55 protein-coding genes and 1 tRNA gene (2 of these 56 running past the window's edge) are annotated in these 56966 nt (G+C 66.6%); 18 read left to right on the top strand and 38 right to left on the bottom strand.

The genetic code is table 11. The features are described 5' to 3' along the window. A protein-coding gene (locus HF886_RS17685) for a Crp/Fnr family transcriptional regulator (protein WP_111731607.1) crosses the window boundary here: on the top strand, positions 1-671 show its 3' portion. It extends 4 nt beyond the left edge of the window; the window shows 671 of its 675 coding nt (coding positions 5-675); its start codon lies beyond the left edge, outside the window; its stop codon occupies positions 669-671. Positions 672-755: 84 nt separating this feature from the next. On the opposite strand, the gene HF886_RS17680 is transcribed toward HF886_RS17685, so the two are convergent. The 3 genes from HF886_RS17680 to HF886_RS17670 form a co-directional block, all read right to left on the bottom strand. Continuing rightward, positions 756-1544 (bottom strand): MBL fold metallo-hydrolase, encoded by a 789-nt coding sequence (locus HF886_RS17680; RefSeq protein ID WP_169623056.1) that lies wholly within the window; start codon positions 1542-1544, stop codon positions 756-758. Positions 1545-1648: 104 nt separating this feature from the next. Further along, a complete protein-coding gene (locus HF886_RS17675) occupies positions 1649-2110 on the bottom strand; it encodes a RidA family protein (protein ID WP_169653029.1) in 462 nt (153 codons plus the stop codon). A gap of 4 nt (positions 2111-2114) precedes the next feature. Further along, positions 2115-2279, bottom strand: coding sequence for a hypothetical protein (locus HF886_RS17670; RefSeq protein WP_169623058.1), 165 nt, complete (start codon positions 2277-2279; stop codon positions 2115-2117). Positions 2280-2332: 53 nt separating this feature from the next. Here HF886_RS17670 and HF886_RS17665 point away from each other — a divergent pair, with 53 nt between their 5' ends. Next, complete coding sequence (locus HF886_RS17665) at positions 2333-3346, top strand: ArsA-related P-loop ATPase (protein ID WP_346765259.1); 1014 nt, start codon at positions 2333-2335, stop codon at positions 3344-3346. Further along, positions 3343-4479, top strand: coding sequence for an ArsA family ATPase (locus tag HF886_RS17660; RefSeq protein ID WP_169623060.1), 1137 nt, complete (start codon positions 3343-3345; stop codon positions 4477-4479). Before HF886_RS17665 ends, HF886_RS17660 begins: the two co-directional genes overlap by 4 nt. 20 nt (positions 4480-4499) lie before the next feature. Here the strand turns inward: HF886_RS17660 and HF886_RS17655 are convergent, their stop codons facing one another. Further along, entirely contained in the window at positions 4500-4823 is a 324-nt protein-coding gene (locus HF886_RS17655) for a WhiB family transcriptional regulator (protein ID WP_169653028.1), read from the bottom strand. A gap of 281 nt (positions 4824-5104) precedes the next feature. On the opposite strand from HF886_RS17655, the gene HF886_RS17650 reads away from it, so the two are divergent. Further along, entirely contained in the window at positions 5105-7531 is a 2427-nt protein-coding gene (locus tag HF886_RS17650; RefSeq protein ID WP_169622648.1) for a transglycosylase domain-containing protein, read from the top strand. A gap of 72 nt (positions 7532-7603) precedes the next feature. Here the strand turns inward: HF886_RS17650 and HF886_RS17645 are convergent, their stop codons facing one another. Next, a complete protein-coding gene (locus HF886_RS17645; RefSeq protein WP_169622629.1) occupies positions 7604-8080 on the bottom strand; it encodes a GatB/YqeY domain-containing protein in 477 nt (158 codons plus the stop codon). A 67-nt stretch (positions 8081-8147) separates the two neighbouring features. Between HF886_RS17645 and HF886_RS17640 the strand changes: the two genes are divergently transcribed. Together HF886_RS17640 and HF886_RS17635 are read left to right on the top strand one after the other, a co-directional pair. Then, entirely contained in the window at positions 8148-9101 is a 954-nt protein-coding gene (locus HF886_RS17640; protein ID WP_346765399.1) for a metallophosphoesterase, read from the top strand. 54 nt (positions 9102-9155) lie between these two features. Continuing rightward, a tRNA-Pro gene (locus tag HF886_RS17635) sits at positions 9156-9229 on the top strand. Positions 9230-9535: 306 nt separating this feature from the next. Here HF886_RS17635 and HF886_RS17625 read toward each other — a convergent pair. The 13 genes from HF886_RS17625 to HF886_RS17565 all read right to left on the bottom strand — a co-directional run bounded on the left by HF886_RS17625 (position 9536) and on the right by HF886_RS17565 (position 23823). Beyond that, positions 9536-11209, bottom strand: coding sequence for a cholesterol oxidase substrate-binding domain-containing protein (locus HF886_RS17625; protein WP_169653046.1), 1674 nt, complete (start codon positions 11207-11209; stop codon positions 9536-9538). Between the two features lie 224 nt (positions 11210-11433). Next, positions 11434-12243: a metal-dependent hydrolase gene (locus tag HF886_RS17620; protein WP_169653026.1), complete on the bottom strand. Its 810-nt coding sequence runs from the start codon at positions 12241-12243 to the stop codon at positions 11434-11436. Between the two features lie 142 nt (positions 12244-12385). Next, positions 12386-13843, bottom strand: coding sequence for a catalase (locus tag HF886_RS17615; RefSeq protein WP_169653025.1), 1458 nt, complete (start codon positions 13841-13843; stop codon positions 12386-12388). 116 nt (positions 13844-13959) lie between these two features. Continuing rightward, positions 13960-14379 carry a Fur family transcriptional regulator gene (locus tag HF886_RS17610; protein ID WP_206037334.1) on the bottom strand — a complete coding sequence of 140 codons (420 nt, stop codon included), beginning with the start codon at positions 14377-14379 and terminating at the stop codon, positions 13960-13962. Positions 14380-14441: 62 nt separating this feature from the next. Beyond that, entirely contained in the window at positions 14442-15059 is a 618-nt protein-coding gene (locus tag HF886_RS17605) for a hypothetical protein (RefSeq protein ID WP_169622645.1), read from the bottom strand. Then, positions 15052-16767, bottom strand: a complete 1716-nt coding sequence (locus tag HF886_RS17600; RefSeq protein WP_169653024.1) for a GMC family oxidoreductase — start codon at positions 16765-16767, stop codon at positions 15052-15054. Before HF886_RS17600 ends, HF886_RS17605 begins: the two co-directional genes overlap by 8 nt. After that, the gene (locus HF886_RS17595) at positions 16764-18269 is read right to left on the bottom strand and encodes an NAD(P)/FAD-dependent oxidoreductase (protein ID WP_169653023.1); all 1506 of its coding nucleotides are present in this window, start codon (positions 18267-18269) and stop codon (positions 16764-16766) included. The genes HF886_RS17600 and HF886_RS17595 overlap by 4 nt, the downstream gene beginning before the upstream one ends. Continuing rightward, positions 18266-18844, bottom strand: coding sequence for a TetR/AcrR family transcriptional regulator (locus HF886_RS17590; protein WP_169653022.1), 579 nt, complete (start codon positions 18842-18844; stop codon positions 18266-18268). The genes HF886_RS17595 and HF886_RS17590 overlap by 4 nt, the downstream gene beginning before the upstream one ends. 65 nt (positions 18845-18909) lie before the next feature. Continuing rightward, positions 18910-19347 (bottom strand): GNAT family N-acetyltransferase, encoded by a 438-nt coding sequence (locus tag HF886_RS17585; RefSeq protein ID WP_169653021.1) that lies wholly within the window; start codon positions 19345-19347, stop codon positions 18910-18912. Between the two features lie 105 nt (positions 19348-19452). Continuing rightward, positions 19453-20484, bottom strand: coding sequence for an aspartate-semialdehyde dehydrogenase (locus HF886_RS17580; RefSeq protein ID WP_169653020.1), 1032 nt, complete (start codon positions 20482-20484; stop codon positions 19453-19455). Positions 20485-20486: 2 nt separating this feature from the next. Next, positions 20487-21752 (bottom strand): aspartate kinase, encoded by a 1266-nt coding sequence (locus HF886_RS17575; protein ID WP_169622616.1) that lies wholly within the window; start codon positions 21750-21752, stop codon positions 20487-20489. A 121-nt stretch (positions 21753-21873) separates the two neighbouring features. Next, positions 21874-23106 carry a sigma-70 family RNA polymerase sigma factor gene (locus tag HF886_RS17570; protein ID WP_169653019.1) on the bottom strand — a complete coding sequence of 411 codons (1233 nt, stop codon included), beginning with the start codon at positions 23104-23106 and terminating at the stop codon, positions 21874-21876. 12 nt (positions 23107-23118) lie between these two features. Further along, positions 23119-23823, bottom strand: coding sequence for a YciI family protein (locus HF886_RS17565; protein ID WP_169653018.1), 705 nt, complete (start codon positions 23821-23823; stop codon positions 23119-23121). A 256-nt stretch (positions 23824-24079) separates the two neighbouring features. Between HF886_RS17565 and leuA the strand changes: the two genes are divergently transcribed. Further along, positions 24080-25888 (top strand): 2-isopropylmalate synthase, encoded by a 1809-nt coding sequence (leuA, locus tag HF886_RS17560; RefSeq protein WP_169653017.1) that lies wholly within the window; start codon positions 24080-24082, stop codon positions 25886-25888. Positions 25889-26022: 134 nt separating this feature from the next. After that, entirely contained in the window at positions 26023-26397 is a 375-nt protein-coding gene (locus HF886_RS17555) for an SHOCT domain-containing protein (protein ID WP_169653016.1), read from the top strand. Positions 26398-26425: 28 nt separating this feature from the next. Here the strand turns inward: HF886_RS17555 and HF886_RS17550 are convergent, their stop codons facing one another. Continuing rightward, the gene (locus HF886_RS17550) at positions 26426-27325 is read right to left on the bottom strand and encodes a LysR family transcriptional regulator (protein WP_169653015.1); all 900 of its coding nucleotides are present in this window, start codon (positions 27323-27325) and stop codon (positions 26426-26428) included. Positions 27326-27397: 72 nt separating this feature from the next. On the opposite strand from HF886_RS17550, the gene HF886_RS17545 reads away from it, so the two are divergent. From HF886_RS17545 to HF886_RS17535, 3 genes are read left to right on the top strand one after another with little or no spacing between them, the layout of a single operon-like run. Continuing rightward, a complete protein-coding gene (locus HF886_RS17545) occupies positions 27398-28411 on the top strand; it encodes an EamA family transporter (RefSeq protein ID WP_169622610.1) in 1014 nt (337 codons plus the stop codon). Further along, positions 28306-29559 carry a Mur ligase family protein gene (locus HF886_RS17540; RefSeq protein ID WP_169622609.1) on the top strand — a complete coding sequence of 418 codons (1254 nt, stop codon included), beginning with the start codon at positions 28306-28308 and terminating at the stop codon, positions 29557-29559. Before HF886_RS17545 ends, HF886_RS17540 begins: the two co-directional genes overlap by 106 nt. Beyond that, complete coding sequence (locus HF886_RS17535) at positions 29552-30262, top strand: glutamine amidotransferase (RefSeq protein ID WP_169622608.1); 711 nt, start codon at positions 29552-29554, stop codon at positions 30260-30262. Before HF886_RS17540 ends, HF886_RS17535 begins: the two co-directional genes overlap by 8 nt. Before the next feature lie 24 nt (positions 30263-30286). Here HF886_RS17535 and HF886_RS17530 read toward each other — a convergent pair whose 3' ends face one another. Together HF886_RS17530 and HF886_RS17525 are read right to left on the bottom strand one after the other, a co-directional pair. Continuing rightward, positions 30287-31132, bottom strand: coding sequence for an alpha/beta fold hydrolase (locus tag HF886_RS17530; protein ID WP_169653014.1), 846 nt, complete (start codon positions 31130-31132; stop codon positions 30287-30289). Between the two features lie 141 nt (positions 31133-31273). Next, a complete protein-coding gene (locus HF886_RS17525) occupies positions 31274-31906 on the bottom strand; it encodes a TetR/AcrR family transcriptional regulator (RefSeq protein ID WP_169653013.1) in 633 nt (210 codons plus the stop codon). Between the two features lie 228 nt (positions 31907-32134). Between HF886_RS17525 and HF886_RS17520 the strand changes: the two genes are divergently transcribed. Both HF886_RS17520 and HF886_RS17515 read left to right on the top strand, forming a co-directional pair. After that, positions 32135-33073, top strand: coding sequence for a metal-dependent hydrolase (locus HF886_RS17520; protein WP_169622605.1), 939 nt, complete (start codon positions 32135-32137; stop codon positions 33071-33073). Further along, positions 33073-34239: a hypothetical protein gene (locus HF886_RS17515; protein WP_169653012.1), complete on the top strand. Its 1167-nt coding sequence runs from the start codon at positions 33073-33075 to the stop codon at positions 34237-34239. The genes HF886_RS17520 and HF886_RS17515 overlap by 1 nt, the downstream gene beginning before the upstream one ends. Here the strand turns inward: HF886_RS17515 and HF886_RS17510 are convergent. The 14 genes from HF886_RS17510 to HF886_RS17445 all read right to left on the bottom strand — a co-directional run bounded on the left by HF886_RS17510 (position 34188) and on the right by HF886_RS17445 (position 48849). Beyond that, on the bottom strand, positions 34188-35087 hold the full coding sequence (locus tag HF886_RS17510; protein WP_169622603.1) for an SDR family NAD(P)-dependent oxidoreductase: 900 nt from the start codon (positions 35085-35087) through the stop codon (positions 34188-34190). The genes HF886_RS17515 and HF886_RS17510 overlap by 52 nt on opposite strands. A gap of 14 nt (positions 35088-35101) precedes the next feature. Then, a complete protein-coding gene (locus HF886_RS17505; protein WP_169622644.1) occupies positions 35102-36001 on the bottom strand; it encodes an LLM class F420-dependent oxidoreductase in 900 nt (299 codons plus the stop codon). Between the two features lie 150 nt (positions 36002-36151). Then, complete coding sequence (locus tag HF886_RS17500) at positions 36152-36727, bottom strand: hypothetical protein (protein WP_169653011.1); 576 nt, start codon at positions 36725-36727, stop codon at positions 36152-36154. A gap of 1 nt (position 36728) precedes the next feature. Then, entirely contained in the window at positions 36729-37940 is a 1212-nt protein-coding gene (locus HF886_RS17495; RefSeq protein ID WP_169653010.1) for an MlaD family protein, read from the bottom strand. Further along, the gene (locus HF886_RS17490; protein WP_169653009.1) at positions 37937-38992 is read right to left on the bottom strand and encodes an MCE family protein; all 1056 of its coding nucleotides are present in this window, start codon (positions 38990-38992) and stop codon (positions 37937-37939) included. The genes HF886_RS17495 and HF886_RS17490 overlap by 4 nt, the downstream gene beginning before the upstream one ends. Further along, a complete protein-coding gene (locus HF886_RS17485) occupies positions 38989-40059 on the bottom strand; it encodes an MCE family protein (protein ID WP_346765398.1) in 1071 nt (356 codons plus the stop codon). Before HF886_RS17485 ends, HF886_RS17490 begins: the two co-directional genes overlap by 4 nt. 41 nt (positions 40060-40100) lie before the next feature. After that, complete coding sequence (locus HF886_RS17480) at positions 40101-41138, bottom strand: MCE family protein (protein ID WP_169653007.1); 1038 nt, start codon at positions 41136-41138, stop codon at positions 40101-40103. After that, positions 41135-42157 (bottom strand): MCE family protein, encoded by a 1023-nt coding sequence (locus HF886_RS17475; protein ID WP_169653006.1) that lies wholly within the window; start codon positions 42155-42157, stop codon positions 41135-41137. The genes HF886_RS17480 and HF886_RS17475 overlap by 4 nt, the downstream gene beginning before the upstream one ends. Continuing rightward, entirely contained in the window at positions 42154-43374 is a 1221-nt protein-coding gene (locus tag HF886_RS17470; RefSeq protein WP_169653005.1) for an MCE family protein, read from the bottom strand. The genes HF886_RS17475 and HF886_RS17470 overlap by 4 nt, the downstream gene beginning before the upstream one ends. A gap of 62 nt (positions 43375-43436) precedes the next feature. Further along, complete coding sequence (locus HF886_RS17465; RefSeq protein ID WP_169622596.1) at positions 43437-44300, bottom strand: ABC transporter permease; 864 nt, start codon at positions 44298-44300, stop codon at positions 43437-43439. Then, entirely contained in the window at positions 44300-45109 is an 810-nt protein-coding gene (locus HF886_RS17460; RefSeq protein WP_169622595.1) for an ABC transporter permease, read from the bottom strand. Before HF886_RS17460 ends, HF886_RS17465 begins: the two co-directional genes overlap by 1 nt. 68 nt (positions 45110-45177) lie before the next feature. Continuing rightward, entirely contained in the window at positions 45178-46791 is a 1614-nt protein-coding gene (fadD5, locus tag HF886_RS17455) for a fatty-acid--CoA ligase FadD5 (RefSeq protein WP_169653004.1), read from the bottom strand. 289 nt (positions 46792-47080) lie between these two features. Further along, positions 47081-47863 (bottom strand): enoyl-CoA hydratase, encoded by a 783-nt coding sequence (locus HF886_RS17450; protein WP_169653003.1) that lies wholly within the window; start codon positions 47861-47863, stop codon positions 47081-47083. Beyond that, on the bottom strand, positions 47860-48849 hold the full coding sequence (locus HF886_RS17445) for a nitronate monooxygenase family protein (protein WP_296549607.1): 990 nt from the start codon (positions 48847-48849) through the stop codon (positions 47860-47862). The genes HF886_RS17450 and HF886_RS17445 overlap by 4 nt, the downstream gene beginning before the upstream one ends. A 254-nt stretch (positions 48850-49103) precedes the next feature. Here HF886_RS17445 and HF886_RS17440 point away from each other — a divergent pair, with 254 nt between their 5' ends. The 3 genes from HF886_RS17440 to HF886_RS17430 are packed head-to-tail and all read left to right on the top strand — an operon-like array spanning position 49104 to position 51962. After that, complete coding sequence (locus tag HF886_RS17440; protein ID WP_346765397.1) at positions 49104-50366, top strand: TetR/AcrR family transcriptional regulator; 1263 nt, start codon at positions 49104-49106, stop codon at positions 50364-50366. Next, entirely contained in the window at positions 50363-51475 is a 1113-nt protein-coding gene (locus HF886_RS17435; protein ID WP_169653001.1) for an NAD(P)-dependent alcohol dehydrogenase, read from the top strand. Before HF886_RS17440 ends, HF886_RS17435 begins: the two co-directional genes overlap by 4 nt. A 10-nt stretch (positions 51476-51485) precedes the next feature. Next, the gene (locus HF886_RS17430; protein ID WP_169622590.1) at positions 51486-51962 is read left to right on the top strand and encodes a DUF4334 domain-containing protein; all 477 of its coding nucleotides are present in this window, start codon (positions 51486-51488) and stop codon (positions 51960-51962) included. Between the two features lie 8 nt (positions 51963-51970). On the opposite strand, the gene HF886_RS17425 is transcribed toward HF886_RS17430, so the two are convergent. Together HF886_RS17425 and HF886_RS17420 are read right to left on the bottom strand one after the other, a co-directional pair. Beyond that, positions 51971-52813, bottom strand: coding sequence for an oxygenase MpaB family protein (locus tag HF886_RS17425; RefSeq protein WP_169653000.1), 843 nt, complete (start codon positions 52811-52813; stop codon positions 51971-51973). Between the two features lie 80 nt (positions 52814-52893). After that, positions 52894-53571 carry a GntR family transcriptional regulator gene (locus HF886_RS17420; RefSeq protein ID WP_169653044.1) on the bottom strand — a complete coding sequence of 226 codons (678 nt, stop codon included), beginning with the start codon at positions 53569-53571 and terminating at the stop codon, positions 52894-52896. Positions 53572-53772: 201 nt separating this feature from the next. Here HF886_RS17420 and HF886_RS17415 point away from each other — a divergent pair, with 201 nt between their 5' ends. Next, positions 53773-55311, top strand: coding sequence for an aldehyde dehydrogenase family protein (locus HF886_RS17415; RefSeq protein ID WP_169652999.1), 1539 nt, complete (start codon positions 53773-53775; stop codon positions 55309-55311). A 4-nt stretch (positions 55312-55315) separates the two neighbouring features. Continuing rightward, entirely contained in the window at positions 55316-56284 is a 969-nt protein-coding gene (locus HF886_RS17410; protein WP_169652998.1) for an oxygenase MpaB family protein, read from the top strand. Between the two features lie 48 nt (positions 56285-56332). Here the strand turns inward: HF886_RS17410 and HF886_RS17405 are convergent, their stop codons facing one another. Next, positions 56333-56966 carry the end of an MFS transporter gene (locus tag HF886_RS17405; protein WP_346765403.1) on the bottom strand. It continues 782 nt past the right edge of the window, so 634 of the gene's 1416 nt are visible here — the last part of the coding sequence; the start codon falls outside the window, past its right edge; the stop codon is at positions 56333-56335.

Below are 56966 nucleotides of genomic sequence, written 5' to 3'. Positions count from 1 at the left end.
ACGAGGTCCTGGCCAGAGCAGGCATCTTCCAAGGAGTCGAGCCCTCTGCGGTTGCGGCGCTGGTCAAAGAGCTTCAGCCGGTCGATTTTCCCCGTGGCCATGTCATCTTCAACGAAGGTGAGCCCGGCGACCGCCTGTACATCATCGTCTCCGGCAAGGTGAAGCTCGGTCGGCGTTCGCCCGACGGTCGCGAGAACCTGCTGACCATCATGGGCCCGTCCGACATGTTCGGCGAGTTGTCCATCTTCGACCCGGGCCCCCGTACGTCCACCGCGACGACCGTCACCGAGGTGCGTGCCGTGAGCATGGACCGCGAGGCACTCAAGGCGTGGATCGACCAGCGTCCCGAGATCGCCGAGCAGCTGCTCCGCGTGCTGGCCCGCCGGCTCCGCCGCACGAACAACAGCCTCGCCGACCTCATCTTCACCGATGTTCCCGGTCGCGTCGCCAAGGCTCTGCTGCAGCTCGCGCAGCGTTTCGGCACGCAGGAGGCGGGCGCTCTGCGCGTCACGCACGACCTGACGCAGGAAGAGATCGCCCAGCTCGTCGGTGCGTCGCGCGAGACCGTGAACAAGGCTCTCGCCGACTTCGCGCACCGCGGCTGGCTGCGCCTCGAAGGCAAGAGCGTCCTGATCTCCGACTCGGAGCGTCTGGCGCGTCGCGCCCGCTGACACGCGGCATCACGACACACGGGCGAGCCCGGGACGCGACACGCGTCCCGGGCTCGCTCGTTTACGGGTTATGAGGTATCGCCGTCAGGCGAAGCTCCTCAGGTATTCGAGTTGCACGTTCACCGACTTCTCCGCCGCGTCCCACAACGACCGGTCGACATCCGCATACACGTGCTCGACGACGAGGCGCGCTGTCGCGTCCTCACCGAGGGTGCGCACCGCGCCACGCACCTGTTCGAGGCGCTGCTCACGATGGGCGAGGTAGTCCCGCGCGATCGTCTCCAGGTCGTCCAGTTCGGGGCCGTGCCCGGGCAACACCGTGTAACCCGGCCCCAAGCCGATCAGTGCACGCAGCGAGCGGAGATAGTCGCCGAGATCGCCGTCGGTGTCGTCGAGCACCGTGGTGCCGCGTCCGAGGATGGTGTCCGCGGTCAGGACACTGTTGTCGTCCTCCACGACGAAGGACAGCGAATCCGCGGTATGGCCCGGTGTCGCGAGTACGCGAATGCGAAGCCCGGCGGCTTCGACGACGTCACCGTCGGAAAGTTCGTTCCCGCCGCCGTGCCGGTGATCGGCCGACGACGCATGCACGGGGCAGTTGGCGAGTTCGGCGAACCGGCCCGCACCTTCGGTGTGGTCGAAGTGCCGGTGACTGATGAGTGTCGCGGCGACAGGAACCTGCGCGACGCGCGCGAGATGCGCTTCGTCGAGCGGGCCCGGATCCACCACGACGCACTCGTCTGCCCCGGGCGCACGGAGGATCCACGTGTTGGTGCCCTCCAAGGACATGACCGAGGGGTTCTCTGCCAGAACCACGGCAGCGTTCTCCGTGATCTGCCGCAGCCGGCCGTACGCGGGGTGGACCAGCGCCATGTTCTTGCCTTTCCTGACAGGGACGTCGTGGTCGATCCCACTCTACGAGGGCCGCGGATCGATGTCCCGGGCCACGACCCCCGTAGATCGGGTCACCGCCGAGGTCAGCGCACCTCGACGATGAGTTCGACCTCGACGGGAGCCCCGAGCGGCAGTTCCGCGACGCCCACGGCGGAGCGGGCGTGCGCACCGACGGTGCCGAACACCTCACCGAGGAATTCCGACGCGCCGTTGATCACGCCGGGCTGGCCGGTGAAACCCTCGGCCGAGGCCACGAATCCCACCACCTTCACGATGCTGGCGATGTTGTCCAGGCCGACGAGTCCATCGATTGCCGCCAGCGCGTTGAGCGCGGCGGTACGTGCCGCCTGCTTCGCGTCCTCGGGCGAGACCTCGGCGCCGACCTTGCCGGTGTGGGTGAGGGTGCCGTCGACGAGCGGCAGCTGGCCCGAGGTGTAGACGATGTCACCGGAACGGACGGCGGGCACATACGCCGCCACCGGCTTGGCGATCGGCGGCAAGCTGAGCCCCAACTCGGCGAGGCGTGCGGACCACTGTTGTGCCACCGCGTCAGCCCTTCGGACGCTTGAGGTAGGCAACGTGCTGTTCGCCGGTGGGTCCCTGCAGGACGGTGACGAGTTCCCACCCGTCGGAACCCCAGGTATCGAGAATCTGCTTGGTCGCGTGTGTGAGCAGGGGCACGGTCGCGTACTCCCACGTAGTCGTTTCACTCATGTCATGACCCTATCCGCCGCCTTAACGAGCGCACGACTTATAGGCTCGTGGTCGTGGCAACACCGACATCTCATTCCGGCGAGTGGCCGGCCGGCGCCGCACAGGCGCGACTGCACTTCGTGTCCGGCAAGGGCGGTACCGGCAAATCGACGGTCGCGGGAGCGCTCGCGCTCGCGCTCGCCGCGGGCGGCCGCAAGGTCCTGCTCGTCGAGACGGAAGGCCGGCAGGGAATCGCGCAGTTGTTCGACGTTCCGCCGTTACCGCCGGTAGAGACGAAGATCGCCTCCGCCGAGGGCGGCGGAGTCGTCTCCGCGCTCGCCATCGACATCGAGGCGGCGTTCCTCGAATACCTCGACATGTTCTACAACCTGGGGTTCGCGGGCCGTGCGATGAGGCGGATCGGTGCCGTCGAGTTCGCGACCACCCTCGCACCGGGTCTGCGTGACGTGATTCTCACCGGCAAGATCAAGGAAACCGTGGTGCGCACCGACGCGTCGGGACGCCGCGTATACGACGCGGTGGTGGTCGACGCGCCGCCCACGGGACGAATCAGCAGTTTCCTGGACGTCACCAAGGCCATGGCGGACCTCGCGAAGTCCGGCCCGATCCGGTCGCAGAGCGAAGGCGTGGTGCGGTTGCTGCACTCCGACGAGACGGTCGTGCACCTTGTCACTCTGCTCGAAGCGCTACCCGTTCAGGAAACCGCGGACGCGGTCGAGGAATTGCAGGCAGCAGATCTGCGCCTGGGCACCGTGATCGTCAACCGCACCGCGCCCGAACATCTGCCCGAAAATCTCGTCGATGAATTTGCCGGCGGGCGGGTACCCGGAGAATCGATCCGCGCCGCGTTCGGCCGGGTCGGGGTGAAGCTCTCCGACGAAGATTTTGCCGGGCTGCTCACCGAAGCCATCGAGCACGCTGCAACCTTGCAGGCACAGCAGGTCAGCGCCGCTCAACTCGACGACGTGAAGGTGGCGCGCATGTCCTTGCCCTCCATGGCCGACGGCATCGACCTCGGCGGCTTGTACGAGCTTGCCCAGGCACTGACCGAGCAGGGCGTCCGATGACCGGGAAGGCGCGCGTCGCCACTCCGCTCGATGTCGGCGGAATCCTGGCCGATCCGTCGTCGCGGGTGATCGTGTGCTGCGGATCCGGAGGCGTGGGGAAAACCACCACTGCTGCCGCGCTGGCGTTGCGCGCTGCCGAGAAGGGGCGCAGCGTGGTGGTCCTGACGATCGACCCGGCGCGTCGGCTCGCGCAGGCCCTCGGGGTGCAGAGTCTCGACAATTCGCCGCAGAAGGTGGAACTCCCGGCCGGATCCACCGGCGAATTGCACGCGATGATGCTCAACATGCGTCGCACGTTCGACGACATGGTCCTCGAGCATTCGACGCCCGACAAAGCCCAGCAGATTCTGGACAATCCCTTCTATCAGACCGTCGCGTCGTCGTTCTCCGGTACGCAGGAGTACATGGCGATGGAGAAGCTCGGACAGCTCGCGCAGAGCGACGAGTGGGATCTGATCGTCGTCGACACACCGCCGTCCCGGAATGCGCTGGACTTCCTCGACGCTCCGCAACGGCTCGGCGCGTTCCTCGACGGCCGGATGATCCGGATCTTCACCGCTCCCGGCCGGGGCATCGGGCGTCTGGTCACCGGAGCGATGGGCATCGCTCTCAAGGCCGTGTCGACGATCGTGGGCAGCCAGATGCTGTCGGACGCGTCCGCGTTCGTGCAGTCGCTCGATTCCATGTTCGGAGGGTTCCGCGAGCGCGCCAACCGGACCTATCAGCTGCTCCAGCAGCCCGGCACCCACTTCATGGTGGTGGCGTCCGCCGAACCGGACGCGCTCCGGGAGGCCTCCTACTTCGTCGAGCGGCTCGGCGAGGACCGGATGCCGCTCGCGGGCCTGGTGCTCAACCGAACGCATCCGACCCTGTCGAAGATGCCCCCGGACCATGCGCTGACCGCGGCCGACGCACTTGCCGAGCAGGGCGGTGACGACGCGGAGGCTGCCGAAGCCGTCCTGCGTATCCACGCGCACCGCGCAGTCACAGCCAAGCGGGAACTACGTCTGCTGCGGAGTTTCACCGCCGCGAACCCGCGCGTGCCCGTGGTGGGCGTGCCCTCGTTGCCGTTCGAGGTGTCGGACCTCGAGGCGCTGAGGGCCGTGGCCGACCAGCTCACCCGTGAGGCCTGAACCTCTGCGGGTGGGCGGCGTCAGACCGCGTTCTGGTGGTGACGCTGCGCTGCGAAGAAGTCTGCCCAGGATTCGACCTCGGGGTGCTGCTTGAGAAGTGCTCGGCGCTGGCGCTCGGTCATGCCTCCCCAGACACCGAACTCCACTCGATTGTCGAGTGCGTCAGCACCGCACTGGAGCATCACAGGGCAATGTCGGCAGATGACCGCGGCTTTGCGCTGTGCAGCGCCTCGCACGAACAGTTCATCGGGATCGACTTCGCGGCACCGTGCCCGGGAAACCCAGGCAATGCGTGCTTCCGCTTGGTCGACGTCGAGCCGGGCCGTCGGGGTGGTCATGTGCATTCAGTTGCCCCTCTACTCTCCGAACACCGCTACGCGGTGTCCGATATTGCGTAGGAGTCGCGCCGTAGCGCTTCCTCTATAACGCAATCTCCCCTGTCAAGGTGTTACCTGCATCACACTGATGTCTCAATCTAGGTAACCTGATGCCCGGGCGCAAGGCGAGGAAAACCTTTTCTGGTACGTACGTGCATAGCTGCACGTCGCGCGGCATGCCGCCGCCCTCAATACGACCGCGGAGGACGGCTGCCCGTACTGTGTACTTCGTGTCGATCCGAAGCACGGTGGCGAAGCTTGTTGGTTGTACCGCCCTCGGCGGCGTTCTCGTGGCAGGGATGCTGTTCCCGGCCGCAGGGGGTTTCGGGTACGTCTCCAACCGCGCCGCCGACACCGTGGACAACAGTTCTGCCGAACTCGTGGAGGGTGTCGTCCCCGCGGTGACGACGATGGTGGACAACGCGGGCAACCCCATCGCCTGGCTGTACGAGCAGCGCAGGTTCGAGGTGCCCAGCGACCAGATCTCCAACGAGATGAAACTTGCGATCGTCTCGATCGAGGACAAGCGCTTCCCGGAACACCGGGGTGTCGACTGGCAGGGCACGATGCGCGCGTTCCTCACCAACACCACGAGCGGTCAGGTCGAGCAGGGTGCATCGACGATCGACCAGCAGTACGTGAAGAACTACATGCTGCACGTCGTCGCCAAGACCGACGCCGAGCGCCGTGCCGCCATCGAAACCACTCCGGCTCGTAAGATCCGTGAGATCCGGATGGCGCTCACACTCGACGAGAAGCTGACCAAGGACGAGATCCTCACCCGGTATCTCAACCTGGTGCCGTTCGGCAACGGTTCCTTCGGAATCCAGGACGCTGCGCAGACGTACTTCGGCATCGACGCCAAGGACCTGAACATCCCGCAGTCCGCGATGCTCGCCGGCATGGTGCAGTCCAGTTCCGCACTGAACCCCTACACCAACTCCGAGGGCGTCCTCGAGCGTCGCAACATCGTTCTCGACACCATGATCGAGAACATTCCCGAGCGTGCCGCGGAGATCCGCGAAGCCAAGCAACTCCCCCTCGGTGTCCTCCCCGAACCCAACACCCTGCCTCGCGGCTGCATCTCCGCAGGTGATCGTGGCTTCTTCTGTGAATACGCGCTGCAGTACCTCGAAAACGCCGGGATCTCGCGCGAGCAGATCGACAAGGGCGGATACGTCATCCGCACCACGCTCGACCCCGAGGTCCAGTCGTCGGTGAAATCGTCGCTCGACAAGTTCACCAGCCCCACCGTCGACGACGTCGCCTCCGTGATGAATGTGATCGAACCCGGCCAGGACACGCACAAGGTCCTCGCGATGGGTTCGAGCCGCACGTACGGCCTCAACGGCGACAACAAGGAAACCGTCCAGCCGCAGCCGTACTCGCTCACCGGTCACGGCGCCGGGTCGATTTTCAAGGTCTTCACCGTCGCCGCGGCGATGGAGCGGGGCCTCGGCACGTCGGCAGTACTCGACGTCCCCAACCGGTACAACGCTCGCGGACTCGGCGACGGTGGTGCCCGCGGTTGCCCGCCGAACTACTACTGCGTCGAGAACGCCGCCCCCTACCCGGCGAGCCTGTCGGTGAGCGATGCGCTCGCCCAGTCACCGAACACCGCGTTCGTGAAGCTGATCGAGGCCACCGGCGTCGAGTCCGTCGTCGACATCTCCGTGCGACTGGGCCTGCGCTCGTACCTGCAGCCCCGCACGTCCGGATTCGGCGACCAGTCGATGTCGGACATGCAGAAGGATCAGCACCTCGGGTCGTACACACTCGGGCCGACCTGGGTCAATCCACTCGAACTGTCGAATGTCGCGGCAACTCTCGCGTCGCACGGCAAGTGGTGCCCCCCGTCGCCTATCGAGGGCGTGTTCGACCGCGAGGGCAAGCCTGTTCCGATCACCCAGGAGGCCTGCGAGCAGGTCGTCGAGCCCGGCCTGGCGGATACCCTCGCCAACGCACTGAGCAAGGACACCTCGGGCGGTGGCACGGCAGCGGGTGCCGCCGGATCCGTGGGATGGAACCTGCCCGTCTCGGCCAAGACAGGTACCACCGAGTCCCACATGTCGTCCGCATTCCTCGGCTTCACCAACCGGTACGCGGGCGTCGTCTACACCTACGGTGACTCCCCCACGCCCGGCCAGATCTGCTCCGGTCCCGTCCGGCCCTGCTACGACGGCAACCTCTTCGGCGGCACCGAGCCGGCGCGAACCTGGTTCTCCGCGATGCTGCCGGTGGCGACACGATTCGGCTCGATCGAACTTCCGCCGGTAGACCCGCGTTACGTGCGCGGTGCCGGCAACGCCCAGGTGCCCGACGTGGCGGGGCTCCCTCGTGAGCGCGCCACGCAGCAGCTTCAGGACGCCGGATTCTCGGTGACGGAGGCGACGGTGAAAGCCGAGCAGCGCGCCGGCACCGTGACGAGCAGTTCCCCCTCGGGTTCGGCCGTCCCGGGCAGCACGGTGACGATCTTCGTCAGTGACGGCTCGGTGCGCGCCGTGCCGTCGGCCAGTGCCACCCCCGCCCGGCCCGACGGCCGGGAGGTGCCCGACACCACCAGCCGTTCCACTCCGGCGCCTATTCCGGGCCGGGAACCGGAGCAATCCGAATCGTCGCCGCCGCCGGACGAAGATTCGTCGGCGACCACCACTCCGAGCAGACCCGACAACTGACCGGTCCCGATAGATCAGGGCGCGACCTCCACGAGGTCGCGCCCTGATTCTCTTCGGTGGAGTGGGCGAAAACTACAGCCGCGAACGGACCGCCGCCGAGAGCCGTTTGCCGTCTGCCTTCCCCGCGGCGATCGCCGTCGCAGCCTTCATGACCTGCCCCATGTTCTTGGGCCCGGGACGCTCACCGATCTCCTCGGCGACCTGCCCGATCGCGGTGTCGACGACGTCGACGAGTTCCGCGTCGGTCAACGGCGTCGGGAGGTATTCGTCGATGATCCGGCCCTCGGCATGCTCTTTGGCGGCGAGTTCACCGCGGCCGTTCTCCGTGTACACCTCGGCTGCTTCGCCGCGCTTCTTGGATTCGCGCGCCAGAACTTTGAGGATGTCCTCGTCGGAGAGTTCGCGAGCTTCCTTACCCGCCACCTCTTCGGTCTGGATCGCGGACAGCATCATGCGGATCGTCGCCGTGCGCAGCTTGTCCTTGTCCTTCATTGCCGCGGTGAGGTCCGCGCGCAGTGTGGATTTGAGCGAGGGAGTGGTGTCGGTCATGGAGGAAACGCTACGCCCGAGACCACGAACACGGCGCGCGGACCGATCGCGGCGGTACCCTGGACGAGTGCCTGATGTTTCTGCTCTTCGCCGCGTCGCAGTCGGCGCCGCCGGAGCTTCTGCCCTCGGCCTCGGCTACGCGACTCTGATCGAACGCAACGCCTTCACTTTGCGAGAGGTGACGGTCCCGGTGCTTGCACCGGGCGCATCGACCCTCCGCGTTCTCCAGATCAGCGACCTGCACATGATGCCCAACCAGCGTCTCAAGCAGAACTGGTTGCGCGAACTCGACTTGCTCGAGCCCGACCTGGTGGTCGACACCGGGGACAACCTGTCCCACCCGCGGTCGGTGCCGGCCGTGGTTCAGGCGCTCGGTGGTCTGCTCGCACGTCCCGGTCTGTTCGTGTTCGGGAGCAACGACTACTTCGGGCCGGTCCCGAAGAACCCGTTCGCGTACTTCGACAAGAACCACGACCGCGTCTACGGCGCGCCGCTGCCGTGGGGCGATCTGCGGGCCGCGTTCACCGAACGCGGTTGGCACGACATGACGCATGTGCGTCGCGACATCGAGGTGGGCGGCGTCCGTATCGCCGTCGCCGGAGTCGACGACCCGCACCTCGAGCGCGACCGGTACGAGACGATCGCCGGCCCGGCAGACCCGTCCGCCGACCTTCGCCTCGGTTTGACGCATTCCCCCGAGCCGCGCGTGCTGGATCGCTTCGCGGCCGACAACTACGACCTGGTGCTCGCCGGTCACACCCACGGCGGTCAGCTGTGCCTCCCGTTCGTCGGCGCGTTGGTCACCAACTGCGGTATCGACCGGTCGCGGGTGAAGGGCCCGTCCCGGTGGGGCTCGCACATGCAGCTGCACGTGTCCGCCGGCCTCGGCACGTCGCCGTTCGTCCCCGCACGGTTCTTCTGCCGTCCGGAGGCCACGCTGCTGACGCTCGTCCCGGCTCCGCGCGAGACCCGGCACCGGGATCTCGACAGCGCGGCCGAAAGCGCACGATCTCACCGCTGACCAGCAGATTTAACCTTCGCCCGAGTCGTGATGTAAGCTAGCCGAGGTTCATCACGGGGTGTGGCGCAGCTTGGTAGCGCGCTTCGTTCGGGACGAAGAGGTCGTGGGTTCGAATCCCGCCACCCCGACTCGTAGAAGGACTCATCAGGGCATCTTCTCCTCACGGAGAAGGTGCCCTGAGTGCATTCCACCCCCTTCGTAGCCGCATACTCGCAGTTTGTTTTGGCGGGTTTTCAAAAACTACGGCTGGAAGCGGGTCATCGTGGTCACGTCCGTACCGCACATCTCGCGGGCGCGATTCATTCTCGACCGCTGCTTCGACGGCGAGCTCATCATGGCTTCCAGCCCCGAGGACATCCCTCTCGTACTGGGCATGGACGTACGCGACCAGACCGCCGGCTACGTGCGCGCCTCTCGCACACGGGGTGCTGAGGTCAGGGCAGCAGACGGTCGAGGAAGTCGTTGCTGAACACGCGATGGGGGTCGTGGCGATCGAACGCCGCCAGGGCGGCGTCCCAGCCCTCGTCGGACGACAAGCCCTCGCGATACATCGCGGGGATGGTGCCGCCGAGGAAACCGGCGTCGCGGTACCCGCCCTCGTTGTCGAAGGCCCACCCCTTCGACCATTCGGATCGGAAGGTCGCGTAGTCGCCCGAGTAGCGGTCGGCCATCCACTGTTCCATCTCGCGGAAGAAGGCGGACAGTCCCGCGGTGCCCGGAATCGACACGACGTTCATCCAGATCGCGGTGTCCCAGTCCGGACGGTCGGGCCGGGGACGCACCGGTGAAAGATTCGGAGCCCCTGCCGAATCGGTGAGGACCTCTGATTGGTCGTCGACACGGCACAACCGGACTTCGAACGGCATGTTGACCGGATACTGCCCGAGCGACGCGTAGTACGTCATCCGCTCGTGCAGCCACGTCGTGAATTCGTGGATGACCTGCGCGATGTTCTCGCGCCGGGTCACCACCACGCCTCCACCGGCGACGACCCGCAACGTGGTGGCACGAAGGTAGAACATCAGGTCTTTCGACCATCCCCACAGATCGCTGGTGTCGGTGGCTACGAGTCCGGCTGCGACGGCGCCGAACTGAGAGGCACCGAACGCGGGGGTGATGGCCTGGTTGCCGCTCGCCACCTGAGCGAGCGCATCGGTCACCGGTTCGGGGATGGAGTCGGAGAACACGTAGGGATAGGGACCGAAGACCTCACGCGACTCTGCCGGTTTCTCCGGACTGACCGACCAGGTCTTGAGCCACGGCGTCTCCGTGAACGGAAACCAGATCGCTTCGACGCGTCCGTGTTGTTCGACGTAGCTTTCGAACGTGCGGCCCGGCGCACCGGGCGGGGCGAAGAGTTCGCGCCACGGCACGTCGGTGGAACTCTGGCAGCGCACGCGGTAGTTCGCGCCGGCCTGCAACGTGACCGAGGTGACGAAGGTTCGTCCGAGGTGCGCGAGCAGGGGCGTGATTTCGGCGTCGGAGCGACGGAACTCGCGCAGTTCGTAAGACCCCGCGGCGTCGTTCCATACAACGGCGGTGAGGGCGAGCACGAGGTTCGACAGCGACCCGAACGACTGGCCGGGAACGACCGTCTCACCCGCGGCGGGGTACGTGGAGCCGTGTGCTCCGATCGACAGCGCACCGGCGATCGAGATATCCCCGATGGCCGGGGAATTCGCCCAGCCGAACCCCTCCTGCTGGAGGGCGCTCAGGATGGCTTCGATGCTCGCGCCGGCGTCGGCGGTGACCGTCGCCGGATCGCCGGTGGGATCGACCGATACAGAATTCAGTTGCGACATGGTGTCCACCAGGACGACCTTCTCGACGTTCTGCCCGGCTTCGAGGGTGAGGGGGCTCCAGCTGTGCATGGAGCCGCGCGGCCGAATCCGGAAGCCGTGGATCCGCGCCCAGTCGGCCAGCCGCACGATGTCCTGGGCGTCACGGGCAGTCGCGGTCCACACTGCGTCGAATTCGATCGTCTTCGCCCAGTTGACGAATCGCTGCTGCGCGAGCGGAATGTCCGCGGGGAAGTTCGGGGGCGCCGCGATGGTCGCGGCCGGATCGCCGAGCGGCACAGCACCCGCGCGGCTCCACCCTGTCCCCATCACGAGCGCGGCGCCGGCCGCGGCACCGAGAAGACCACGGCGACTGAGGATGGGGCCAGAGGCGCGAATGCTCACGGTGGCGAGCTCCGTTCTGTCGGGACGAGCCGGGCTATGGCCTAAAAATAGAACAAGTTCTCTTTTTAGGCCATAGCCCGGCAGCCCGACAGTTCCCCGAGTTCGGACCGCCCGGTTGTGAGGCGGCGCTACCTCGTCAGGACGCGAGGCTAGAACGCGAGACCGGAAGCCTCGAGGGTCTCCATGATGTACTCGGGAGCACCGTCGATGGACCACACGGCAAAAGCCACGGTCGCGAGGGTCAGTGCGGGACCGAGGATCCCCATTTCGAACGGCCCTCCGGCCCTGATCGCGATCATCTTCGGGAGTTTGATCTCCCACCATCGGGAACCTCTCCACGGGACGAACGGTGCAAGGAAGGGAATCCCCTCCTTCGTGATGGCGTCGCCGATACAGTGCGTCACGCATCCCAGCGCCACCGCGACACCGAGCCCGGTCGACCCCACCTCCCCCGGGAACCACCGCCACGTGAGGATCGACAGCACCGCCGCGACAGCCGTGACGGTGAACCACCCGTTCTTCTTCGCCCAGTTACCGAACAACCCCCGCAATGCCAGGCCCAGGGTCACAAAGAGGACCGCGATGACTGCTGCCCGGTCGAATCGCGCGACGAGCAGGGACACCCCCGTACCGAGCAGAGCAGCGAACAGCGCGGTGTGGGTCATCGTGCGGTGCCCCCCACGACGCTTTCCGTCGCGCCGGCCCTTGGTGATCGAGTAGTACCCCAGCGACACCTTGTCGATCCCTCGCGCCGCGACCTGACTGATCGGGCCGAACGAACGCGACACGGTCGATTGCGCCGTGTCGAGGTCGGGTAACAGTGCTGCGCCGGAACAGACGGCCGCGAACGCGAAGGCCTCGGCCGTCGAGGTCGGCCCGCCCCATTCGCGGGGAAGCACATCGGCGACGATGAGGCCGACGAGCGCCCCTGACACTGCATGGGTTGGGCCCATCACCATCTCGCACAACACCTTTCGACGCACGGAATCGAGTCCGGCCCCGGTGGACGAGCCACCGGGGCCGGACTATCAACCTAGCAATCACACCCGACCCACCCGTCACACGGATGTTCGAATGCGCCGAAAGGCAGACGAGGAGCGCTTACGCTCCCGCGCGCACGCCTTCCTCGACCTTCTTGCCGAGTTCCGCGTCGACGTTGCGCCAGTATTCGAAGATGCGCTCGTAGAGTGCCTCCGAGGTCCCGCCCAGCACGTGGCCGATGATGTTGTTCGCCAGCCGGTCGCGCGCCGCGTCGTCCAGAACCTCGCGGACGAGGATGCCGGCCTGAACGAAGTCACCGTCTTCCGGGTGTTCGATGTATCCGGCGCGCACCGCTTCGGTACCGAACGTCCACAGCCCGTCGTCGCCGGCACGCTCGGGATCGGCGTGCGGCCCACCGAAACTGTTCGGCGCGTACACCGGCGTGTCCGGGTCGTTGAACCGGTACGTCATGGTGCCGTCCTGCGAGTAGGAGTCGACGGTGTTCTTCGGTGCATTCACCGGAAGCTGGGCGTGGTTGGCGCCGATCCGGTAGCGATGCGCATCGGCATAGGAGAACACGCGGCCGAGCAGCATCTTGTCGGGCGACAACCCGATTCCGGGAACGACGTTCGAGGGCGCGAACGCCGCCTGCTCGATTTCGGCAAAGAAATTGCGCGGGTTGCGGTTCAAGGTCCAGGTGCCGACCTTGACGAGCGGGTAGTCCTTCTGCGACCAGACCTTGGTGACATCGAACGGGTTGAAACGGTAGGTCTCCGCCTCGGCGACCGGCATGATCTGCACGTGCAGCGTCCAGCTGGGGAAGTCGCCCCGCTCGATCGCGTTGTACAGGTCGGCCCGGTGGAAGTCCGGATCGGTGCCGGCAAGGGTGTCGGCTTCCGCCTGGGTCAGGAACTCGATGCCCTGATCGGTCTTGAAGTGGTACTTCACCCAGAACCGCTCACCGGCGGCGTTGATCCACTGGTACGTGTGCGAACCGAAACCGTCCATGTTCCGCCACGAGCGCGGGATGCCGCGGTCGCCCATGAGCCAGGTCACCTGATGTGCCGACTCCGGCCGCAGGGTCCAGAAGTCCCACTGCATCGTGTGGTCGCGAAGACCCGAGCCACGCAACCGCTTCTGGGAGTGGATGAAGTCCGGGAACTTGATCGGATCCTTGATGAAGAAGACCGGGGTGTTGTTACCGACGATGTCGTAGTTGCCGTCTTCGGTGTAGAACTTCACGGCGAAACCGCGGGGGTCACGCCAGGTGTCGGGACTGCCCTGCTCGCCCGCAACCGTGGAAAAGCGCACGAGCGACTCGGTTTTCGCACCCGGCTGGAAGAGTGCTGCCTTGGTGTACGCGGAAACGTCTTCCGTGACCACCAGTTCGCCGAATGCTCCGCCGCCCTTGGCGTGCACGACACGCTCCGGCACCCGCTCACGGTTGAAGTGTGCGAGCTTTTCGATCAGGTAGTGATCGTGCAGGAGAATCGGCCCTTGGGTTCCCGCGGTGAGCGATTCGTTGTCGCTGGCGACGGGAATACCGACGTCGTTGGTGGTGAACCGGGTGTTCGACATATCAGTGTCCTCCGAATTGCATGCCCGGATTTCGGGTGTGCGTGATCGGCACGGGCCGCGAGAAGCGAGTCCGTGCTGGTGAAGCGATGAAAGATGAGCGGGGGTGCAGGGAACGGCTAGCGGCAGTTCGCGCACAGGCCCCAGAAGGTGACTTCGGCTTCGTCGACGACGAAACCGTGGTCGTCGGATGGGGTCAGGCACGGCGCCGCGCCGACGACGCAGTCGATGTCGACCACCGAACCGCAGTTCCTGCAGACGAGGTGGTGGTGGTTGTCGCCGATGCGCGTCTCGTACCGGGCCGCCGATCCGGCAGGTTCGATTCGCCGGAGCAGTCCGGCACCCACACACGCCTTCAGAACGTCGTATACAGCCTGGGTGGACACGGATCCGAGAGTCTCCCGCACTCGGGCGGCGATGTGGTCGGCATCCGAATGAGGATGCTCGGCAACCGTTCCCAGCACGGCAACTCGCGGAGCCGTCACCCGCAGGCCCGCGGAACGCAGTTGTTCCGTGGGGTCGAAGTGGTGCCCGTCCATTCGTTGCATGGGACCCAGTATGCCCCTTTTCTGGAATTAGTCAAGAAAAGGGGCATACCGGTCTACTTCGCAGGTCCGGTGCTCATCTGTCCGGAGGTGATGACGATGCCGTGGTGGGTTCCCGGACGCAGCCAGCGGCTCAGCGTCGGCCCTTCCGCCTCCACCCCGACACGTGCGTACCGGAACTTGCCCCGCAGTCGTGCGGTCGCGCGAGAGATCGAACCGTCGTCACCGGGCTGTGCGAAGGTGAGGCCACCGATGATCGGCAGTTCCGGGCCGCGCGGGCGAGCCGAGGTCGCGACCTTCCATCCGCCCCCGGCTGCGGAGAAGTCGCCGAGCACATCGCCCGAGAACGTCGCCAGCACCTTCGGCAGTCGCCAGTGCGCCCGGCCGCCGTGCACCGACGGTTCGGAATCGACCGCGATGAACGGCACCGCCATCGCCGGGATCAGTCCCCGTCGTAACACCGGACTGGCCAGGATCTCGCGATAGGGCCCCACCGGGGAATCCAGGTAGTCGACCATCATCGCGAGAGTGATCGGGAGAGTCGGGCCCTCGGGCCCGTATTCCGCGGCGACAGGCGTACTGCGGTGCCACCACAACGTCGCCCGCACCGCTGCCGGCCACGGCGGGGGCGGCGACGTCGGCCATTCGGTGCGCTCGTCTGCGCTCTCAGGCACTTTCCACAGCACGGTCTGCGTCCTTTCGTCGAATCGGATAGATCGGGAGTCGGAGCGCAGCAGGAGCACCGGCAGGGACCGTGGGCTTCACGGGAGGAACCGCCGTCACCGGTTCGTAGGGTGCGCCGAGTGGAGGCCGGGTGTCGTTCGCGCCCTTGTTCGGCCACAACGCCATCGCCCGCTCGGCCTGCGCGGTGATCGTCAGCGACGGGTTGACCCCGAGGTTGGCACTGACGACAGACCCGTCGACGACGTGCAGACCGTCGTGCCCGTAGACACGCAGGTACGGGTCGACGACGCCGCGTTCGGGAGAATCACCGATCGCACAGCCGCCGAGAAAGTGCGCCGTCATCGGGATGTTGACCAGGTCGACGATCGAACCGCCCGGGTCGCCTCCGATCTTCTGCGCGATGCGGCGGATCGCCTCGTGCCCGACCGGAATCCACTCCGGAGGCCGCTCCCCCGGTCCCGGCTTGCTGGTCAGCCCGCGACCGAGCGGGGTGCGCCTGGTCTTCAGTTCGAGGGAGTTGTCGTCCGTCTGCATCACCAGCGCGATCACGGTACGTTCCGACCAGTTCCGCACGGACAGATTCCGCAGGAACGCACCCGGATTCCGGGCCGCGACACCGAAGAATTTCACCAGGCGGGGCACCCGGCCGCCACCGTCGACGAGCATCGCCTGGATCATCCCGATGAGATTGCTTCCCTTGCCGTACCGCACCGGTTCGATGTGGGTGTGATCGTCGGGATGGAACGACGACGTGATCGCCACACCGCCGGTGTAGTCCACGTCGCGATTCCGGGCGGTCGCCGCGAGTACCGCCTCGGAGTTGGTACGCACGACCGTTCCGAGGGTGCTCGACAGATTGGGCAGATCCCCGGTCTCGCGGCTCGCGAGAAGCAGGCGCGCGGTTCCGTAGGTGCCGGCGGCGACGACCACGTGGTCGGCGGTGAACACGGTGCGGCGCTTACGAATGCCGTCGGTGCTCCGGGTGTGGACCTCGTAGCCACCACCGGAGCGGGGAACCACCCGAGTCACCGTGGTCAGTGCGTGGATCACTGCGCCCGCACGTTCCGCGAGGTACAGGTAGTTCTTCACCAGGGTGTTCTTTGCCCCGACCCGGCACCCGGTCATGCAGCTTCCGCATTCGGTGCAGCCGGTGCGCTCGGGTCCGGCACCTCCGAAGTAGGGATCCGCCACGGTCTTGCCGGGCTCGTCGAAGAACACGCCCACCGGCGTGGTCACGAAGGTCTCACCGGCGCCCATCTCCTCGGCGACCTCGCGCATCACCTTGTCGGCGGGAGAGGTGGTGGGGTTCGGGCGCACGCCCAGCATCCGGGCGGCCTGATCGTAGTACGGGGAGAGCTCGGCCTCCCAGTCGTCGATGTGCCCCCACTGAGGGTCCCGGAAGAAGGGTGTGGGCGGCTTGTACAGCGTGTTCGCATAGTTGAGCGAGCCACCGCCGACGCCTGCCCCGGCCATCACCAGGACGTCGGGAAGCAGGTGCATGCGCTGCACTCCGTAACACCCCAGCGCCGGTGCCCACAGGTACTTGCGCAGCCGCCAGCTGGTCTTCGGCAGATCCTCGTCCGAGAAGCGACGGCCCGCTTCGAGAACGCCTACCTTGTAGCCTTTTTCGGTCAGCCGTAACGCGGCGACACTGCCCCCGAAACCGGAGCCGATCACGAGAACGTCGAAGTGGGTCATGCTGTTGCTCCTGCCGCGGCGGTCCGCTGCGTGTAGTTCTCGAGATCGAACTGCTTCGTGCGCGCACGGTAATGCCAGGTGAACGTCGGCCACATCACGGAGTTGCGGCCCTTCTCGTCGATGTACCAGCTACTGCAACCTCCGGCGTTCCAGACCGTCCCCTCGAGGATCGGATCGAGTTCGTCGGTGTAGCGGCGCTGCGCGTCCCCGGTCACTTCGAGGGCGGCGATCCCGCGGGATCGCATGGTGCGCAACGCGTCGGCGATATATGCAGCCTGCGATTCGAGCATGTACACGATCGAGCTGTGTCCGAGGTTGGTGTTGGGTCCGTAGACGAGGAACAGGTTGGGGAACCCGTGTACCGAGATTCCCAGGTGGGCCGCGGGGCTGCCGTCCCACGTCTCGGCGAGTGTGCGACCGTCGGTTCCGCGGATGTGGTGGGCGACGGGAGGTTCGGTCGGCGTGAAGCCGGTACCGAAGATGATGGTGTCCACCGGGTACTCGTTGCCGTCCTTGTCGACGACGCCGTTCTCCGTCACCGCGGTCAGCCCGGACGACACCACGCTCACATCGGACCGCGTGATGGTGGGGAACCACTCGTTGGACAGCAGGATCCGCTTGCAGGTGATCGCGAAATCGGGCGTGAGCCGCTCGCGCAGCGTCGGGTCCTGCACCTGCTTGCGGAGCACCTGCCGGGCGCGGCGCTCGAACAACGGCAGGAGGTATTTGCGGGCGAACGGCTTCGTCATGCCCACGACATAGATTTCCTTCTGCCCGTATACAGCGCCCCGCATGAGCTTCTGGGTGAAGGGGAAGCGGCGGTACAACGACCGGACCGAGCGCGCGATGGCGGGATCGTGCTTGGGCATGACCCACGACGCGGTGCGCTGGAACAGGGTGAGGTGGGCGACGCGATCGACGATCGCGGGAACGAACTGGATGGCCGATGCCCCGGTGCCGATCACCGCGACGCGTTCACCGGCGAGGTCGTGGTCGTGGTCCCATTCGGCGGAGTGGAAGGTCTTGCCCCGGAACAACTCGAGTCCGGGAACCTTCGGGTAGGTGGGCGTCGAGAGGGCACCGGTTGCGGCGACGAGCACGTCTGCGGTGAGGTCGCCGCGGGACGTCGACACCGACCACACTGCGCGGGCGGCGTCCCACTGCGCCTCCCGCAGCTCACATCCGAACACCGTGCGCTGGGTGACACCCTCGTCGCGAGCCACGCGCCGGAGGTAGGCGTAGATCTCTTCCTGGGTGCCGTGGGCACGCGACCAATCGGGTTCGGGCGCGAAGGAGAACGAGTACAGCGCGCTCGGGACGTCGCATGCCGCGCCCGGGTAGGTGTTGGCCCGCCACGTACCGCCTACGTCGTCTCCCCTTTCGAGGACGAGAACATCTGCGGCCGGATCCTGGCGCAGCAAGGTAGCGGCCGTTCCGATTCCGCCGAAGCCGGCGCCCACGACAAGCGTGTGCACGTGGTCGGGGAGCATCGCGAGACTCATTTCGACACCAGGGCCTTCCAAACCGGGAGGAGACGCTCCCGGAACTCTCGATCGGATTCAGGGGTACGCATCAGGGCGGAGACGGCGAAACCTCGCGCCAGTTCTATGGCGAGGTCGATGATGTCGGGACTCACCCGGTCGCCCATGATTTCGAGGCAACCGGTGCGCAGCGCGTCGGACACCTTGCGTTCCAGCGGGATCATCGCTGCGTGGAGCGACGGATCGGTCCGGGCCGCGACCCACAGTTCGAGTGCCGCGTCGAACAACGGTCCGGAGAACGCGTCGAACAATGCCTCGAATCCGTACTCCGGGTCGGGGTCGGATTCGAGGATCTCTTGCAACCGCTTTTCCACCAGATGCTCGATCGCCGCCACGACCAGAGATTCCTTGGTGGGAAAGTGGTGTAACTGTGCGCCACGGGAGACACCGGCACGGGTGGCGATGCCCTGCGTACTGATGCCCGCGTATCCCTGCTCGACCAGGGATTCCACGGCTGCGTCGAGCAGTTTCGCGCGAGTGGCCGCTGTTCGTTGCGCCTGAGTTCGTGTGGCGCCGGACACAGTGTCGTGGATCACGCTACGGATCGTAACGGTAAACCAACAAACAGTCCAGACTGTATGTAAACCCCTTTAGGGACGGTTCAGCGACCGGGCCGTCTCATGGGCAGGTGGTCGATACCCGCCTCGACGCAATTCGGGCCGGTGCGCTCGAAACCCAAGCGGCCGTACCAGTCCTCGAGATATGCCTGTGCCAGGATCTCGACGGGTTGCGGATGGTCGTCGATCACCGACTCGATCAAGCGGGCAGCGAGACCCCTGCCCCGGGCCTGCTTCGCGGTCGCGACCCGCCCGATGTGGATGACCGGTCCGTCGGCGTCGAGGACCCGGAGGGTCGCCACCACATCGTCGCCCTCCTCGACCCAGTAGTGCGTCGTGCCGGGCTCGAGGTCGAGGCCGTCGAGTTCGGGCTCGGACACGATCCCCTGCTCGTACACGAACACTTCCGTGCGCAACCGCACGATGCGGTAGAGGGTCGCCGGTGCGATGCGGTCGAGGGTCGCGGAACGAATGGACGTCACAGCGGCCATCCTAGGTGGGCGCTCACAGCGAACCCTCGGACGAAAAGCAGCGAGTGGACCACCCCTGGGGATGATCCACTCGCTCGAGTACCGAGATGCCGGAGCTCAGACGAGCAACTCCGCGATCTGAATCGTGTTGAGCGCAGCGCCCTTGCGCAGATTGTCGCCCGAGACGAACAGCGCGAGGCCACGGCCATCGGGCACACCCGGGTCCTGGCGGATGCGGCCCACCAGCGAGACGTCGTCACCGGCTGCCGCGAGGGGGGTCGGCACGTCGACGAGCCGGACACCCGGAGCCGCGGCGAGGATCTCCTGCGCACGCTCGACCGACAGGGGCCGCTCGAACTCCGCATTGATCGACAGCGAATGGCCCGTCACGACCGGCACGCGCACGCACGTTCCGGACACGAGCAGATCCGGAAGACCCAGAATCTTGCGCGACTCGTTGCGCAGCTTCTGGTCTTCGTCGGTCTCGCCGGAACCGTCGTCGACGAGCGAACCGGCGAGCGGCAGCACGTTGAACGCGATCGGTGCGACGTACTTGTCGGGTGCCGGGAAATCGACCGCGCCGCCGTCGTGCACCAGCTTCTCCGCGTCGTCGATGACCGCGCGGGCCTGGCCCAGCAGTTCCTCGACACCGGCGATACCGCTGCCGGAGACCGCCTGGTAGCTCGAGACGATCAGACGCTGAAGGCCCGCCTCGTCGTGCAGCGCCTTGAGGACCGGCATCGCGGCCATCGTGGTGCAGTTGGGGTTCGCGATGATGCCCTTCGGCGGGTTCTTCGCCTGCTCGGGGTTGACCTCGCTCACGACGAGGGGAACGTCGGGGTCCTTGCGCCATGCCGACGAGTTGTCGACAACGGTCGCGCCTGCGGCAGCGAAGCGCGGAGCCTGCGCACGGGACAACGTCGCACCGGCGGAGAACAGGGCGATGTCGATGCCCGCAAGGTCCTCGTCGGACGTCGCGGCAGCGTCCTCGACGACGATTTCCTCACCCCGGAAGGGAAGCTTCTTGCCGACCGAGCGAGCCGAGGCGAAGAAACGAACCTTGTCGGCCGGGAAGTTCCGCTCCTCGAGGAGCGTGCGCATGACGATGCCGACCTGTCCGGTGGCACCCACAACAGCAATGGTGGTCATATCTATCGCCCCGTCCCTGCGTGCACGACCGCTTCCTCGGTGCCACCGAGATCGAACGCTGCGTGCAGGGCACGCACCGCTTCGTCGAGTTCGGTGTCGTCGACGAGGACCGAGATGCGGATCTCGGAGGTTGAGATGAGATCGATGTTGATGCCGGCGTCGGCGAGTGCCTCACAGAACTTGGCGGTGACGCCGGGATGGCTCCTCATGCCTGCGCCGACGAGGGAGACCTTGCCGATGTGGTCGTCGAAGAGGACCTGCGTGAAGCCGATCTCTTCCTGCCGCTTGGTGAGCAGTTCGACCGCGCGCGGAGCGTCGGAGGTGGGCAGGGTGAAGGTGATGTCGGTCTTGCCGGTCTCGACCTTCGAGATGTTCTGCAGCACCATGTCGATGTTGATGTCGGCGTCGGCGACCGCACGGAACACCTTGGCGGCGTAGCCGGGGGTGTCCGGCAGACCGACCACGGTGATCTTCGCTTCGCCGCGATCGTGCGCAACGCCGGTGATCAGTGCCTCTTCCACAGGGATGTCCTCCATCGATCCGGACACGATGGTGCCGGGCTTGGTGGTGTACGACGAACGAACGTGCACAGGCACGTTGTAGCGGCGGGCGTATTCGACGCACCGCAGCATCAGGACTTTGGCGCCACTCGCGGCGAGCTCGAGCATCTCCTCGAAGGACACCTTCTCGAGCCGCTGTGCGTCCTTGACGATGCGCGGGTCCGCGGTGAACACACCGTCGACGTCGGTGTAGATCTCGCACACGTCCGCCTCCAGTGCGGCGGCGAGAGCGACAGCGGTCGTGTCGGAGCCACCACGACCGAGGGTCGTGATGTCCTTGCTGTCCTGGCTCACACCCTGGAACCCGGCGACCAGCACGATGCTGCCCTCGTCCAGGGCCGTGCGGACACGACCGGGGGTGACGTCGATGATCTTCGCGTTGCCGTGGCTGCCCGTGGTGATCACGCCGGCCTGCGAGCCGGTGAACGAGCGGGCTTCGGCACCGAGAGAATGGATAGCCATCGCGACCAGGGAGTTCGAGATTCGCTCACCCGACGTGAGGAGCATGTCCATCTCTCGCGCCGGGGGCACCGGGCACACCTGATGAGCGAGGTCGAGCAGTTCGTCCGTGGTGTCACCCATTGCGGACACCACGACCACGACGTCGTTGCCCGCCTTTTTGGTCTCGACGATCCTTTCAGCGACGCGCCGGATCCGCTCGGCCGTCGCGACCGAGGATCCTCCGTACTTCTGGACGACGAGTGCCACGCTGTCGAACCTCCGGGTCTTGGGAACAAGTCCAGGGGCCAAGCTTACCGATGGCTGTGTGGGGGTCGGTCGGGCCCATCGGGAAAGTGTCGTGCGCAACAACGGGCGGTCGCCGTCGGCGTCACGAACCGGCCGCCCGAATGTTCGACCGGTCTACTTCCTCGAGCCTTCGCCGCAGAAACCGGGCCGTTGCCTCGTTGCCCGTGGTCTTCAGTGCGGCGCGGTACGCGTCGGCGGCGTCGGCCCGGCGCCCGGCGCGCCGCAGCAGATCTGCGCGGGCAGGCTCGATCAACCTGCGCAATCGTGGGTCTTCGGGCAGCGCCTCGAGTGCTGCGAGCCCCGCCTCCCACCCGTCCCGGAACCCGAGGGCAACCGCGCGGTTGACCGCCACGACGGGAGATCCCGACAACTCCAGCAGGCGGTCGTACGCACCGACGATGGTGACCCAGTCGGTCGCGTGCCAGGTCGGAGCGCAGGCGTGGACGGCGGCGATCACCGCCTGGGGCAGGTACGGCCCCGCGGAGCCACCCGCGCGATCGAGCGCGTCGAGGCCGTCCCGGATACGGTTCCCGTCCCAGCGCCCGCGATCCTGCTCCTCGAGCGGTCGCACCGCTCCGTCGGCGCCGACTCGCTCGTGACGCCGGCTGTCGTGCAGGAGCATCAGCGCGAGGAGTGCCCACGCCTCCCGCTGGTCGGGCATCAGGTCACACAGCAACCGCCCGAGCCGAATCGCCTCCGCGCACAGGTCCTCTCGGACCGGTGCGTCACCGGATGTCGCGGAATAACCCTCGGTGAAGACCAGGTAGATGCAGGTCGTGACTTGCGGAACACGTTCGGGCAGAAGGTGTTCCGGAGGTGACCGGAACGGTATCCCTGCATCCCGTATCTTCGCCTTCGCGCGGCTGAGACGCCGCGTCACGGCCGACTCGGTCTGCAAGAACGCCCGGGCGATTTCGGCGGCCGTCAGCCCGCACACCAGACGGAGCGTGAGAGCGACTTGGGCGTCGGGCGCGAGCGCCGGGTGACAGCAGGTGAACAGCAACCGCAGTTCGTCGTCACGCACCCGCGGCACCTCGTCGTCGAGCGCCCCCGGTACGTCGCCGCGTCGCACAGCCGCGACCTCCTTTCCGTCGCGGGCCGCCTCCCGGCGGATCCTGTCCAGGGCACGCCGACGCGCAACGGTGGTGATCCACGCGCCGGGATTCGCGGGTTCGCCCCGCTCCGGCCAGGTCCGCAATGCGTCGACGAAGGCGTCCTGAACGGCGTCCTCCGCAAGGGTGAGATCGCCGGTGAATCGCGTCACCGCTGCTACCGCGCGGCCGTGCTCCGCGCGAAACACCCGGGCGACGTCCATGCGGCCACTCCGCTACTCGTCGACCATGCGGCGTAGTTCGACGCATCCCCGGGGGCCCACCGGGATCTGCAGCGCGAGTCCCACTGCGGTGGCGCGATCGGGCGCGGACAACACGTACAGGCCGTTGGCGATCTCGGTGGATTCGGAGAACGGCCCGTCCGTCAGCATCACCTCGCCGCCCTTCGTGCGAACCGTGGTCGCCGAGGCCGGGGGGCGGAGTGCTCCTCCCGCGCGCACCGCCGAGCCGGCCGCTTCCGTGAATCGGGCGTGCGCGGCCGCACCCTCGTCCCAGGCCGGGGTACCCGGATCGTCCGCGCCGCCGGCGGGTTCGCGCAGCAGTGCGAGCCAGCATCCGGCGCTGCGCGGCGTGGAGAACCACTCCACCATCGGCCACAACTCGATGTAGCCGTTGTCCATGTCGGGAATCCGGCGCACAAGGTCGAGTGCGGCATCGACATCGTCCGCCTCGAAGATGTAGAACCCGCCGACGACCTCGTTCGACTCGGCGAACGGACCGTCCGTCACCAGCGGGGTGCCGCCGGTGTTCCTGACGGTCGCCGCTTCGGCCACCGGATGCAGCGCACCGCCGCCGACGATCGCCGGACCGGCGTACGCGTCGAAGACCGCATGATGCGCCACCGATTCCTCGAACTCCGGGGTGCCCGGGATGGAGGCGGGCCCGCTTTCCGGTTCCGCCAGCAACGCCAAGTACTTCATCTCGCTATCCTCTCGTCTCGGAAAGGGGCGGGAAGCCCCTTTGCAAAGACGACGAACAATCGGAGCCCTTTCGGACAAAGCGGGGGCCGGCGGTGCAATGAAGTGTCGTGGCGTTACACTGCTTGGCATGCAGCGCGCGCTTCTCCTCGGCCGCCGCGGCGGGATCTGACCAGACCGGCTTCCCGTCGCGGGGTTTCTACGCGCCGGTCGATATCCTGATCTGGACCCACCGGTCCCACCTCTTTGGAGATACGTCATGTCACCCGCCGACGCTTTCACCTCCGGTTCGCGCACCATCACCCCGCCGAGCAAGCCCGCGCCCGCCGATCAGCCCGCGTGGAACACCCAGAAGAACTCGTCGATGCCGACGTACCGGTACCGGCCGTTCGCCGAGGAAGTCGAGCCGGTCTCGCTGCCCGACCGCACCTGGCCCGACAAGATCATCGACCGCGCGCCCGGCTGGTGCGCAGTCGACCTGCGTGACGGCAACCAGGCGCTCATCGATCCGATGAGCCCGGCCCGCAAGCGGCGGATGTTCGATCTGCTGGTGCGGATGGGCTACAAGGAGATCGAGGTCGGCTTCCCGTCCGCGAGCCAGACCGACTTCGACTTCGTCCGGGAAATCATCGAGGACAATGCAATTCCCGACGACGTCACCATCCAGGTGCTGACGCAGTCTCGTCCCGAGCTGATCCGGCGCACCTTCGAGGCATGTGTCGGTGCACAGAACGTGATCGTGCACTTCTACAACTCCACGTCGATCCTGCAGCGCCGCGTCGTGTTCCGCGCCGACAAGGACGCGGTCAAGAAGATCGCGACCGACGCCGCGGAACTGGTGATCGAGACCGCGAAGGACTACCCCGACACCAACTGGCGGTGGGAGTACTCCCCCGAGTCCTACACCGGCACCGAACTGTCGTACGCCAAGGAAGTGTGTGACGCGGTCGTCGAGACCCTGGGCGCCACCCCCGAGCACCCGGTGATCATCAACCTGCCGGCGACCGTCGAGATGGCCACCCCGAACGTGTACGCCGACTCGATCGAGTGGATGCACCGCAATCTGGCCCGACGCGACTCGATCATCCTGTCGCTGCACCCCCACAACGACCGCGGGACCGGCGTCGCAGCCGCCGAGCTGGGTTACCAGGCCGGCGCCGACCGCATCGAGGGTTGCCTGTTCGGGAACGGCGAACGCACCGGCAACGTATGCCTGGTGACGCTGGGCGTGAACATGTTCAGCCGCGGGGTCGACCCGCAGATCGACTTCTCGAACATCGACGAGATCCGCCGCACCGTCGAGTACTGCAACCAGCTGCCCGTCCCCGAGCGGCACCCGTACGGCGGCGACCTGGTCTACACGGCGTTCTCCGGTAGCCACCAGGACGCGATCAACAAGGGCATGGACGTCATGAAGGCCGACGCCGATGCGGCCGGCTCCGATGTCGACGACATCACGTGGGCCGTGCCGTACCTGCCGATCGACCCGAAGGACGTCGGCCGCAGCTACGAGGCCGTGATCCGCGTCAACTCGCAGTCCGGCAAGGGCGGCATCGCCTACATCATGAAGCACGACCACGGCCTGAATCTGCCGCGTCGCCTGCAGATCGAGTTCTCGCAGTCCGTGCAGGCCGTCACCGACGGGGAAGGCGGCGAAGTCAGCCCCAAGGAGATGTGGGACATCTTCCACGAGGAGTACCTGGCTCCCATCACCCCGCTCGAGCGGATCCGCCAGAAGGTCACGGCTGCGGAGACGGACGAGGGCGAAGACACCATCACCGCGATCCTCAAGGTCAACGGTGTCGAGAAGGAGATCACCGGTACGGGCAACGGCCCGCTGGCCGCCTTCGTCGACGGCCTCGAGTCGCTGGGCTACCGCGTCGCCGTACGCGGATACTCCGAGCACGCCATGTCCGCCGGCGACGACGCGAATGCCGCCGCCTACGTCGAGGCCGACGTGACCCGTCCCGACGGCACCACGACGCTGGTGTGGGGCGTGGGAATCGCCTCGTCCATCACCGTCGCGTCGCTGCGGGCGGTCGTCTCGGCGGTCAACCGCGCCAGCTGATCAGTCGGCCGATTCGGCCGATGTCCCGACCCACGCGGCGGTACTCTGCGGGAAGTTCCCGGGGTACCGCCGCGTGGTCGGTTCGGTACGCATCCCCGGACCACTGAGCTCGTCCTACGAGTAAGGGGATCGCCGTGGAGTTCTGGGACATCATGTGGTACATCATCGTGTGCTTCGCGTTCATCGCGTATCTGATCATGCTGTGGCTGATCATCAGTGATCTGTTCGCCAACCGCGACCAGTCCGGATGGGTGAAGGCGATCTGGATCGTATTCCTTTTCATCTTCCCGCTGCTCACCGGCCTGGTGTACCTGGTGGTCCACGGTCGCGGTATGGCCGAGCGGTCGGCGCGAGAGGCCGCGCAGATCAAATCCGCGCAGGACAACTACATCCGCGAGGTCGCGGGCAAGTCCCCGGCCGACCAGATCGCCGACGCGAAGGCGCTGCTGGACGCCGGCACGATCGACGAGGACGAGTACCGGGTGCTGAAGTCGAAAGCCCTCGCCTGAGTCGCTTCCGTTCGAAAACGATGCCGGTTCACTGCGATCCGAGTACCGCCGCCGCTGCGGCACGAAAGCTCTCCATCACCGCAGCGACGGCGGGTCGCCGTTCCGCACCCGGCCGGGTCACCAGGTCGTAGATCCGTCCCGCGCGAACCCCGGCCAGCGGACGCCGCTCCAGCCGTGGATTCAGGATCGAATACCGTGGCAGGAGAGCCACACCACGACCCGCGACAACCAATTCCTCGATCACGCGGAAGTCGTTGATGCGGTGTATGACCCGTGGCCGTATCCCCGTGACGGCCGCGACGGACAGTAGGACGTCGTCGACCGGAAAACCGCCCCGCACGCTGATCCAGCTCTCCCCGGCGAGGTCGTCGAGTCGCACCTCGGAACGTGCCGCCAGGCGGTGTCCGGGTGCGAGCACGATATCGATCGGCTCCCGCATGAGCGCATCGACGACCACCCGCGGCGCGGTGAGCGGCGCGCCGCGCTCGTCGCGGTGGGTGAGTACCACGTCGTAGTCGGCGAGGAGCCCCGGCACTGCGGACGCGGGCGCGTCCTCGTCGCTGACGTCGAGTTCGACACCGAGCGCGGTTGCCGACGCGAGGACGGCAGGGAGCAGCAACGCGGCTCCCGACGGGAACACCGCCACGCGGACCCGGCCGGTCGGCGACTGCCGGTAGGCCGCCATTTCTGCATCGGCCCGTTCGAGCGCGTCGACGACCTCGTCGGCGCGCAGCACGAGGGCCCTGCCCGCGTCGGTGAATCGCAGGCGCCGGCCGTCGGGTTCGAGCAGTGGCACGCCCGCTTCGCGCGCGAGGATCTTGAGCTGCTGCGACACAGCAGACGGTGTCATCGACAGTGCCGTTGCGGTGGCGGCGACGGTCTCACGGTCTGCGAGTTCGCGCAGGATCCTCAATCTCGCGACATCCATGAAGATATTCTAAATGTAGCGTTCGGAAAGATTCGATTGTTCTGGACGTTTCTTCCTGCGAACAATATCCGTATGACTCCCCGCGACCGCCTTCTCGCTCTCACCGTGGTCGTTCTCTGGGGCTGCAATTTTCTTGCCATCCGGGTCGGGCTCGACCATTTCCCACCGTTCTTCTTCGGAGCACTCCGCTTCGCCGTGATCGCGATTCCCGTGGTGCTGTTCGTACCGCGACCCGTGGTGCCCCTGCGGTGGCTCGTGCTCTACGGTGCCGGTTTCGGGTTCGGACAATTCGCATTCCTGTTCTGGGCCATGGAATCCGGGTTGCCCACCGGCCTGGCTTCGCTGGTTCTCCAAGCCTCGGCGCCGCTGACGGTCGTGCTGGGTGCAGTGCTGTTGCGCGAGCGGCTCGGCGGCATTCGGATCGCCGGCGTACTCACCGCCGTCGCCGGGATGGTGGTGGTCGCATTCGCACACGGCGCCGCCGACGCGAGCCTGGTCCCGATGATGCTCGCGTTGCTCGCCGGGCTGTCGTGGGCGATCGGCAACATTGCGACGCGCAAGGCCGCGTCGCGCGAACCGATGCGCCTGATGCTGTGGATGTGCGTCGTCCCGGTCCTTCCGTTGCTCGCCGTGTCGTGGGTCGTCGAGGGTCCGTCGGCGTGGGCCACCCTCGGCACCGCGTTCACGACGGCCGACGGAGCGCTCGCGCTTGCCGGTCTGACCTACATCGTCCTGCTCGCCACGATCGTCGGTAACGGCATCTATGTAGCGCTGATGTCGCGTTATCCGGCGAGCACCGTCGCTCCGCTCTCGCTGATGGTGCCGATCGTGGGATTCGCGGCAGCGGGACTCGCGTTGGGTGAGGAGCCGGCTCTCCTGACCCTGCTCGGAGGTGCCGTCGTCATCGCAGGGGCACTGGCTGCCCAGGTGGCACCGAGTCGGCGGAGCGCCGCTCCCGGGCCTGTGGAACACTCGCCGACGTGGGAACTAGCACTGAAATCACCGCGCGCGGCCGGTTCGCCCTGCGCGCCGCGAAAGCTGCCGCCTGGGCGTCCCAGAAGGCCGGACGCGGCAAGGGGTCGATGATCGGCGGGCTCATCGCCCTGAAGATCGAGCCGACGCTGATGAAGCAGGTCGGTCACGGGCGCCGCACGGTGCTCGTCACCGGCACCAACGGCAAGTCGACCACGACGCGGATGACCGCCGCCGCCCTGGAGACGATCGACAAGACCGTCACGCAGGCGGACGGCGCGAATATGGACGCGGGCATCGTGGCGGCCCTCGCCTCCGATCTCGGCGCGCCTCTCGCCGCGATCGAGGTCGACGAGCTTCACACCCCGCACGTGGCCGACGCCCTCGCCCCCGAAGCGATAGTCCTGCTCAATCTCAGCCGCGATCAGCTCGACCGCGTGGGCGAGATCAACATGATCGAGCGCAAGCTACGCGCGGGTCTTCAGCGGCACCCCGAGGCCGTGATCATCGCCAACTGCGACGATGTGCTCGTCACGTCGGCCGCATACGACAACCCCAACGTCGTGTGGGTGGCCGCCGGCGCAGGATGGGCGAACGATTCGGTGAGCTGCCCCCGCACCGGGGAACCCATCGCCCGCGAGGGCGTCCACTGGTACAGCACGGGATCCGATTTCGCTCGGCCCCAACCTGATTGGTGGGTCGACGACGACAACTTGTACGGGCCCGACGGTCTTGTGCTGCCGTTGAAGCTGACACTGCCCGGCAAAGCCAACCGCGGAAACGCCGCCCAGGCGGTCGCGGCCGCGGTCGCGTTGGGCGCCGACCCTGCCGACGCGGTCGCCGCAGCAGCAGTTGTCGACGAGGTCGCGGGCCGGTACAAGACCGTCCAGGTCGGCCCGCATTCCGTCCACATGCTGCTCGCCAAGAACCCGGCGGGCTGGCAGGAAGCGCTGTCGATGATCGATCCGACCGTCGACGGACTCGTCATCGCCGTCAACGGTCAGGTGCCCGACGGCGAAGACCTGTCCTGGCTGTGGGATGTGCGCTTCGAACACTTCGAGGGAGTACAGGTGGTCGCGGCGGGCGAGCGCGGCACCGACCTTGCGGTGCGCCTCACCTACGCGGGCGTCGACCACACTCTCGTTCCGGACCCGCTGAAAGCCATCGCCTCCTGCCCGCCCGGGCGGGTGGAGGTGCTCGCCAACTACACCGCGTTCCGGGATCTCAACACCGAAATCTCCAGGAGGACGGCCAATGTCTGACTCGACCGTTCGGATCGGGCTGGTGCTGCCCGACGTCATGGGCACCTACGGCGACGGCGGAAACGCCCTCGTGCTGCGGCAGCGCCTGCGCATGCGCGGCTATGACGCCGAAGTCATCGAGATCGGTTTGAGCGACCCGGTGCCCGAGTCGCTCGACATGTACACACTCGGCGGAGCCGAAGATGCCGCGCAGCGACTCGCCACGCGGCATCTCCAGCGTTATCCGGGTCTGCAGCAGGCCGCCGGGCGCGGTGCACCCGTGCTCGCGATCTGCGCCGCCATCCAGGTGCTCGGCCACTGGTACGAGACCTCGTCGGGAGAACGCGTCGACGGTGTCGGCCTCCTCGACGTGACAACCTCGCCGCAAGAGGTCCGTTCGATCGGGGAGATCGTCACACAGCCCGTCGTCGGCGGTCTCACGCAGCCGCTGACCGGCTTCGAGAACCACCGAGGCGGAACAACTCTCGGGTCGAGTGCGACAGGTCTGGGACGCGTGTCCCGCGGCGTCGGCAACGGTGTCGGCGACGGATTCGAAGGAGCAGTCCAGGGTTCGGTGATCGGCACCTATCTGCACGGACCGGTGCTGGCGCGCAATCCCGAACTCGCCGACCACCTGATCGCGCAGGCACTCGGCGTGAATTCACTTCCGCCGCTCGATCTTCCGGAAGTCGACCTGCTGCGACGCGAGCGCCTGCGCGCCTAGGACTCCGTCGAGAGAGCGTCTCCGTCAGCTGTGGGCGGAGGCGTGCTCGACGACCAGGCGCGCGAGTTCGTCGGGGACTTCGTCCGGTATCCAATGGCTGACGCCGGCGAGCGTCTCCGACCGGTACGGACCGGAGACGTAGCGCGGCGTGGCCTCGACCCCGGCGGGCCCGACGGCGACGTCACCGTCGCTCCACACCATGAGCGTGGGCACCGTGACGGACTCGAGCGTCGCTTTGGGATCGCTCCACGGCATCGCCCGGTACCAGTTCACCCCACCGCGCACCGCGGATCGGTCGGCAAGACGGGCCGCGTCGCGCGTCACCGCAGCGTCGGGCTGGCCCGACCGGCTCAGAACGAAGCGTCCGACCGACTCGTTGCTCAGCAGGAGTTCCGGGACCCACGGCATCTGGAATGCGAGCATGTACCAGGACTTGAACAACTGGGTGCTCGTGGCGAACGCGCGAAGGAACGCCGCGGGGTGGGGCACCGACACTGCGGTGAGGGACCGCACGAGGTCCGGGTGCTGGGCAGCTACTCCCCACGCGACTATCGCACCCCAGTCGTGCCCGACGAGGTGGACGGGCGACCCGTCGCCGACCTGCTCGATGATCGCGACGGCATCCCCGACGAGCAGGGGAATCCGGTAGTCGCGGCGACGGGCCGGACGCGCGCCCGGTGAATACCCGCGCTGGTCCGGCGCGAAGGTGCGGTATCCGGCCTCGTGCAGCCACGCGGCCACGCCGTCCCACGATCGTGAATCCTGCGGGAACCCGTGGAGCAGTACGACACGTTCGCCGTCGATCGGTCCGTCGTCCCGGATGTCGAACGTCAATCCGTTGTGGACGACGGTCGTGATGCGTTCCCCCACCCTGTTCCCTTTCGTCGCAGGCCCCCCGACAGGGGTTCGGCCCGGTTCCGCTCTCGCGTGTACCGGGCCGGATCTCTGCTTCACGAGCACTTCTCTGTCGTCCGCGGACGTCTCCGGCTCGATTCGCAAGACCGATGTTACCTAGGTCACATCGACGGGTGCAACCCCAGGAGCTTTTTGCGCGAGGATCGCGGTACCCATCCACCGGCGCAGATATCGGCGCAGTTCGTCGTCGCTGCGCGGAGGATCCCCCGGGGAGACGAAGAACGACTGCATCGTCCGCAGGACGAATTCGACCAGTTCGCCGAGCGACTCGTCGTCGTAGCCGTAGCTCTCCCAGTCGACGTCGAACCGCCGGATCATGGTCATGCCGAAGGCGCGCGCCTCACCCGACGCGATCACTTCCGGATGCGGGTCCGAATACGTACTCGACAGCAGAATGCCCAGGTGCGGGGTGCGACGGACTTCCGCGAGCGTGAACACGACCCCCGCGACCATCGCGTCCGCCGGATCACCGATGCCGCTCACTTCGTCGGCCAGCCGATCCAGGAATCCTTCGACCGACGCGATCGCCGCCGCGCGCATCAGCGCGTCGGCGCCGGGAAAGTACCGGTACACCGTCTGGCGGATGACCCCCAGCGACTGAGCCACATCGGCGATGCTGATTTCGGCTCCGGACTGCGCGATCAGCTCGACCGCCGCCGCGACTATCCGCTGCGTGGCCTCCTCGTCGTCGACGGGAGGACGCCCGCCCCACCCACGTCTCCGCGCCACAATCTGCTTCCTCGGGTACCACGACCTGCAACAAGAACCCGACGGTAACACGGCGCACGTCCGCACACCGGGCCCGTGTGCGCGTCGCGGGGCCTTCCGCATCGGCGCCGGGATTCCTATCATACAAATGAGCGCACTGATGTATGGTCACGCCGAACCGAGGCCTCGTCACCCGGGGCCCCACCCGCCCGGCCTCCCAGGGCCGGCATGAGACGAGGTAGCGCCACGATGACGAACCTGCAGGTCCGGAAGATGCGCTTCGCATTCGCGGACTACGACGTGCCATTCCTGTGGAACGAGGAGAACCCGGCCTTCTCGAGCATGGCCAACGCGGTGTCGTTCCTCGCGATCGGCTTCGAGAAGATGATCGTGAACATGGTCCAGGAGGTCGTGCACCGGATCGCCGACCCGAAGGTGGTCGAGGAAGCCAATGCCTTCATGTACCAGGAAGGCCAGCACTCCACCGCCCACCGGCAACACGTCAAAGGGCTGATCAAGCGGTACCCGGGTCTGCAGGAAACGCTCGACGAGGTCGTCGCTGCGTTCGACCGGCTCACGGCGGAGAAATCCCTCGAGTACCGCCTCGCCTACACGGCGGATCTGGAAGCGACCTTCACTCCGGTCTTCAAGCTGATGCTCGACAACGACTCGCACCTGTTCCGGCCCGGCGACGACCGTGTCGCATCGCTGTTCATCTGGCATTTCGTGGAAGAGGTCGAGCACCGCAGCTCCGCGCTCATCATCTTCGATGCGGTCGTCGGCAGCGACCTCTACCGGATGCGCATGGCACCTTCGGTGTTCAAGCACGTGCTCGACGTCATCGCCATCGCGTGCGACGGCTTCAACAAGCATGTCCCGATCGAGGACCGGAAGATCGACGCCATGTCGATGTTCGCGTCGTACCGGCGTAAGCAGATCCTGCGCAAACGCCTGCCGTTCCTCGACGCCGAGGACCACGGGCCGATGCCGCGGGCGTTCGACGTGCTGCCCTTGCGCGAGCAACTCGTCGCACTTGCGGGTGTCGTGCGCAGCCAGCTGCCCAAGCACAATCCCGATCACGAGAAGCTTCCCGCGCTCGCCGATGTCTGGTTCGAACGGTTCGACGCCGGCTACGACGTCTCGCACTGGTACACCGCCGAGACCGTGTCCGCGCGGGAGGCCGAGTGATGTCGGATCTCTGTTCCCCCACGTTCGAGGATCTCGCAACGCGGCTGGGGTTCTCGTGTGCCGAAGCCGGCGGGCTCTTCGAACTGCGCAGCCCGTTCGCCCTGGAGAACTGGACCCTTCCGGTGCTCGAAGCGACGATCGTGATCGGTGCGCTCCTGGCGCTGATCTACGCGATCGTCCGGCTCCGCCGCACCGGTGATCCCACCAATCTGGTCGTGTGGCTCGGAACGCTCGCGTTCCTGTTCATCATCGAACCGCTGTTGTACTTCCCCGACGCCTTCGGCGTCGAGGAATACGTGGACACGATGTTCGCGCACAACGTGTTCACGGTCGAATTCATGTGGGGGCGTCTGCCCCTGTACATCATCGCGATCTACCCGCTGATGGCGACGATCGCGTTCGAGATCGTCCGGATGCTCGGCGTGTTCCGGCAGTACGGCACCCTCGTCGGCGCCGCCTGCGTCGGTTTCGTCCACCACGCTTTCTACGAGATCTTCGATCATCTCGGCCCCCAGTTGCGGTGGTGGGAGTGGTCGCTCGACAATCCGGTCAACCAGCCGTTCTTCGAGTCGGTTCCGCTGCCGAGCGTGGTCGTCTTCGCCGCCCTGTGGCCGATGTCCCTGGCGTTCTGCGTCCAGTACTTCGTCGGCCGCCACGCCGACGCGGGCCGCACCTTCGGAGGTCTCGAACTGGTCTGGCGGACAGTGGTCGTCGGGCTTCTGGCCGCTCTGGGAACGGTGATCCTCCCGGCACCCGCGACCGTCATCGGGATGGGCAGCACGACGGTCCGCGCGACCATCTACGCCGCCGAACTCGTCCTCGTCTCCGCCGTGGCGATCTATGTGCTCGCACGCCAGTGGCGCCGGTTGCGCACCGTGCAGGGCACGACCGGTTCACCGGCGACACCGGCGTATTCCAACGACTTCGTCAGGTATTTCAGCATCGTGTACCTGCTGGTGATGGCGGTGTTGTGGGCAAGTGCGCTGCCCGACTACTTCGCGGCCACCGACGGCGTGACCGCCGACGGCGATCCCGTCGGCAGCCTCTGGTACACGGCGGCGTGCTTCGTAGCGGCGATACTCGTTGTGGCAGCGACCTTCACGATCCCACGCAGCTACTCGTCGAGCGTCGACGACGCTCGCGCGAGAACACTCTCCGGCGCATAGTTGGCCCAGCCCGTCCCAGGCCAGTTGAACCACCCCGACGACGCGAGTGTGCCGCCGTCGGGGTGGAGCGTGGTCCCGGTGACGAACGACGACAGGCCCGACGCGAGGAACACGACGCAATGGGACACGTCGTGGACGTGACCGACCCGCCCCATCGGGATCGCGACAGCCGCGCTGCGTGGATCCGCCAGCGCGTGCTCGCCCACGGCCAGCTTGTCGAGGTTGGGCGTCGGAACGAAGTCCGGGGCCACGTTGTTCACCCGGATGCCGTCAGGCGCCACCTCGACGGCAAGGGTGCGGGCGAACTGCTCCACGGCAGCCTTCGCCGCCGAATAGACGGCGAATCCGGGTGCGGCACGGTGCGCTTCGATGGTGGTGAGGTTGACGATGCTCCCCCCGCGACCACCACGCTGCATACGGGGCACCGCCAGGGAACACGCGTGGAACACATGCGAGAGGTTGGTGCGGACGAGCGCGTCCCACCCCTTCGGGGTCGTATCGACGAACGGTGACCGGAACGTGCCACCGACGATGTTCACGAGGGTGTCGAGTCTCCCCCATCGCTCGTCGGCCGCGTCGAACAAGGCCTCGAGCGTCTCCGGATCCCGGACGTCACCGTGCCGGACGACGGCGTCGACGCCCGCCTCCCGCAGCGACGAATCCAGTGCATCGACTGCGGCACGGTCGATGTCGAGGACGGCGGGACGCACGCCGTTGGCGGCGAGGTCCCGGACGATCGCCTCACCGAGACCGCCTGCCCCTCCGGTGATCACGGCGACGGTGCCGGCAAGTCGGGCCCGCTCCTCGAACCATCCTCCGGGCGAGGCGTTCGCGGTGGTGTTCTGCACGGCTGCGGGACCTTTCACGACAGGTACGTGGTGCCGAAGGATTCGAGGAAGTCGACGGTGGCCGACAGTCCCTCGATGGGGCAGGAGACGGTCACCCAGTCCACACCGGCCTTCTCGAGATCTGCGAAGACCTCGCGGTGCCGGTCGGGGTGGACGTCCGCCGAACCGATCTCACCGCTGTACGAATAGACGACGTCGATGTGGTCGGTGCGGCCCGCGGCGACCGCCGCCTCGCGCACGTCGGTGATCTGGCCCGCAAGCTGATCGAGGGGGCCGAGTTCCTGCGTGCGCGCGGTCGCACTGAGCTGGGCGCCACCGGACATCGGCATCCACCCCTGCGCTCGCTGCGCGACGCGACGGCGGGTCAGTGCCGAGTTGCCCCCGATCCAGATCGGGATCGGATTCTGCACCGGGCGTGGCCTCGCCACGATGTTGTGCGCACTGAAGTGACGGCCGTCGTAGCTGAAGGGTTCACCGCTCCAGTGCAGCGGAAGGACGTCGAGCGCCTCGTCGAACAGTGCGTTGCGTTCGTCGAAGTCGACGCCGAGCGCATGGAACTCGCTCTTCTGGTAGCCCGTGCCGATTCCGAGCATGAAGCGTCCCCCGGAGATCTTGTCGAGCGATGCCGCTGCCTTGGCGAGCAGGAACGGGTTCCGGTACGGCGCCACCGCGAGGTAGGTGAGCAGACGGAGACGCTCGGTCGCGCCGGCCACATAACCGAGAGCAACGAACGGGTCGAGAGTCTGATGCCCACCGGCGGAGAGCCAGCGCGCGCCCGGAGCGGGATGCTCGCTGAAGGAGAAGGCGTCGAATCCGGCACGCTCGGCAGCCACCGCGACCTCGCGGACGGGCCCGGGGTCGAGTACATCGCCCTCGGGGCCGTTGATCTCGGGGTAGTGGAAGATGAACCGCATTGTCACCTGTGCGCCTTTCCGGCGAGCCGTCTGCCGTTGCTCCACCCGCGTAAACGGGATTCTGGTTTGTGAGAACTTTCCTATCTTCAAAAGATAGTCAGATTGTCTCAGGATGCAACGGCGAGGCTTCGGAGCGGTGGAAGGATCCGGTTACGCGGCGTCGGCGCCGTCGAGCAGCCACCGATCGTCGACGCGCTCGACCGTGACGATGAACCGGGTCGCGTCGGTGCGGCCGTCTGGCACCACCGCATTCGTGACGTCCTGGTCGAGGAAGACGAGCACCGTGGCGGTCTCACCGTCGAAGCTCTCGAGTCCGGCGTGGTCGGCGCGGGCGACGGACGTGCCCTGCCCGTTCTCGACCAGTCCACGCAGATCGCCCGCCACACCTTCGTACTTCGCCGCGAACTCGGCGGTGGAATTCGCGGTGACCGCAGCCAGCGACTCGTCGAAGGTGCGGTAGTCGTACGTGCCCAGCATGACCGCGTACTCCCGCGCCTTCGTCACGGCTTCGGCGCGCAGCGCGGCAACTTCCTCCGCCTGCCACCACCGGAACCCGAGGAATGCCGCGGCGGCGAGAAGCGCAACGATCAACGCGACTACCGCCCATCGTGCGGGCCCGCCCCTCCGGGATGCGCCCCGCGCGTCCGGCGACAGCGCCGGGGTGTCGTCTCCCGCGTCGACGTCCGTCGCGGTCGTGCCTTCCGACGTTTCGGCAGGTTGCGTCATCTCAGTTGCCCAATCCTTCCAACAGCTGCTGCCAGTAGTTGAGTGCTTCCACCCCGGTCGGAATGAGGAGCGGGTCGTCGGCGATGTCCGGGCCGGTCACCGCACCCGGCGTGGTCTGGTTCTGCAAGCCGAGGTCGTTCGGTCTCGGGGCCACCCGCGCGCCGCGCTGAGCATGGCCTTCGCCCGGTGGGCAGTAGAGCGAAAGGTTCGGCTGCCGGGGGCCGTAGTCCGGGATGGTGCGGCGCGGGGTGTCGTAGTAACACACCGGCCCCTGCGTGGCCACGAGCGAGAAGTTGCCCCGGTCACCCACGACAACCCGGTCGAGATCCTTCAAAGCCGCCGGAATCGACACGAGTCCGGCCTCCAACGCCGGGGTCCGTGGTCCCAGCACCTCGCCGACCGTCACCAGGTTGGTGAGCAGGACACCGAAATTGTCCTCGGTCGCCGCGAACAGCGCTTCGACGCGGGACAGGGCCTCCGGCGAGCGATCGAGCAGATACACGAGCGAGTCCTTGCTGCCCACCAGTTGGTCGGATACGTCGCGCACCGCCCCGACCGTGCCGGGGAACGACTCGGAGTTGGCGGCCAGTGCGTCGACGAGACCGAGTCCCTCGTCGAGCAGCGTCGTGAGGGCCGGCGCCCGTTCTTCCACCATCCGCGACAACGCGTCGGCGTTCTCGAGCAACGCCTGCAGTTCGGGACCCGTCCCTTCGAGGGCGGTTCCCCAGGTCTCGCCGAGGGTGACCAGAGAGTCTGCGTCCAGACTCTCGATCAGCGACGTCATCCGGATCAGCATCTGGTCCAGCCGAAGACTCTGTTCCTCGACCGGTACGAGGATTTCGTCGCCGGCAACGAGGTACGGGCCCTCGTCCGTCTCGGGTTCGATGTCGAGAGTGAGAATGCCGATCGCTGTTGCGGTGACCACCCGCGCAGTACTGCCGACCGGAATCTGCGTCCCCGGGTCCAGAGAGAGCACCGCGTCTGACCCGCGTCCGCCCGGTGCAACCTCGATGGAGTCGATTTCCCCCACCGCGACACCTCGGTACGTCACGGATGTGCCCGGACCGATCCCCCGCGCGTCGGACAGGTGTGCCCGGATGTCGATCGCCCCGCCGAGACTCTGCGGTCCCAGCACGTACCGGACACCGAAGACCGTCGCGAGGAGGCCGACGATCACGAACAAGGTGACCTGCACTTTCACCGAGCGGTTCACCGGACACCGCCTCGGAGCAGGTCCTGCAATCCCGTCGCGATGTCCGCCTGCGGCAACGGCACCGCCGGCCCGCCGTCGAGCGGTACCCCTCCGGTCACGAGCAGGTCGATGGCTGCGGGAATGTCGAAGGCGCCGTCGAAGATCAAGTAGTCGCCGGGTGTCGCGCGGCGGAAGCCGTCCATGAACCCCGTCATGTTGACGAGCGCCGCCTCCACGGTGTTGTTGAAATCCTTGATACCCGAAGTGATGTCGGCGAGGTCGGAGACCGCTCCCCCGATCGTGCCGGAGTCCTGCATCACGGCATCGACCGACGCGGACACCGCCGCGGTACTCGACACGAGCGTCGTCAGATCCTGCTGCTGCTCGGCGAGCAAGGTGACCATGCGCGAGCTGTCGTCGATACTGCGGTCGAGCAATTCCTGTTGCTGCGCAAGACGCCCGGACACCGACTCCACCGCGACGAAAGTGCGCTCGAAGTGCACGCTGTTCTCATCGGCCAGCGCCATCGTGGAGTCCAGGCGGGTGAGCATGTCGCGGATCTTCTCCCCGCGGTTGCCGAACGCGGCATCGAGTTCCGTGGTGATGGTGCGGAGCTGGTCGAGCCCGCTGCCGTTGACCACCTGACCGAGCATCGCGAAGGTTGCCTCGATGTCCGGACCCACCTCCGTCCGCTCGATCGTGTCGCCGTCGGACAGCGGCTCGGGTGACGGGTCCTCCGGCATGTCGATCTGCACGAAAGGGCTGCCCAGCGCGGACGGAAGTCGCACGGACGCGCCGATATTCGACGGGAGCTCGGCAGACGCCGACATGCTGAGATCCAGGTACGCGCGTGTGCCGTCCGTCCGCAGCGTGTGGACACGGCCCACGACGGCCTGCCCGGCACGCACCTCCGCTCCCGGGTCGATCCGGTCGGCGCTCTCGAAGACCGCCGTCACCGTGTACGTCTCGCCGGCTGCGGTCCGGCCGAGCGGGAGTTCGTGCAGGCTGAGACCGCACCCGGACAGCACCGTGATCGACGCCAGTGCCCCGGCCACGCGGAGACGCCCGATCATCGGGTGCCGCCTTCGTTCAGGGCACGGTCGAGTGCTTCGGGTACGAGATCTTCGTAGGGGTCGGAGAGATCGAACGGCACGGTGATGGGGTTGGTGAATCCCGCGCCGGTGCACAGCGGTAACGGTTCCTGCGCACAGAGTTCCTGTGCGCGCGGGAACTGGCCGATCTGCGTGGAGATGTTGAGCCGGATACGTGCCCGGCCGTCGGGTCCGATGGCGTTGTCGATGTTCTGCATGGTCAGAGGCAGTACGTCGAAGATCTCGGCGAGCCCGACCTCGTGGAGCGCAAATGTGTCGGTGAGCGTCTGCGCATTCGACATGATCTGTTCGATGTCGCCGCCGCGGTCGGCGAGCAGGACGTCGAGTCGGTCGAGCACGACGGTGAGTTGATCGACCGGGGCGGCGACGTCGAGATCTGCGCGCTGCAATTCCTCGCCCAGTTCGCCCATCCCCTCGACGAGGGTGGCGAGATCTCCCTCCTTCGAACGGACTGCCCCGAGCGCGACCGCGAGGTCGTCGATCACCCCGCCGATGTCGTCGGACTTGGCGCCGACGACCGAGGTGGCCTGGCTCAAGGCGACGATCGCGCGGTTCATGTCCTCGCCCGTTCCGGCGGTCGCGTCCGCCGCGACCTCGAGGGTCCGGCCGAGTTCGCCTCCGTCGGGGCCGAGCGCACCGGCGAGCATGTCGACGCTTTCGAGCAACTCGTCCCAGTTGATCGGGGCGTGACTGCGTTCGACTGGGATGACGTCGCCGTCCTGCAGGGTGGGGCCGTCCTGATACGCCGGCCCCAGTTCGATGAAGCGGTCGCTGATCACCGCCGGGTTCATGACGAAGGCCGACACGTCGGCAGGAAGAGTGACGTCGGTCGGGACCGTCATCGTGACCTCGACGACGCGCCCCGCCGGCCGCACCTCTTCGACCGTGCCGAGGGGCAGGCCGAGAACGGCCACCTTGCTCCCCGGATAGATGCCGTTCACCGACGCGAACTGTGCGACCACGGTTCTGGTGCGGTCGGGTCCTACGACGTACCAGGCACCGGCCGCGCACAGACCCAGGACGGCCACGATCGCGATAACGCGTGTCAGCCACCTTCTTCCCGTCCCACTCAATTGCACCCCTCCATCACGCCGACGGCGCACAACGCGTTGTCGGGAATCGGCCCGGCAGGGGCGTGCACGTCGACCCAGTTCCCGTTGCCGGACGCATCGGTCGCGGCGCGGAGGCCCGCAGGCAGCGTCGCGAGAATCCGGTCGATGTTCGCGGCGTTGGCCGCGAGCGTCGCGGTGACGGATTCCAGATTCACGAGCAGCGCGTCGACCTCGGACGAGTTGTCGGTGAGGAACGCTGCCGTGGTGGCGGCGAGGCCGCGCAGATCCTCGACGAGACGGACCAGGGCCTCCTTGCGCGCGGCGAGGATGTCCACCACCGTCGTGGCATTGCGGACCAGAACCGAGACGTCCTCGCTCTGCGTGGCGACCACCGAGGTGAGCGACTTCGCGGAACGCAGCAACGACGTGATCCGCGCATCGTTGCGCACGATCATCTGCGACGTCGCTTCGACGCCTGCCAGTGCGTCGGTGATGTGCCGGGAGTCGGAGGGCATGGCGTCGGTCAGCGTCTGCATCATCGTTTCGACGGATTCGATATCGAGTCCTTCGCTCACCGCCTGTGCGTCCGTGGTCAATTCGTCGAGGCTGTAGGGCACTGCGGTGCGGGACAACGGAACACGGCCGCCCGTGAGTTCGCCGGCACCCGCGGGTGTCACCGAGAGATAGCGCTTACCCAGGATGGTCTTGAGTTTGATCTCCGCCGTGGTGCGGTCGCCGAGATCCTGCTTCCGGTCGATCCGGAAGTCGACCAGTATGTGGTCGCCTGCCATCTCCAGGCCCTCGACGCGGCCCGCCGGGACACCGGAGACGTAGACCGGGTCGTTGGGAGCGAGGCCCGCCGCGTTGGCGAATTCGGCGGTATACGACTGTGTCCTGACCAGATACGTCAACTGCGGAAGCGCCAGTGCACCGACCATCACGACCGCGACGACGACCATGCCGATCACACCGAGAAGGATCGGATTCGCATTCCGGTCGTGCCGTCCGGAGAAGATCGCCGCGATCGCGTCCCGCGTCTCGCGTGTCGCGCTCATCGGCACACCTCCGAGTAGGCGGTGCCGAGAAGGTTCGTCTCGAAGTCTCCCGACAGGACCGTGAAGTTGCACATGTAGAGGTTGAGCCAGCCGCCGTAGTCGCCGATCCGATTGAGGCTGCCGGCGAGCGCGGGCAGCCCCGCCATCGCCTCGTCGAAGTTGTCGGTCTGCGGAATCCACGCGTCGGTCATCACCCGCAGATCCGTCACCGCGGTATCGAGTGGGGTGACGGCGCCGGACATCAGTGCAGCGGTGGCCCGTACGGCCGAACTACCTCGATCGACGAGTGCCGCGAGTTGCGCCTCGTCGCCGGCGAGTGCCTGGCTCACGACCGCCATCCCGGAGATCAGGGACGAGACCTCCTCGTTGCGCCGGTCGACGACGGTGACGAGTTGCTCGAGATTGGCGATCACCTCGTTGAAAACCTGCTCCTGTTCGACGACGTCCGCGCTCACCGAGGCGATGTGCAGAAGCAGGGATTCGAGTGTTCCGCCTTGCCCCTGGAACGCCTCCACCACGGAGACCGCGAGGGAATTGATGCGGGCGGGATCGATCGCCTCGAACAGTGGCTTGAAGCCGTTGACCAGCGCGGTGAGATCGACCGGCGGGGCGGTCTGCTCGAGGGGGATGGTCGCGTTCTCCTCGAGCACCACCCCTGTCGTGTCGGCGGGCAGGCGCAGCGCGACGTAGCGTACGCCGATCATGTCGCCGTAATTGACTTTCGCGGTGACGTCGGTCGTCAGTTGCCGACCGGATTCGATGTCGAAGTGCACTCGCGCACGCGAGCTTCCGTCGTCCTGCGGTGCGAACTCCACACGCGCGACCTTGCCGACACGGACTCCGGCGAGTGTCACGTCGCTGCCGGGAGTGAGCCCCTCGACATCGGTGAACTCGGCTGAGTACTCGCGGGTGGATCCGACGACGGGCTGGTCGAGGGTGTTCCCCACGACGACAGCGGCGAGCACTCCTACGACGCAGAACGCGCCCAGGCGCAGCATCGGTCCGGTCAGGGCACTCACGGGATGCTCACCTCCGCTCCACGAACGAACGGCGCGAGCAGCATCGACGCGGCTGCCGACGGGTCGTCACCGAACTCCGCCGCGTCGGGCGCGATACCCGCGGCGATCTGCTCGAGGTAACGGAGCGGTGCGCGCTCGGCCGATGCGGACCGAATCGAGGAGGGGTTCGGCGCAGGCGTCCGGACCGGATCACCGCAGTTCGCGCCGTCCATGCCCGGGTACCTCGGGCAGTCCGCTGCTGTGTACGGCATCGGGTCGGCGAAATCCGGAACTGCGGTGATGTCGAACCGGCCGGTCGAGAACACCCGGGCGCCGGCACCACCGAAGACGGACAGGTAGCGAAGGGTCTCGTCGAGGCCTGTGGTGTTGCCTGCGAACGCGCCCATCACCGGTGCCCCGTTCCGGACCACCGCGATCATGTTGCCGGTGTTGGCGGACAGCACAGCCGCGCCTTCCTGCCCGAGTGACGCGCCCCCGGACAGCAGTCGGCGGATACCGTCCTCCCGGTCCAGCACGACCTGGGACAGTTCGGACGCGTTCTGCATGATGGCGACGACATCGTCGGTGGCTGCGGAGATCGCTTCGTTCACAGTTGCGAGCTGGGGGGCCGCGGCGATACCCGAATCGACGAGCGGGCCGAGATCGGTTGTCAGCGTGGCCATGCGGTCGATCGTCTCCCCCAGGGCTGTTCCCCGTCCCTGCAATGCCTGACTCATGGCGTCGAGCGCGACCGAAAGCTGCTCGGGCCGAAGCTGTTCCATCAACTCGGCGGCCCGGTAGTACAGGTTCGCCAGTTGCACGGACTCCGAGGAGGTATCGACGCTCAGTTCCGCCCCCGGCTCGAGTCGCGGTCCGCGCTCGGGTTCCTCCGGCGGCACCAACTCGAGGAACACGTCGCCGAAGAGCGTGCGCGGCACGACGCGTACCCGTACCGATGCCGGAATCTCGGACATCTGCGCCGCGTCGATCTGCATCGTCAGACGGGAACTGGTGACGCCGGCGTCGATTCCGGTGAGGCTTCCCACGTGCACACCCTGGTACTGCACCCCCGCGGAACCGAAGATCAGTCCGGCGTCGGCGGGAAGTGTGGCGGTGATGCGCGGATCCCGTGACAAGGACCCGGCACCGGAAGCGACGAGCAACACCCCGGTGACGACGAGGATCGCGGTCGAGACCACACCGATCAGAGCGAGGACCGGGCGGGTCGGACCCGACATCTTGTTTATCCGGCGAGGGGCGGCGGCAGCGGGCAATGGCCGCGGGACGAGGCGTGCGGACGTCACGAGACTCCCACCCCCGGGATGGTGGGCACGAGACCCCACAGGGCGAAGGTGAGCACGACGTCGGTGATCCCGATGGCCAGGATGCTCGTACGCAACGCCCGCCCTGCGGCACGGCCCACGCCCTCCGGTCCACCCGAGGCGTAGAAGCCGTACGCACAGTGCACGATTGCCACGATCATCGCGAACACGACTGCCTTGATCAGCGAATACCAGAGGTCGGCCGGGGAGAGCGCGAGGTGGAAGTAGTAGTCGTAGGTGCCGGCCGAATTGCCCTGGAAGTTGACGACGACCAGCCGGGTGGCGACGAACGAGGCGAGCAACCCCACCATGTAGATCGGTACGACGCATACCGCCGCGGCGACGAGACGGGTGCTGGCGAGAAACGGGATCGACCGGACGGCCATCGCGTCGAGCGCGTCGATCTCGTCGGAGATACGCATCGCGCCCAGTTGTGCGGTGAAGCCCGTTCCCACTTTGGCAGCGAGCGCGATGGAGGCGACGACGGGGGCGAGTTCCCGGGTGTTGGCGATCGCGGACAGCATGCCCGACAGGGACGTCATGCCGATCAGCTCGAGTCCTCGCTGCGTTTCGACACCCACCATCATCGCGGCCACCGCGGACATCGCGAACACGATTCCGATCGTGCCGCCCCCGGCGAGCAGCGACGCGTATCCGAAACTGACATCGCCGATGTGGTAGAGCACGTGACGGAAGTACCGCCGCAGCGCAATGGGGATTCCGGCGACCGCTTTCCCGGCGAACACAACCTGCCGGCCCATCGATGCGAACCCGTCGACGGTCGCGGCGACCGGGCGATGCGTCATCGAGCGCGCACGGGTGAAGGTGGTGTACGAGATCATCAGTAGGTGCCCACCGCGGGAACGAGCACGGTGTACATCTGGGACAGAACGGTATTGACGACGAACACCATGACGAACGCCAGCACCACACCTTCGTTGACGGCGTCGGCGACACCGCTCGGTCCGCCCTTGGCGTGGAGGCCCTTGAAGGAAGCGATCAGCGCGGACGTGACGCCGAAGCACGCGGACTTGAACATGGCCGTCGCGAAATCCGACAGTCGACCGTATTCGCCGAGGGTTCTCAAGAACGCCCCGCCGGACCCGTCGTTGAGATAGATCTCGTACAGGTAGCACGCGGTGACACCGACCAGCGTGACGAGGGAACAGAGCATGAGCGAGACGAGTACCGAGGCGAGCAGTCGAGGCACCACCAGTCGTTCGACCACGTTGAGTCCCATCACCTCCATCGCCTCGATCTCTTCCCGGATCGTGCGCGACCCCAGGTCTGCACAGATCGCGGAACCGCCGACACCGGCGAGCATGAGAGCGCACACCAGCGCGGCGGCCTGTCCGACCACGACGAACGAGACGATTGCGCCGGAGTAGGCGCCGGCGCCGAGTTGTCCCGCGAGCGAACCGACCGACACCGCGATCAGTACACCGACCGGGAGCATCAGCAGTAGTGCGGGACCGCTGCAGACCTTCGCGATGAACAGCGCCTGGGTAACGGTCTCGCCGAGCGAGAGACGACGGCGGAACAGGACGCGGGCCGTGGCAACCAGGGTTTCGAGAGAGAAGCCGACGAGCGCACCGACCTGGATCGCCAGATCGTGTGCCGGTCCCTTCGGTTTGGGCAGTTCGAACGTCATGTGCCCCCTCTCCTTTCACTGATCCACGGCCCGGTCCCGAACGCGACCGGGTGGCCGGTGCGGGAGGGTCAGCCTTGAATCACGGCGGACAATCCGCCGCGGAGTTGGCCCTTGACGACCTTGCCGCTGGCGTTGCGGGGCAACGCCTCGACGAGCACGACTTCCTTGGGGTGCTTGTACCGCGCCAAGTGGTCGTCGAGGTAGGGCTGGAGTTCCTCGATGGTGAGGTCGTCGGTGCCGGATCCGAGCGCGAGCACCGCCACGGGGACCTCGCCCCACTTCGAATCCGGACGGCCGACGACAGCGGCTTCGAGAACCTTCGGGTGCCCGAAGAGGACGTTCTCTACCTCGGCGCAGTAGATGTTCTCGCCGCCCGAGATGATCATGTCCTTCTTGCGGTCGACGACGTAGACGAAACCTTCGTCGTCGACGCGAACGAGATCTCCGGAATGGAACCATCCGCCGTAGAACGCGTCCGCCGTGGAGGACGGGTTGTTCCAGTATTCGCGCATCATGGTCGGCCCGCGATAGACGATCTCCCCGACCTGACCCGGTTCGACGTCCTTCATCTCGTCGTCGACGACACGCGCCTGAATCGTGGGTATGACCCGGCCGACGGATCCGAGCTTGCGAATCGCGTCGTTTCCGTCGAGGACGCACGTGATCGGCGACATCTCCGTCTGCCCGAACACCGCGACATTGAAAGCATCCGGGAAGGATTCGGCCATTGCGCGGAGGATGGTATCCGAACTCGGCGCTGCGCCCCAGGAGATGTTGCGCAGCTTCAGCTTTCGCGGGTTCGACTGCTGGGCTGCGCACACGGCCTGCCACTGCACGGGAACCAGGAACAGACTGGTCACCTGCTCCGCTTCGAGTACGTCGAGGAGCACCTCGGGGTCGAACGCGCCGACGGGGTGGATCACCGTCGTCGTGCCGAGCATCAGGCTCGGTGCGATCGAACCGAGCGCCGCGATGTGGAACATCGGCGACGCACAGAACCCGATGCCGGATTCGTCGAAGAGGCGGAACGCCCGGATGCACGTGAGCGACTGGGCTTCCATGTTCGAATGTGTGAGCACAGCGCCCTTCGGGCGGCCGGTGGTTCCGGAGGTGTACATGATGAGCGCCGGCGTGTCGTTCGGGATCTCCACCGGCGTGCGGGCATCGCCGTCCTCGGCGACGAGGTCGTCGTAACTCACGGCGTCGCCCTCGGGTTCGGCACCGAGGGTGACGAAGAGTTCGATGCCTTCCGACTGTGCTCGCGCAGCGGCGGCGAGCGGGACGAGTGGCCCTTCGGCGACAATGGCTTTCGCACCGGAATCGGCGACGAGGAATGCCACCTCGGGCGCGGTCAAGCGGAAGTTCACGGGGACCGCTATGGCACCGAGCGCATTGGCGGCCAGTACCGTCTCGAGGTATTCGGGGCGGTTGAGCATCAGCACGATCACCCGGTCGCCGAAGCCGATGCCCCGCCGCGACAGCGCATCTGCCAGCTTGTCGATCCGTGCGTCCAGCTGAGACCAGGAGATGGATTCGCCCAGGAATCGGAGTGCGGTGCGGTCGGGAATCATCAACGCGTGCCGGGAGACCTGGTTGTTCCAGTTGTTGCTACGAAAACGCATCGACTCGGTGACAGTCGATCGGGTGCCGGTCGATCCGGGAGTGCCTGCGGGGGGCGCCATCGATGGGTCCTCTCGTGACGGGACAGGAAGGCGAACCGGTGGGAAGCCGAGCCTTCGATGTGTGAGGCACATTACAGGGGCGACGGTGGTAAGACCAGAGTTTTGTTAACGTAGATTCTCCACGGTCGAACACTGACAGAGCGCGATATCCCGAAAGGGAGCAGACCCGAACGACGCGTGTGTTATCCGCTTTCAACAGCGGCTTTTCCGAATGGCACCGTGCAGCGTGGTGATGTCGCGGTCCGCGACTCACCGTCGGAAAGTGCACGACCTGTTGGAGCATTCCGGGCTACGTGAAACGGGCGGGGCGCTTCTCCAGCATCGCCATGGCGCCCTCGGCGAAATCCGCCGAAGTGAGCAGTTCCACCTGACCTTCTTTCTCCCGCGCAAGCGCGCTGTCGAGCAGTGGGAGGGTCGCGGCGTTGAGTGCTTTCTTGGTGAGGGCCTGTGCGCGTCGGGGTCCCCGCGCGGTGCGCGCGGCCACCGCGTCCACGTGTGCCGCGAGTTCGTCGTCCGGCAGTGTCCGCGTCACCAGTCCGAAACGGTCGGCGTCCGCACCACCGATGCGTTCGCCGAGCAGCGCCATCTCGGCCGCGCGAGCGCGGCCGATCGCGGCCGGAACGAGCAGACTCGCCCCACCGTCGGGCATCAACCCGATGTTCACGAAGGACAGCAGGAAGTATGCGCTCTCAGCAGCGTACGTAAGGTCGGCGACGAGGGCGATCGACACTCCGACACCGGCGGCAGGACCGTTCACTGCCGCGATGACGGGAACGGAAACGTCGGTGATCGCGCGGATCAAACCGGTAGTGGCATCCATCGCTACGGTCGGGTCCTGCGGATTCGCCGCTCCCGCAGCGAGATCCGCTCCGGTACAGAATGCCTTGCCCTCACCGGTGATAACGATCGTGCGCACCCGGGTGTCGGTATCGGCCGCCGTCACCGCGTCGCGCAGCGCCGACAACGTCGCCAGATCGATCGCGTTCATTCGCTTGGGCCGGGAAATGGTGAGCCTGAGGATCCCGTCGGCGAGTTCGGAGCGGAGTCCCTCGACGGTGGGCGTTGCGGTCATGCCCCCACCTCCGAGCCGGCGGCCACGAAACCCTGGAGCCGGCTGGTGATGATGTCCTCGGCTTCGGCGACCATGCGTGTGACGAGGTCCGACACCGTCGGTATGTCGTCGATCAGCCCCTGACTCTGACCCGCGCTCCAGATTCCTGCGTCGAGGTCTCCGTCCTCGAACACCTTCCGGCCGCGGGCGCCCGAGACGAGATGCTGGATATCTCCGAACTCCGCTCCGCCCGACTCGATGTCGACAACCTCGCGACTGACGGCATTGGAGGCGACGCGGGCCGTGTTCCGGAGCGTCCGGAAAATGAGCTTGGTGTCGAGTTCGGTATTCCGGACGATCTGCTCCTTGACCTCCTGCGCTACCGGCGACTCGACCGTGCACATGAACCGGGTGCCCATGTTCACCCCTTCGGCACCGAGCGCGAGCGCGGCTACGAGACCGCGGGCGTCGGCGATTCCACCGGATGCGATCACCGGGATCGTGAGCTTGCGGGTAGCGGCCGGGATGAGAATCAGGCCCGGCACATCGTCTTCACCGGGGTGCCCGGCACATTCGAAGCCGTCGATACTCACCGCGTCCACGCCGATCCGTTCCGCTTTGACCGCGTGACGAACGCTGGTGCATTTGTGGATCACCTTGATACCGGCGTCCTTGAAAAAGGGAAGGTGGTCCGCGGGGTTGAATCCCGCTGTTTCGACGATCTCGATACCCGAGTCGACGATGGCCTGCCGGTATTCGGCGTACGGAGGCGGGTTGATCGAGGGAAGAATGGTGAGGTTGACACCGAACGGCTTGTCGGTGAGTTCGCGGGTCCGCTCGATCTCACGCACGAGATCCTCGGGGGTCGGCTGCGTCAGAGCCGTGATGAAGCCGAGCGCGCCGGCATCGGCGACAGCGGCGACCAGTTCGGCGCGGCCGACCCACATCATGCCGCCCTGAACGATGGGATGTTCCACCCCGAACATCTCGGTGAATCGAGTCCTCACGGGTCCCCCTCGGATCCTGGATGTGCTTGTGTCCAGCACGATTCCCTACCTCAATTCCATGAATTGCATGGAGAATCGGTGTTAACTTTGGTGGCTCCTCCGGGGTTTGTCAATACGTTCTGTACTGCGGTTTTCCGCCGATCGCGAGGAAGATGCGCGTTCCTTTCCCCGGGGTGCGGCTGTTACCTTTGAAACCGACCATCCCCCTACGGCCCCGGTCGTGGGCCGCGCTTCACCCCATCCGAGGAGGCCCGGTGCCCGAACACGCGCAGGTCGAGGCGCGCAACCGCGCGGAGGCCGGCTCCGCCACTCCCGCACCGCGCCGCCGGCCCAAGAACCGGAAGGCGCAGATCGCCACCGTTGCCGCCGAGGCCTTCAGCGAACGCGGCTACCACGGAGTGAGCATCGACGAGATCGCGTCCGCAGTCGGCATTTCCGGTCCCGCGCTGTACCGGCACTTCCCGAACAAGTACGCGCTCTTCCACCACGCCGTCGCCACGCTCGCCGACGCGCTCGAAGGCGCACTGAACGAGCTCGATCCGGGGGACGACCAGAATCCGGCCGACGTGCTCGACCGGCAGCTCACCTCGCTCATCCGGACCACCGTCGACAACCGGCGCACCGGGGGTCTGTATCGCTGGGAGCGGCGGTACCTCACCAGCGACGACCGCAGCGTGATCCGCTCGAAGATGGTGGCGATCAACAGGCGGCTCGCGCATACCCTCTCCCGTCTGCGACCCGATCTTTCCGATTCCGACCACGTGTTGCTCAGCACGGCCGTGCTCAGTGTCATCGGCTCGATCACCACCCACCGCGCACCGTTGTCCACCCGTCGCATCCAGCAGTTGCTGCTCGATGCCTGCCGCGCACTCGCCGCGGTCCCCCTCGTACCGGATCTCCCGGAAGCCGACCCGGCGCCCGCACCCCAGGGCCTCACCATGGCGAACAAACGCGAAGTGCTGCTCCACGAGGCCGTGCTGCTGTTCGATGCCCGCGGTTACCACGAGGTGAGCATCGAGGAGATCGGGGCGGCGGCGGGCATCAACGCCTCCGGGGTCTACCGGCACTTTCCCAGCAAAGCCGAACTTCTCGCAGCCGCGTTCCGGCGCGCCGCCGATCGGGTGGCGGTGGCCGTGGGCGCGGCCCTGACCGAGTCGACGACACCGGCCCAGGCGCTCGAGACCCTCAGCGACTTCTTCATCCGGCTGTCGTTCGAGCACAGCGCCCTGATGTCGGTGTATTTCGCGGAGATCGGGAACCTTCCGGCCCATCACCGCAGCGACCTGCGGAACATCCAGCGACTCAACATCGAGGACTGGGCGCGGCTCATCGGGGAACTGCGCAGCGACCTGTCGCCGGTGGAATGCCGCTTCCTCGTGCACGCGGCCCTCAACGTCGTGCTCGACACCGGCAACCTCCTGCGATTCCGGTCCACCGCATCCACGCGGCGCCGAGTGCAGCAGTTGATGCTCGCGATACTGCTCGGCACACCCCGGCCGGAAGCACAGCACGGATGAGGCGCACGGCGACGGCAGCAGTTCTCCGGACGTACGGGGCCCCGTTGCAACTCGAGCAGGTCAGCGTCCCCGATCTTCGTCCCGACGAAGTCCTCGTGCGCATTCGCGGCGTCGGAATCTGTCACACCGACCTCACCGCGGCGGCCGGGGGCGTCCCCATTCCGGTGCCCGCGGTCCTCGGACACGAGGGCGCCGGCGTCGTCACCGAAGTCGGCACGGCGGTGACGCGACTCGCGGTCGGAGACGCGGTGGTTCTGGGTTTCGATTCGTGTCGGCAGTGCCGCAATTGCACACGCGGCCGACCCGCGTATTGCGCCCGCTTCGCCGGGCTCAACTACGGCGGTACCCGGAGCGACGGCACGACTGTTCTTCAGGACGCGAACGGCCGTGCCCTGCACGGCAACTGGTTCGGGCAATCGTCCTTCTCGTCGCTGGCGGTGGTCACCGAGCGCAATGCGGTGCGGCTGCCCTGCGACGTACCGGTCGCTCTCGCGGGACCTCTCGGATGCGGGCTCGCCACCGGCGCGGGCACGGTCCTCCGGGTTCTTCGGCCGGAACCCGACTCGTCGATCGTGGTGTTCGGCCTCGGTGCGGTCGGGATGGCCGCGATCATGGCCGCCCGCATCGCGGAGTGCACCACCATCATCGGTATCGACCCCAACCGTCGCCGGCACGACCTCGCGCGCGAACTCGGGGCCACCGAGGTGGTATCGCCCGACGAGCACGACGACCTCGGCCGTCATCTCCGTCGTCTCACGGGCGGCGGAGCCGATTTCGCGGTCGAAGCCGTCGGGACCGAATCGGTTGTTCGGCAGGCGTTGTCGTCGTTGGGCAGTCCCGGCGTGTGCGCGACACTCGGCCTGCAGGCAGGCCGCAATCCCATCACGGTCGATCAGACGCATCTGCTCGGCGGGCGCACGCTGACCGGAGTGATCGAAGGTGACGCGGATCCTCATCGGTTCCTGCCCGAACTCGCGGACCTGTGGCGTGACGGCCGTTTCCCCGTCGAGAAACTGGTCCGTACGTTCGACTTCACAAAACTCGACGACGCCCTCGATGCCGTGCGCTCGGGCGAAGTCGTCAAGGCAGTTCTGACCTTCGACAACTAGAGGAGACGACATGGACGTAGTTCGGCACGTCGCGGACCTTCGCGCCCGCACCGAGACAATCGATCCGCGCGAACTCGACGCGTTGTGGCCGCGTCTCACGCCGGCACGGATAGACGATCTCGTCGGATTCCGCTGGAAAGGGTTCAGCTTCGATACCGGCCATCGCACCCACGGGCTTCTCGGCGCGTCCCGGTGGTACGGGAAGACGTTCGTCTCACCGACCGAGGTGCAACCCCTGGTGTGCCGCGGTGAGGACGGGGAACTGTTCTCCGACAAGGAAACCGGTCGCGGAGAGGCGAGCCTGTGGGAAATCGTGTTCCGGGGCGAGGTGACCGCGACGATGGTGTACGACGGCATGCCCGTCTTCGACCACTTCAAGAAGGTCGACGACGACACACTGATCGGTGTGATGAACGGGAAGGGAAAACTCGTCTTCGACGGCGGAGAGCACTACTGGTTCGGACTCGAGCGCGACGTGGCTCTCTGAGTTCTCCGTCAGATAAGATGCTGCTGCGCTGCCATGCGGCGGCGCATGTCGCGCAGGTAGTACGTCGCCGACAACTGCCGGATCGGCCTCGGGACGAGGCGATAGAGCGGGGGAAAGACCTTCCAGAAGAGGTCGAATCGGCGCTGGTCGCGCCGACTCCACGGAAGGGCGAACTCCTCTCGCAACCGTTGCGGCAGAAGGCCTATCGTCATGAACCGCTGCACGGGCATCAGCGCGCGGACTGCGAGGGGGGCGTCGCCACCGGAAAGCAGGTGGCGCGTGAAGGCACGAACCTTCGCGTCCACCTCGAACGACGCGATCTTCTCGTCCCAGTACGCCTCGAAGTCGGCTCGCGTGGCCGGCCACATGTGTTCCTTGACCTGAAGCGCGGTTCCGTACACCGCCGATTGGCGATACAGGTGCTCGAGGTCGTTGTCGCCGAGTTCGCCGAACATGCGCGAGTACATCTCCGCACCGTTGCGGTACAGCGTCGCCGCCACCCACAGCTGGAGTTCGGGATCGAACGCGGTGTACGTCTCCGAATGCACCGGCACATGGGCCTTGTTGACCATCCGCACGATTTGCTGCTTCTCCTCGGGGGAACCGAGCGTGACCGCGTAGACGTAGGTCATGGTGGTCCGCAGCCGGTCGAGCGGCCGTTGCAACGTGGTGCTGTGCTCGGCAACGCCGTGCCCGACTCCTCGCTCCGCGAGTTGCAGGAGAACAGTGGCCCCTGCTCCGAGGAGCAACATGGACTCACCCACGAAATCGGCGAGGTCGACGGAGCCGGGCGGAATCGGACGGGACTCGGTGGCGACGCGGGGTGCGCCCTCTCCGGTGCGGGTCACCATGGGCTCTCCTGACGGGAATACGGATGCAGCACGATCATTCGAATTGTGCACACCCGTGTTCAGATAGGCAAGCGCCGGTCCTACACCCCCGGCCGGTCCGTCACCACGCGCCGGCGATGCTCGACCAATCTCTCCGCCGCGTCGTCGAACTGCACCAGGGTCTGCGTGATCACCTCGTTGTGATCACGGACCCGCATCGCCTCGATGAGCTTGGTGTGCGCCGTGACCGCCTTCGTCCCCCACCCGGTGTCGCGTGCGTAGAGGCGGTACGGGATGACACGTGCCGCATTGTTGAGGAACCAGGCGAGTTTGGGACTGCCCGCGATGCGGTTGACCTCCCGATGGAAGTCGAACTCCGCGTCGGCGATCCGCTCCACATCCGGCACCGCGCCGCCGGGAATTGCGACGAGCGAGCGCAACCGCTCGTTGAGTTCCGCGAGCCGCACGAGATCCTCGGCAGTGACCCGATCCACGGCGCGCAGCGCCAGTTCCACCGCGATCTGCCCCTGCAACCAGAAGATGTCGTCGATGTCGGACCTGTTCAGGGGTGAGACCCGGTATCCACGATTCGGCGCCGACTCGACCATTCCTTCGCCCCGCAGCGTGAGGAGCGCTTCGCGCACCGGCGTGACGCTGACCCCGAGTTCGGCGGCCGTCTCGTCGAGGCGGATGAAATCTCCGGGCCGGAGCGCGCCCGACATGATCGAGCCGCGCAGGTGCCCCGCGACCTCGTCGGACAACTGCGGTCGCCGCCGCATCGGCAACCCCGCCCGCGGCCGGATCCCGCCCCGCTCACTGGCCTTGTCGGTGCTCGGTGTGGGTGCCGACATATCGTCTCCTGAGGTAGTCCGGACAACTGCACACAGGGGTTGTCCAATCACCGCGACAGCGCCTAATGTGATGTCCACTACAGCTATCACATCAAATATATTTGATGCGGTCCACAGGAAGTGTCGGTCATGACCCAGAATCTCAGTCCCTCGGAGACCTCGGAAGCGGGTACCGCGAAGGCGGTTGCCGCCTCGGAACACTCCGACACGTTCGCCAGCCTCGACCCCCGCACCGGCGAGGTGATCGCCGAGTATCCGATCGCCGATGCCGCCGAGGTTGCCGCCGCCGTCGACCGCGCACGGATCGCCTCACGCTGGTGGGAGGCGCAGGGATTCCGCGGACGCCGGGAGTGGCTGCTCGAGTTCAAGAAAGCCATTGCGTCCGACGCCACCTCGCTCGCCACCGTCGTGTCGAGGGAGACCGGAAAGCCGTACGGGGACGCGTTCCTCGAAGTCCTGCTCGCCGTCGAACACCTCGACTGGGCCGCGCGCAACGCGAAGAAGGTGCTCCGCCCGCGCAGGGTCCCGTCGGGCGTCGCAAGCTTCAACCAGGCGGCCACCCTCGAGTACAAGCCGCTCGGCGTCGTCGGTGCGATCGGGCCGTGGAACTACCCGGTCTACACACCGATGGGTTCCATTGCCTACTCGCTGGCGGCAGGAAACGCGGTCGTCTTCAAGCCGAGCGAACTCACGCCGGGCGTCGGAAAGTGGCTCGAGGACAAGTGGAATTCGATTTCCCCGTCCCAGCCTGTGTTCCAGGTGATCACGGGTCTCGGGGAAACGGGTTCGGCGTTGGTCCGATCGGGTGTCGACAAGGTCGCGTTCACCGGATCCGGTCCCACCGCACGCAAAGTCATGGCCGCGTGTGCCGAGACGCTGACCCCGCTCGTCGCCGAGTGCGGCGGTAAGGACGCAATGATCGTCGCGGCCGACGCCGACATCGACAAGGCGGTGGAATTCGCCGCCTTCGGTGCGTTCGGCAACGCCGGCCAGACATGCGCGGGCGTCGAACGGATCTACGTCGTCGAGCCTGTCTACCGCGAGTTCCTCGACAAGCTCACCGCGACCGTCTCGCGCGCACATCCGGGCGGGGACACCGATTCGACCTACGGCCCGATGACTCTGCCGCGCCAGGTGGACGTCGTGCGCGGCCATATCGAGGATGCGCTCGCGAGCGGGGGCAAAGCGGTACTCGGCGGCCTCGACTCGATCCAGGGTCTCGTCATCGGACCAGTCATCCTCACCGACGTCCCCGAGACGTCCACGGCCGTGTGCGAAGAAACCTTCGGTCCCACGGTGGTGGTCAACCAGGTTCGCGACCTGGACGAGGCGGTCGATCGCGCCAACGGCACCGAATACGGTCTCGGGGCGTCGATCTTCATCGGCAACAAGTCCAAGGGACGCGAGCTCGCCGAGCGCCTGCGCAACGGCATGGTGTCGATCAACTCGGTGCTCGGTTTCGCCGCCATCGCGTCGCTGCCGTTCGGTGGCGTCGGCGAGTCGGGCTTCGGACGCATCCACGGCGCCGACGGCCTTCGCGAGTTCAGCCGCCCCAAGTCGGTCACGGTCGAGAGGTTCAGTTCCCCACTGAAACTGATGAGCCTCGAGCGGCCGGCGCGTGACCTGAGGATTTCCGAACTCATGCTCAAGTACATGCACGGAAGGTGATCGGATGACGACCACTCCCCCGCGCACCCGCAGCCGCAAGGCGGCCGTCGTGGCGAGTCCGGCGGCTCGTATCGAGAAGGCAGGAACGTTCGCGCCCCCGGACCGCGAGCCTCGCCCGCGGCGGGGTCGCATGGGGTGGGTCAAGGTCATCGAAGAACTCGACCCGGTGACGCAGCACCAGGACATCCACCGGATCACGGCCGGGTACGAATTTCCTTGGGACTACCAGCGTTCCCTCGAGTTCGCGTTGTTCCGTACGTACTGCGTTCCCACCATTTCCGCACTCCTCGCGCGCACCGGTGAATTCGAGAAGCGCCCGCAGAAGCGTTACGACGACACAGCGCTGCTGATGGCCGAACTCGTCGAGCACGGATACGACGCCGAACGCGGCCGCGAATCGCTGCGGAACATCAACCGGATGCACGGCAAGTACTCGATCGACAACGACGACATGCTGTACGTGCTGTCGACCTTCGCGTTCGACCCGCTCGACTGGATCGACAGGTACGGGTGGCGTCGCCTCCACCCGAACGAACGTCTCGCGTCGTTCCACTTCTACCGGCAGGTCGGTATCCGCATGGGTATCAAGGACATTCCGGAGACGTTCCAGGAGTACTACCGGTTCAAGCAGGACTACGAGCGGACGAGGTTCGTCTACAGCGACGACAACCACGCCATCGGGACCTACACGCTGCGGCTGTTCCAGTCCTGGTACCCGAAACCGCTGCGCGGTGGAGTCGAGAAGGTCGTGTACTCGCTGATCGACGACCGGATGGCCGCGGCGTTCGGGTTCCCGAAGGGCTCGGCTCGGATGCGGGCGGTGTCCGAGGGTGCGCTGCGCGCACGGTCCGCACTGGTCCGCCGCTTCCCGAAACGACGGGCGTCGCTCTCCGCAAGCAATCCGAGCAACCGGACCTACCCGGGTTACCCGCTCGGATACCGTCCGCGCGACCTCGGCGTAGAGCAGCACTGACGTCGCAGCGCCCAGGCCCCGCCCGTCGCCGTCAGACCCCCGCCGCCGTCAGACTGTCGTCGAGCCGGACCGACGCGTCTGTCGTGACGGCAACGCGAACGCCGACGCGAAGACCACGATCGCGCATGCGGCACACACCAGATAGGCGATGACGAACCCGGCGGTGCTCACACCGCCCGCGAAGGCGTGAGCGGCGAGCACCGATGCGACCACTGCGCTGCACACCGTGCTGCCCACCGTGCGCAGCAGAACGTTGACGCCGTTGGCTGCCGCGTTCTGCTCCAGGGGTACGGCTCCGAGGATCAGCACCGGCAAGGTGCAGTACACGAGCGACGTGCCGACTGCCGCGACGAAGATCGCGGCCACGACCAGCCAGAGCGGTTTGTCCGGCACCGCGTGGATACCGTAGCCGGCGAGCAGGAACAGCGCACCGATCATGATCGTCACCTTCGGACCGAATCGCTCGGTGATCCGCGACGCCACGATCGCAAAGATCATCATGGCGAAGCTCGCGGCGAGCTGGCACGCCGCCGCCTGGAGGATCGTCAGACCGTATCCCGCGCCCTCGCCCCTCGGTGCCTGCAGCAACTGGGTGGTGATGAGGGTGTTTCCGTAGAACGCGAATCCGACGAGCAACGCCGACAGGTGCGGCGTGAGCACGGAACGCCGAGCGGCGACGCGA

Origin of the sequence: Rhodococcus sp. 105337, assembly GCF_012844225.1 — a bacterium.
Classification (GTDB): domain Bacteria; phylum Actinomycetota; class Actinomycetes; order Mycobacteriales; family Mycobacteriaceae; genus Rhodococcus.
This window is presented reverse-complemented; position numbering and strand designations above follow the sequence as displayed.

What these genes read in the sequence shown, in the direction of transcription:
- HF886_RS17545 (WP_169622610.1), top strand. Translation starts at nt 27,398, where the DNA reads ATGACTCCCCGCGACCGCCTTCTCGCTCTCACCGTGGTCGTTCTCTGG.
- HF886_RS17580 (WP_169653020.1), bottom strand. Translation starts at nt 20,484, where the DNA reads ATGACCACCATTGCTGTTGTGGGTGCCACCGGACAGGTCGGCATCGTC.
- HF886_RS17520 (WP_169622605.1), top strand. Translation starts at nt 32,135, where the DNA reads ATGACGAACCTGCAGGTCCGGAAGATGCGCTTCGCATTCGCGGACTAC.
- HF886_RS17600 (WP_169653024.1), bottom strand. Translation starts at nt 16,767, where the DNA reads ATGACCCACTTCGACGTTCTCGTGATCGGCTCCGGTTTCGGGGGCAGT.
- HF886_RS17565 (WP_169653018.1), bottom strand. Translation starts at nt 23,823, where the DNA reads ATGAAGTACTTGGCGTTGCTGGCGGAACCGGAAAGCGGGCCCGCCTCC.
- HF886_RS17680 (WP_169623056.1), bottom strand. Translation starts at nt 1,544, where the DNA reads ATGGCGCTGGTCCACCCCGCGTACGGCCGGCTGCGGCAGATCACGGAG.
- HF886_RS17610 (WP_206037334.1), bottom strand. Translation starts at nt 14,379, where the DNA reads ATGGACGGGCACCACTTCGACCCCACGGAACAACTGCGTTCCGCGGGC.
- HF886_RS17535 (WP_169622608.1), top strand. Translation starts at nt 29,552, where the DNA reads ATGTCTGACTCGACCGTTCGGATCGGGCTGGTGCTGCCCGACGTCATG.
- HF886_RS17435 (WP_169653001.1), top strand. Translation starts at nt 50,363, where the DNA reads ATGAGGCGCACGGCGACGGCAGCAGTTCTCCGGACGTACGGGGCCCCG.
- fadD5 (WP_169653004.1), bottom strand. Translation starts at nt 46,791, where the DNA reads ATGGCGCCCCCCGCAGGCACTCCCGGATCGACCGGCACCCGATCGACT.
- HF886_RS17670 (WP_169623058.1), bottom strand. Translation starts at nt 2,279, where the DNA reads ATGAGTGAAACGACTACGTGGGAGTACGCGACCGTGCCCCTGCTCACA.
- HF886_RS17410 (WP_169652998.1), top strand. Translation starts at nt 55,316, where the DNA reads ATGACGACCACTCCCCCGCGCACCCGCAGCCGCAAGGCGGCCGTCGTG.
- HF886_RS17615 (WP_169653025.1), bottom strand. Translation starts at nt 13,843, where the DNA reads ATGTCGAACACCCGGTTCACCACCAACGACGTCGGTATTCCCGTCGCC.
- HF886_RS17550 (WP_169653015.1), bottom strand. Translation starts at nt 27,325, where the DNA reads ATGGATGTCGCGAGATTGAGGATCCTGCGCGAACTCGCAGACCGTGAG.
- HF886_RS17450 (WP_169653003.1), bottom strand. Translation starts at nt 47,863, where the DNA reads ATGACCGCAACGCCCACCGTCGAGGGACTCCGCTCCGAACTCGCCGAC.
- HF886_RS17515 (WP_169653012.1), top strand. Translation starts at nt 33,073, where the DNA reads ATGTCGGATCTCTGTTCCCCCACGTTCGAGGATCTCGCAACGCGGCTG.
- HF886_RS17620 (WP_169653026.1), bottom strand. Translation starts at nt 12,243, where the DNA reads ATGGTGATGGGCCCAACCCATGCAGTGTCAGGGGCGCTCGTCGGCCTC.
- HF886_RS17470 (WP_169653005.1), bottom strand. Translation starts at nt 43,374, where the DNA reads ATGTCGGGTCCGACCCGCCCGGTCCTCGCTCTGATCGGTGTGGTCTCG.
- HF886_RS17595 (WP_169653023.1), bottom strand. Translation starts at nt 18,269, where the DNA reads ATGAGTCTCGCGATGCTCCCCGACCACGTGCACACGCTTGTCGTGGGC.
- HF886_RS17645 (WP_169622629.1), bottom strand. Translation starts at nt 8,080, where the DNA reads ATGACCGACACCACTCCCTCGCTCAAATCCACACTGCGCGCGGACCTC.
- leuA (WP_169653017.1), top strand. Translation starts at nt 24,080, where the DNA reads ATGTCACCCGCCGACGCTTTCACCTCCGGTTCGCGCACCATCACCCCG.
- HF886_RS17415 (WP_169652999.1), top strand. Translation starts at nt 53,773, where the DNA reads ATGACCCAGAATCTCAGTCCCTCGGAGACCTCGGAAGCGGGTACCGCG.
- HF886_RS17660 (WP_169623060.1), top strand. Translation starts at nt 3,343, where the DNA reads ATGACCGGGAAGGCGCGCGTCGCCACTCCGCTCGATGTCGGCGGAATC.
- HF886_RS17480 (WP_169653007.1), bottom strand. Translation starts at nt 41,138, where the DNA reads ATGAGCGCGACACGCGAGACGCGGGACGCGATCGCGGCGATCTTCTCC.
- HF886_RS17505 (WP_169622644.1), bottom strand. Translation starts at nt 36,001, where the DNA reads ATGCGGTTCATCTTCCACTACCCCGAGATCAACGGCCCCGAGGGCGAT.
- HF886_RS17430 (WP_169622590.1), top strand. Translation starts at nt 51,486, where the DNA reads ATGGACGTAGTTCGGCACGTCGCGGACCTTCGCGCCCGCACCGAGACA.
- HF886_RS17420 (WP_169653044.1), bottom strand. Translation starts at nt 53,571, where the DNA reads ATGCGGCGGCGACCGCAGTTGTCCGACGAGGTCGCGGGGCACCTGCGC.
- HF886_RS17460 (WP_169622595.1), bottom strand. Translation starts at nt 45,109, where the DNA reads ATGACGTTCGAACTGCCCAAACCGAAGGGACCGGCACACGATCTGGCG.
- HF886_RS17625 (WP_169653046.1), bottom strand. Translation starts at nt 11,209, where the DNA reads ATGGGGACAGGGTGGAGCCGCGCGGGTGCTGTGCCGCTCGGCGATCCG.
- HF886_RS17500 (WP_169653011.1), bottom strand. Translation starts at nt 36,727, where the DNA reads ATGACGCAACCTGCCGAAACGTCGGAAGGCACGACCGCGACGGACGTC.
- HF886_RS17655 (WP_169653028.1), bottom strand. Translation starts at nt 4,823, where the DNA reads ATGCACATGACCACCCCGACGGCCCGGCTCGACGTCGACCAAGCGGAA.
- HF886_RS17425 (WP_169653000.1), bottom strand. Translation starts at nt 52,813, where the DNA reads ATGGTGACCCGCACCGGAGAGGGCGCACCCCGCGTCGCCACCGAGTCC.
- HF886_RS17465 (WP_169622596.1), bottom strand. Translation starts at nt 44,300, where the DNA reads ATGATCTCGTACACCACCTTCACCCGTGCGCGCTCGATGACGCATCGC.
- HF886_RS17490 (WP_169653009.1), bottom strand. Translation starts at nt 38,992, where the DNA reads ATGATCGGGCGTCTCCGCGTGGCCGGGGCACTGGCGTCGATCACGGTG.
- HF886_RS17570 (WP_169653019.1), bottom strand. Translation starts at nt 23,106, where the DNA reads ATGGACGTCGCCCGGGTGTTTCGCGCGGAGCACGGCCGCGCGGTAGCA.